Origin of the sequence: Clostridium sp. (assembly GCF_036646415.1) — a bacterium.
In the GTDB taxonomy this organism is placed as follows: Bacteria; Bacillota; Clostridia; order Clostridiales; family Clostridiaceae; genus Clostridium_J.
Genome location: NZ_JAVXMF010000012.1, coordinates 1 through 57,671 on the forward strand (window position 1 = coordinate 1; position 57,671 = coordinate 57,671).

Annotated in this window: 47 protein-coding genes and 1 pseudogene (1 of these 48 running past the window's edge); 9 read left to right on the forward strand and 39 right to left on the reverse strand. The window is 30.0% G+C overall.

Features of this window, described 5'->3' with window-relative positions; translation table 11 throughout:
- Positions 1–1,278, reverse strand: a 1,278-nt coding sequence (locus tag RSD37_RS09580; protein ID WP_346946509.1) for an ABC-F family ATP-binding cassette domain-containing protein, incomplete at its 3' end; no start/stop codon positions are given.
- 398 nt (positions 1,279–1,676) lie between these two features.
- Here RSD37_RS09580 and RSD37_RS09585 point away from each other — a divergent pair.
- Complete coding sequence (locus RSD37_RS09585; protein WP_346946510.1) at positions 1,677–2,852, forward strand: class I SAM-dependent rRNA methyltransferase; 1,176 nt, start codon at positions 1,677–1,679, stop codon at positions 2,850–2,852.
- Between the two features lie 184 nt (positions 2,853–3,036).
- A complete protein-coding gene (locus RSD37_RS09590) occupies positions 3,037–4,398 on the forward strand; it encodes an MATE family efflux transporter (protein WP_346946511.1) in 1,362 nt (453 codons plus the stop codon).
- 75 nt (positions 4,399–4,473) lie between these two features.
- Here RSD37_RS09590 and RSD37_RS09595 read toward each other — a convergent pair whose 3' ends face one another.
- The 3 genes from RSD37_RS09595 to RSD37_RS09605 form a co-directional block, all read right to left on the reverse strand.
- Positions 4,474–4,728, reverse strand: coding sequence for a phage holin family protein (locus tag RSD37_RS09595; RefSeq protein WP_346946512.1), 255 nt, complete (start codon positions 4,726–4,728; stop codon positions 4,474–4,476).
- Between the two features lie 517 nt (positions 4,729–5,245).
- Positions 5,246–5,959 (reverse strand): 2-phosphosulfolactate phosphatase family protein, encoded by a 714-nt coding sequence (locus RSD37_RS09600; protein ID WP_346946513.1) that lies wholly within the window; start codon positions 5,957–5,959, stop codon positions 5,246–5,248.
- A 104-nt stretch (positions 5,960–6,063) separates the two neighbouring features.
- Positions 6,064–7,002: a TIGR01212 family radical SAM protein gene (locus RSD37_RS09605; protein ID WP_346946514.1), complete on the reverse strand. Its 939-nt coding sequence runs from the start codon at positions 7,000–7,002 to the stop codon at positions 6,064–6,066.
- A 678-nt stretch (positions 7,003–7,680) separates the two neighbouring features.
- Between RSD37_RS09605 and RSD37_RS09610 the strand changes: the two genes are divergently transcribed.
- The 3 genes from RSD37_RS09610 to RSD37_RS09620 all read left to right on the forward strand — a co-directional run bounded on the left by RSD37_RS09610 (position 7,681) and on the right by RSD37_RS09620 (position 12,008).
- A complete protein-coding gene (locus RSD37_RS09610; RefSeq protein WP_346946515.1) occupies positions 7,681–9,675 on the forward strand; it encodes a methyl-accepting chemotaxis protein in 1,995 nt (664 codons plus the stop codon).
- Between the two features lie 142 nt (positions 9,676–9,817).
- The gene (locus RSD37_RS09615; protein WP_346946516.1) at positions 9,818–10,885 is read left to right on the forward strand and encodes a transporter; all 1,068 of its coding nucleotides are present in this window, start codon (positions 9,818–9,820) and stop codon (positions 10,883–10,885) included.
- Positions 10,886–11,102: 217 nt separating this feature from the next.
- Positions 11,103–12,008: a radical SAM protein gene (locus RSD37_RS09620; RefSeq protein ID WP_346946517.1), complete on the forward strand. Its 906-nt coding sequence runs from the start codon at positions 11,103–11,105 to the stop codon at positions 12,006–12,008.
- A gap of 192 nt (positions 12,009–12,200) precedes the next feature.
- On the opposite strand, the gene RSD37_RS09625 is transcribed toward RSD37_RS09620, so the two are convergent.
- The 14 genes from RSD37_RS09625 to RSD37_RS09690 all read right to left on the reverse strand — a co-directional run bounded on the left by RSD37_RS09625 (position 12,201) and on the right by RSD37_RS09690 (position 25,530).
- Positions 12,201–14,000, reverse strand: coding sequence for a heme NO-binding domain-containing protein (locus tag RSD37_RS09625; RefSeq protein ID WP_346946518.1), 1,800 nt, complete (start codon positions 13,998–14,000; stop codon positions 12,201–12,203).
- Between the two features lie 26 nt (positions 14,001–14,026).
- Positions 14,027–15,550 carry a HAMP domain-containing sensor histidine kinase gene (locus RSD37_RS09630; protein WP_346946519.1) on the reverse strand — a complete coding sequence of 508 codons (1,524 nt, stop codon included), beginning with the start codon at positions 15,548–15,550 and terminating at the stop codon, positions 14,027–14,029.
- A gap of 1 nt (position 15,551) precedes the next feature.
- A complete protein-coding gene (locus RSD37_RS09635; protein ID WP_346946520.1) occupies positions 15,552–16,229 on the reverse strand; it encodes a response regulator transcription factor in 678 nt (225 codons plus the stop codon).
- 204 nt (positions 16,230–16,433) lie between these two features.
- Complete coding sequence (locus tag RSD37_RS09640; RefSeq protein ID WP_346946521.1) at positions 16,434–17,099, reverse strand: zf-HC2 domain-containing protein; 666 nt, start codon at positions 17,097–17,099, stop codon at positions 16,434–16,436.
- A gap of 4 nt (positions 17,100–17,103) precedes the next feature.
- Positions 17,104–17,280, reverse strand: a complete 177-nt coding sequence (locus tag RSD37_RS09645; protein WP_346946522.1) for a hypothetical protein — start codon at positions 17,278–17,280, stop codon at positions 17,104–17,106.
- A 672-nt stretch (positions 17,281–17,952) separates the two neighbouring features.
- Entirely contained in the window at positions 17,953–18,150 is a 198-nt protein-coding gene (locus RSD37_RS09650) for a hypothetical protein (RefSeq protein WP_346946523.1), read from the reverse strand.
- Between the two features lie 21 nt (positions 18,151–18,171).
- Complete coding sequence (locus tag RSD37_RS09655) at positions 18,172–18,747, reverse strand: ATP-binding cassette domain-containing protein (protein ID WP_346946590.1); 576 nt, start codon at positions 18,745–18,747, stop codon at positions 18,172–18,174.
- A gap of 613 nt (positions 18,748–19,360) precedes the next feature.
- Positions 19,361–19,579, reverse strand: a complete 219-nt coding sequence (locus RSD37_RS09660) for a hypothetical protein (protein ID WP_346946524.1) — start codon at positions 19,577–19,579, stop codon at positions 19,361–19,363.
- An 807-nt stretch (positions 19,580–20,386) separates the two neighbouring features.
- The gene (locus RSD37_RS09665; protein ID WP_346946525.1) at positions 20,387–20,845 is read right to left on the reverse strand and encodes a hypothetical protein; all 459 of its coding nucleotides are present in this window, start codon (positions 20,843–20,845) and stop codon (positions 20,387–20,389) included.
- 99 nt (positions 20,846–20,944) lie between these two features.
- A complete protein-coding gene (locus RSD37_RS09670) occupies positions 20,945–21,334 on the reverse strand; it encodes a hypothetical protein (protein WP_346946526.1) in 390 nt (129 codons plus the stop codon).
- 134 nt (positions 21,335–21,468) lie between these two features.
- The gene (locus RSD37_RS09675) at positions 21,469–22,581 is read right to left on the reverse strand and encodes an HlyD family efflux transporter periplasmic adaptor subunit (RefSeq protein ID WP_346946527.1); all 1,113 of its coding nucleotides are present in this window, start codon (positions 22,579–22,581) and stop codon (positions 21,469–21,471) included.
- Positions 22,568–23,065 (reverse strand): hypothetical protein, encoded by a 498-nt coding sequence (locus RSD37_RS09680; RefSeq protein WP_346946528.1) that lies wholly within the window; start codon positions 23,063–23,065, stop codon positions 22,568–22,570. The genes RSD37_RS09675 and RSD37_RS09680 overlap by 14 nt, the downstream gene beginning before the upstream one ends.
- Positions 23,052–25,334: a peptidase domain-containing ABC transporter gene (locus RSD37_RS09685; protein ID WP_346946529.1), complete on the reverse strand. Its 2,283-nt coding sequence runs from the start codon at positions 25,332–25,334 to the stop codon at positions 23,052–23,054. Before RSD37_RS09685 ends, RSD37_RS09680 begins: the two co-directional genes overlap by 14 nt.
- Before the next feature lie 58 nt (positions 25,335–25,392).
- The gene (locus tag RSD37_RS09690; RefSeq protein ID WP_346946530.1) at positions 25,393–25,530 is read right to left on the reverse strand and encodes a hypothetical protein; all 138 of its coding nucleotides are present in this window, start codon (positions 25,528–25,530) and stop codon (positions 25,393–25,395) included.
- Positions 25,531–26,043: 513 nt separating this feature from the next.
- Here RSD37_RS09690 and RSD37_RS09695 point away from each other — a divergent pair.
- Entirely contained in the window at positions 26,044–27,342 is a 1,299-nt protein-coding gene (locus tag RSD37_RS09695; RefSeq protein WP_346946531.1) for a helix-turn-helix transcriptional regulator, read from the forward strand.
- 672 nt (positions 27,343–28,014) lie between these two features.
- Here the strand turns inward: RSD37_RS09695 and RSD37_RS09700 are convergent.
- From RSD37_RS09700 to lexA, 8 genes are all read right to left on the reverse strand, one after another.
- The gene (locus RSD37_RS09700; protein WP_346946532.1) at positions 28,015–29,385 is read right to left on the reverse strand and encodes a peptidoglycan-binding protein; all 1,371 of its coding nucleotides are present in this window, start codon (positions 29,383–29,385) and stop codon (positions 28,015–28,017) included.
- Between the two features lie 149 nt (positions 29,386–29,534).
- Entirely contained in the window at positions 29,535–31,247 is a 1,713-nt protein-coding gene (locus RSD37_RS09705; RefSeq protein WP_346946533.1) for a S8 family peptidase, read from the reverse strand.
- 186 nt (positions 31,248–31,433) lie between these two features.
- On the reverse strand, positions 31,434–32,126 hold the full coding sequence (locus tag RSD37_RS09710) for a helix-turn-helix domain-containing protein (RefSeq protein WP_346946534.1): 693 nt from the start codon (positions 32,124–32,126) through the stop codon (positions 31,434–31,436).
- A gap of 237 nt (positions 32,127–32,363) precedes the next feature.
- Entirely contained in the window at positions 32,364–32,735 is a 372-nt protein-coding gene (locus RSD37_RS09715; RefSeq protein ID WP_346946535.1) for a DUF3783 domain-containing protein, read from the reverse strand.
- Positions 32,736–32,750: 15 nt separating this feature from the next.
- On the reverse strand, positions 32,751–33,266 hold the full coding sequence (locus RSD37_RS09720) for a peptidylprolyl isomerase (protein WP_346946536.1): 516 nt from the start codon (positions 33,264–33,266) through the stop codon (positions 32,751–32,753).
- Between the two features lie 317 nt (positions 33,267–33,583).
- Positions 33,584–34,369: a glutamate racemase gene (gene murI / locus RSD37_RS09725; RefSeq protein ID WP_346946537.1), complete on the reverse strand. Its 786-nt coding sequence runs from the start codon at positions 34,367–34,369 to the stop codon at positions 33,584–33,586.
- Positions 34,370–34,682: 313 nt separating this feature from the next.
- A complete protein-coding gene (locus RSD37_RS09730; RefSeq protein ID WP_346946538.1) occupies positions 34,683–35,219 on the reverse strand; it encodes a hypothetical protein in 537 nt (178 codons plus the stop codon).
- Between the two features lie 102 nt (positions 35,220–35,321).
- Entirely contained in the window at positions 35,322–36,914 is a 1,593-nt protein-coding gene (gene lexA, locus RSD37_RS09735) for a transcriptional repressor LexA (RefSeq protein WP_346946539.1), read from the reverse strand.
- A 256-nt stretch (positions 36,915–37,170) separates the two neighbouring features.
- On the opposite strand from lexA, the gene RSD37_RS09740 reads away from it, so the two are divergent.
- The gene (locus RSD37_RS09740; protein ID WP_346946540.1) at positions 37,171–37,896 is read left to right on the forward strand and encodes a LytTR family DNA-binding domain-containing protein; all 726 of its coding nucleotides are present in this window, start codon (positions 37,171–37,173) and stop codon (positions 37,894–37,896) included.
- 95 nt (positions 37,897–37,991) lie between these two features.
- On the opposite strand, the gene RSD37_RS09745 is transcribed toward RSD37_RS09740, so the two are convergent.
- From RSD37_RS09745 to RSD37_RS09760, 4 genes are read right to left on the reverse strand one after another with little or no spacing between them, the layout of a single operon-like run.
- Positions 37,992–39,206, reverse strand: coding sequence for an ABC transporter permease (locus RSD37_RS09745; RefSeq protein ID WP_346946541.1), 1,215 nt, complete (start codon positions 39,204–39,206; stop codon positions 37,992–37,994).
- Positions 39,207–39,878 (reverse strand): ABC transporter ATP-binding protein, encoded by a 672-nt coding sequence (locus tag RSD37_RS09750; RefSeq protein WP_346946542.1) that lies wholly within the window; start codon positions 39,876–39,878, stop codon positions 39,207–39,209.
- 2 nt (positions 39,879–39,880) lie between these two features.
- Positions 39,881–41,098: an efflux RND transporter periplasmic adaptor subunit gene (locus tag RSD37_RS09755; RefSeq protein WP_346946543.1), complete on the reverse strand. Its 1,218-nt coding sequence runs from the start codon at positions 41,096–41,098 to the stop codon at positions 39,881–39,883.
- A 54-nt stretch (positions 41,099–41,152) separates the two neighbouring features.
- Entirely contained in the window at positions 41,153–41,548 is a 396-nt protein-coding gene (locus RSD37_RS09760) for a hypothetical protein (RefSeq protein WP_346946544.1), read from the reverse strand.
- A 391-nt stretch (positions 41,549–41,939) separates the two neighbouring features.
- Here RSD37_RS09760 and RSD37_RS09765 point away from each other — a divergent pair, with 391 nt between their 5' ends.
- Positions 41,940–43,535 carry a DNA mismatch repair protein MutS gene (locus tag RSD37_RS09765; RefSeq protein WP_346946591.1) on the forward strand — a complete coding sequence of 532 codons (1,596 nt, stop codon included), beginning with the start codon at positions 41,940–41,942 and terminating at the stop codon, positions 43,533–43,535.
- A gap of 77 nt (positions 43,536–43,612) precedes the next feature.
- Here the strand turns inward: RSD37_RS09765 and RSD37_RS09770 are convergent, their stop codons facing one another.
- Entirely contained in the window at positions 43,613–44,713 is a 1,101-nt protein-coding gene (locus RSD37_RS09770) for a pentapeptide repeat-containing protein (RefSeq protein ID WP_346946545.1), read from the reverse strand.
- Positions 44,714–44,953: 240 nt separating this feature from the next.
- Here RSD37_RS09770 and RSD37_RS09775 point away from each other — a divergent pair, with 240 nt between their 5' ends.
- Positions 44,954–46,984: a HAMP domain-containing sensor histidine kinase gene (locus RSD37_RS09775; protein ID WP_346946546.1), complete on the forward strand. Its 2,031-nt coding sequence runs from the start codon at positions 44,954–44,956 to the stop codon at positions 46,982–46,984.
- Between the two features lie 73 nt (positions 46,985–47,057).
- Here the strand turns inward: RSD37_RS09775 and RSD37_RS09780 are convergent, their stop codons facing one another.
- The 8 genes and pseudogenes from RSD37_RS09780 to helD form a co-directional block, all read right to left on the reverse strand.
- Entirely contained in the window at positions 47,058–48,317 is a 1,260-nt protein-coding gene (locus tag RSD37_RS09780; RefSeq protein ID WP_346946547.1) for an ABC transporter permease, read from the reverse strand.
- Complete coding sequence (locus RSD37_RS09785; RefSeq protein ID WP_346946548.1) at positions 48,310–49,359, reverse strand: ABC transporter permease; 1,050 nt, start codon at positions 49,357–49,359, stop codon at positions 48,310–48,312. Before RSD37_RS09785 ends, RSD37_RS09780 begins: the two co-directional genes overlap by 8 nt.
- Entirely contained in the window at positions 49,356–50,963 is a 1,608-nt protein-coding gene (locus RSD37_RS09790) for a sugar ABC transporter ATP-binding protein (RefSeq protein ID WP_346946549.1), read from the reverse strand. The genes RSD37_RS09785 and RSD37_RS09790 overlap by 4 nt, the downstream gene beginning before the upstream one ends.
- Positions 50,964–51,156: 193 nt before the next feature.
- Positions 51,157–52,305, reverse strand: coding sequence for a DUF3798 domain-containing protein (locus RSD37_RS09795; RefSeq protein ID WP_346946550.1), 1,149 nt, complete (start codon positions 52,303–52,305; stop codon positions 51,157–51,159).
- A 320-nt stretch (positions 52,306–52,625) separates the two neighbouring features.
- Positions 52,626–53,618, reverse strand: coding sequence for a cell wall-binding repeat-containing protein (locus tag RSD37_RS09800; RefSeq protein WP_346946592.1), 993 nt, complete (start codon positions 53,616–53,618; stop codon positions 52,626–52,628).
- A 54-nt stretch (positions 53,619–53,672) separates the two neighbouring features.
- A pseudogene (locus RSD37_RS09805) lies at positions 53,673–54,707 on the reverse strand (family 10 glycosylhydrolase); the annotation flags it as partial.
- Between the two features lie 208 nt (positions 54,708–54,915).
- On the reverse strand, positions 54,916–56,577 hold the full coding sequence (locus RSD37_RS09810; RefSeq protein ID WP_346946551.1) for a glutamine--tRNA ligase/YqeY domain fusion protein: 1,662 nt from the start codon (positions 56,575–56,577) through the stop codon (positions 54,916–54,918).
- Between the two features lie 370 nt (positions 56,578–56,947).
- Positions 56,948–57,671, reverse strand: partial view of an RNA polymerase recycling motor HelD gene (helD, locus tag RSD37_RS09815; RefSeq protein ID WP_346946552.1) — the final stretch only. It continues 1,565 nt past the right edge of the window; 724 of the gene's 2,289 nt are visible here — the last part of the coding sequence; its start codon lies beyond the right edge, outside the window — the gene reads right to left on this strand; its stop codon occupies positions 56,948–56,950.

Genomic DNA, 57,671 nt, shown 5'->3' on the forward strand with positions numbered 1-57,671 from the left:
TCTTGCTAGGGCTGCACGAACTTCATATTGAGTACAGCTAGGGAACTCTTTCCAGTACTCTTCTATACAAGTATTTTTATTTCCTGATTGTCCCTCTTGCTCAAAGTATCCAATTTGTTGATAGTCTCCTAGCTCTACTTCTCCCTCTATAGGCTTTATTGCTCCCATAAGACTCTTAAGTAATGTTGTCTTTCCAAGTCCATTTGCTCCAACAAGAGCTACTTTTTGCCCTCTTTCCATTGATATATTAAGATGCTTTGTTAGTGGAGTATCGTATCCAATAACTAGGTCCTTAGTTTCGAAGATTACCTTTCCAGCGGCTCTTCCCATTTTAAAGTTAAATACTGGTTTTGGTTTTTCCTTAGAAATCTCTATTCTATCTATTTTATCAAGCTTTTTCTGTCTTGATTTAGCCATGTTAGATGTTGCAACGTTAGCTTTATTTCTAGCTACGAAATCCTCAAGTCTTGCGATTTCAGATTGTTGTCTTTCATAAGCTTTCTCTAGTTGTTCCTTCTTCGCATCATATATTCTTCTAAACTCTTCATAATCTCCAACATATCTACTTAACTTTCTATCCTCTACATGATAGATAAGATTAATTACAGAATTTAAGAAAGGTATATCATGTGATATTAATACAAATGCATTTTCATAACTTTGTAAATATCTCTTAAGCCATTCTATATGAGCTTCATCTAAATAGTTTGTAGGCTCATCTAGAAGTAATATATCTGGTGTTTCAAGTAGAAGTTTACTAAGTAAAACCTTAGTTCTTTGCCCTCCACTTAGTGCCGTTACATCTTTGTCTAGACCTACATCAAGTAGTCCTAACCCCTTAGCAATTTCCTCAACCTTTGCATCTATAACATAAAAACCATTGTTATCTAGCATATCTTGAATAACTGCTGTTCTCTCAAGGGCTTTGGTCATTTCATCTTCATCCATTTCGCCCATTCTTCCATAAAGCTCATTCATTTCAGTTTCTAAATCAAATAGATACTGAAAAGCACCTCTTAGAACATCTCTTATAGATAATCCTTTTTCAAGATTAGCATGCTGATCCATGTATCCAACTCTCACATTGTTTGACCAAATTACTTGTCCATCGTCTGGCATAAGTTTACTAGTTATGATATTCATAAATGTAGATTTACCTTCACCGTTAGCTCCAATTAAACCTACGTGCTCTCCTTTTAATAATCTAAAGGATACATCTTCAAATATCGCTCTATCCCCGAAACCATGACTAATGTTTTTAACTGTAAGTACACTCATTAATTTTCCTCCTATATCCCTGTGACTGTATATTATCTATTAAAACTAATTCTTTAAATCTGCTAATGAAACTATTTATCCTATTTTTCAAGTAGTAAATAGTTGTATATACCTTCAATTTTATTATATTTAGGTATATTACATATATCTAATTTTCATTTTTAATCAGTTTACGTCTTCTAAATTTTTTTAGACCAAGAATATTATACTTTACTCTTCGAAATTTTTCTATGGTAAAAAAATAAAAAAATTATTTGCAAAATCTTCTCCGTAAATTTATACTATAATAAGTTTGAATAAATAATTAACAAATTTAAATAAATATAATATAAAGTTTTATTTAATAGAGTCATATTGTATTGATTATTATGACTAATTGTATTATTAGGAGGAAATAAATGGCTTGTAAATTCTATCTACACAAGGGAAAAGGCAGAAATGCAGAAAATGGTCATCTGTGGGTTTATTCTACAGAGATTGCTGAATTTGATGGTGAATATGTTAATGGTGACATAGTAGAAATATATAATTATAAAGGTGATTTCATAGGAAAAGGCTATATAAACGATGCTTCTAAAATCGCTCTAAGAATTATGACTAGAAACGTTAATGAAGAAATTGATGAAGAGTTTTTTAGAAAAAGACTTACAGCTGCTTGGAATTACAGAAAAAAGGTTATTGATACCTCTAGCTGTAGATTTCTATTTGGAGAAGCTGACTTTGTTCCTGGACTTATAATTGATAAATTAGAAGATTATTATGTTATTCAATCTTTAGCATTGGGAATCGATAAATACAAAGACATCATTGTAAAACTTTTAGTTGAAGAATTTGGAGCTAAGGGTGTTTATGAGAGAAGTGATGCTAAAGTTAGAATTCTTGAAGGCATGGAACAGGTTAAAGGATTCTTAACGGAACCTTTTGATACAATGGTTCAAATAACTGAAAATGGCGTAAAATACTACGTAGATATTGAAAATGGACAAAAGACAGGCTTCTTCCTAGACCAAAAGGAAAATAGAGCTGCTATTCATAAGCTTTGCAAAGATGCTACAGTTCTTGACTGCTTTACTCATACAGGTTCTTTTGCTCTAAACGCAGGAGTTGCAGGTGCTAAATCAGTACTAGGTGTTGATATATCACAACATGCAGTAGATTTCTGCAGACGTAACGCAGAGCTAAATGGCCTTGAAGATACAGTTAAATTTGAATGTCACAATGCCTTTGATGTACTTCGTGAATGGTCCGATGAAGGAAGAAAATATGATGTAGTTATCCTTGATCCTCCAGCCTTTACAAAGTCTCGTACTACAATCAAGAGTGCTACAAGAGGATATAAAGAGATTAACCTTAGGGGTATGAAGCTAGTACAAAGAGGTGGTTATTTTATAACATGCTCTTGTTCTCACTTTATGAATCCTGAACTGTTTAAAGAGACTATTGCAGACGCTGCTAAAGATGCTAGAGTTACACTAAGACAAGTAGAATTTAGAACTCAAGCTCCAGATCATCCAATTCTTTGGAACAGTGATGAATCTTACTACTTAAAGTTTTATATATTCCAAGTGGTTTAAAGAAAATAACCCTATTATCAATAATTTCTATTGATAATAGGGTTCTCTTTTTATTTAAATATAGTATAATAGTTTTATACACGAATATTTCGTATGCCTAATTATTATTCATTACTAATAGATCATAAAATATAATGAAGATACCTTTTATTATATTTTTAGAAATTTAAAAGGAGCTTAATTTATGAAAGATATGACAACTGGCAATGAAGCCAAACTAATAATTAACTTTACCCTTCCTCTACTTATTGGAAGTGTGTTTCAACAACTATACAATACCGTAGATAGTATAATCGTTGGTAGATTTCTTGGTACTGAAGCCTTAGCCGCAGTAGGTACTAGTTTTCCAATAACATTCTTATTAGGATCATTAATTATGGGATTAACCCTAGGTTCTACAATACTTATTTCTCAATATTTTGGAGCTAATGAAATTGACAATGTTAAAAACACCATAGATACCACCTATGTATTTTTATTTATAGCTTCCTTTTTTATGACTATATTAGGGTTAGCTCTTAGTAGTCCAATATTAACACTAATAAATGTTCCTCAAGAAATTTATACTCCCTCAAAAACCTACCTTGACATAATGTTTATAGGACTTATATGCCAATTTGGATATAACTCTGTAAGTTCTATATTAAGAGGTCTTGGAGATTCTAAAACTCCAGTTTACTTTCTTATTTTAGCTTCAATAGTTAACATAGTTTTAGACATTGTATTTATTGTATCCTTTAATATGGGTATTGCAGGCGCTGCATGGGCAACTATAATATCCCAAGGTTTATCCTTTTTTCTCTCTATAATCTATCTTAATAAAAAGCATGATGTATTTAGAGTTTCTATAAAAACCATAAAATTTCATAGAGAAATATTCATAAAAACTGTAAAAATAGGACTACCTTCTGGAATACAACAAATGGTATTCTCTCTTGGTTCTATAACTATGCAAAGTATAGTAAATGGATTTGGAGGTGCTACCGTTGCAGCCTATGCTGCTGCCTCTAAAATAGATAATTTTGCTTCAATGCCAATAATGAACTTTGGTGCTGCTATGTCTACCTTTGTTGGACAAAATATTGGAGCTAAAAAGCTTGAACGTATTAAAAATGGTTTGAAATCCACTCTTATAATGTCCACTATAATTTCTATAATAGTATATTTCCTTCTTAGAAGTTTTTCTCCATCACTTATGAATCTATTCACCACAGATCCAGAAGTTATAACAGAAGGCGTTATATATATTAATACCGTATCACCATTCTATGCTATAGTTGGAGCAATGTTTATTACCACCGGTGTATTAAGAGGGGCTGGAGATTCAATCTTCCCAATGGTAGTTTCGATATTATCTCTATGGCTAATTAGAATTCCACTAGCATACTTCTTCTCTTCTTTCCTTGGTACTAAAGGAATTTGGATGTCAATCTCTACAGCTTGGACATTTGGTATGATTGCAACCTTTATATACTATAAATCAGGTAGGTGGAAGAAAAAATCTATAATAGATGATACTATTGAAGATTTAGAGATAGTATCCTAGTTTGTAGGAATTTTTTATTTCAATAGATAAAAAGTCTTGTGTAAGGTAACCCTCGCACAAGACTTTTGGTCTTTATTAATCCTCTTTCTTACTTTGCTTCACTATTTGGTTCGCATATACACTAGCTCCAGTAACTAAAACACCCTGTATTATTGCATCTACACCAAAGCTCTTCATAACTCCCATGGCTAAGCCTATTCCTATTGGTAGCAATATAATAGGTATATATTTATTGGGCACCTTTTCTGTTCCTCTTAGAATCATACCTATTATATAAAGCACTGGTATGAGTATTAATGCATTCTCTGTAACGTAATTAAAGAATTCCATATTTATTCCCCCTTTATTTATATTATTCAATAATATATATGCTGAGTACTTTATGTTTATAGTTTTACGTCCCCACAATATACCTTTTCTATATTTATTTCCTCATTTATCTTGTTTTTTATAAAATAAAGTATGAATTTGTTGTACGAAAGTTATTGAATTCATATTCTAAAGATGTGAGAATCATAATATACTAATATTTGGTAAAGGGTGATATTATGCAAGGTTTATCTATACTGCGATTTGTTCAAATTGTTTTCTGTTTTCCTATTATAATAATATTTGCTACTTCAAAAATGAGTAGCATTGAGCAAATCATATTTATTGCCTTATTTACGCTATATACTGTGATATACGAAGTCATTTTCTTAACTTTAGCTAAAAAAAGAAGAACTACTAAAAATAGCAGTTCTTAAGTAACATCTTAATTTCATTGATTTTGTTTCTCAACTTACTCCATAGAATATATACGAGAATAAGCTTATCTTTAATATACACTTCTCAAAATATAAGGCTATTATGATTGTATTCTTCCATTCTTATACTCTGGTACCATGTTTATTATATCCTTTGTGAAACAGTATCTTAAATCCTCATAATAACCTAGTTTCTTAAGTCTTTTGTAGTGTAGTGCATCTTTTACAAAGCTTATTATTCCTGGATTGGCTTTATATATATACTCCGAAGTCATGGCCATATCCGTTAGCTCACACTTTGAATCTTCTATAGATTTAATACAATTAATTATATATCCACTAGTTATATAATCATCCATAGAAAACTCTCCATCAGTACCTGCATTTACAAAAACAACATCCTTATCTAATTCCACAAGTTTCTCCGCTACAGCTTTTCCATTTATCATAGCTGCAATGAATATTCTCTCTGCTTCCTCACTATTTTTAATAGCTTTAGTTCCATTTGATGTAGTCATAATAAGAGTTTTTCCTTTTACAACCTCCCCTGTATAATCGAGAGGTGAATTAGAAAAATCAAAGCCTTCTATTTTTAGACCTTGTCTTTCTCCACCTAAAAGACAATTGTGTCTATTCTTATTTGCAATATCTAGAGCATCTTCTATTTCTCTTACTGGAATAACTTTGTCACAACCATTACTAAGAGCAGTTATCATAACGGTCGTAGCTCTTAGTACATCAATAACCACAACTACCTTATTCTTTAATCTTTCTGGTTTAATATCTGCGGCAGATATCATAACATCAATTTTCATTTTTCCATCCCCTTAAGCTTTTTTTTATCCCATGTCTAGCAGCTATAATACTCCTACTTATATAACTGGGAGTTAATAGGCTCTACCACCCTTAATAAGTTCAACTACTTATCTTCTTCATAATATTTTCCTTGATATAGATCTTCTGTCTTTAATTTATTATCTATGGAATTTAATACTTCCCATTTTTTAAGACTCCACATAGGTCCAACTAGTAAATCTCTTGGAGCATCACCTGTAAGTCTATGAATTACCATATCCTGTGGAAGAATGGTTATAGACTTAGTTATTAAATCAATATATTCATCCATTTCTAAAAGCTTAAGACTTCCATCCTTTAAAAGTTCTTCTAGCTTTGTATTTTTAAGTACATGTAAAAGATGCATCTTAACACCCTTTATTGGTAGCTTTGAAATATATTTTATAGTGTTTAACATATCTTCTGTTGACTCTCCAGGAAGACCAAAGATTACATGAGCAACCACATCTATGTTTCTTCTTTGTAATTCTTCTACTGCTTTTCTAAACACATCTAACTTATATCCTCTATTTATTAAACTTGCTGTTTCATCATTACTAGTTTGAAGTCCAAGTTCTACCCAAGTGTATGCTTTCTTTGAATATTCCTCTAATAAATTCAATACATTCTCATTTATACAATCTGGTCTTGTAGCTATAGCTAGACCCACTACATCCTCTTCTTTTAAGGCTTCGTCATACTTTTCTCTTAAAACTTCTATGGGTGCATAAGTATTTGTGTAAGCTTGAAAATAAGCAATATATTTTCCATCTTTCCACTTTTTGTTCATCATTTCTTTTATATCTCTGAATTGCTCAGTAATTGATAAAAGCCTATTTCCAGCAAAGTCACCTGAACCTCTCTCAGAGCAAAATATACATCCACCTTTACTTATAGTTCCATCTCTATTGGGACAAGAAAATCCCCCATCTAATGATATCTTAAAGGTCTTTTCTCCGTTGAATTTTCCTCTTAAAAAATAGTTTAAACTATGATATCTTTTTCCATTAAAGTCTGTCTTCATATCTTTACTCTAGATATCCTATATTCTTATTAATAGGATTTTTCTAGAGATACCTCCTTTTATTTTTATGGATATGGTTTAAATCATTGTTTAAATTTACACCAATACTATCTGAAGGAAGATAATATGATGATCTATTTAGCACTGATTTAAAATATATACACTTTTATTAACCTTTAGTTTTAAAATTCACTTTCATACTATATAAAGTTTAACTCTTTTGCTTATTAAAATCTACAATGGCATTCAATATTTAAGAAGCGAAACTTCATTGTATTTACCTTAATTATTACTGCAATGCTATGTACTAAGGAATTTCGTAGTGTTAAGTTTTTATATGTTAATTTCATTACTATATCAGATCAAATTTCACAAGAACTAATGTAGAAAACAGCGCTTTTAAGAGCACTTTCTTGTTTTTTCCTTATAATTTTCACACTCAACTATCCATATGGTATATTTTATTAACATTAGCATTGATTTGTGTAAACATCCTATGAATAAACTGTAAAGCTGTGTAGAATTATATCGATAATTAGAATGTATAACTAATTGTTTATACTGAAATTAAATTGGATTAATATTTAGATTAATATTCAAATTGAAAGGTGGGTGAGAAACCGACAAGTTAAATTTTTCAAATTTTCAAACAAACCGAAGTTAACTTGGCGGCATATAATGAAAAGTATCAGACTAAAACTAACAGCTATGTTTATCCTACTAATAACTATTCCTCTACTTACATTAGGATTAGTATCTTATTCAAAATCTAAAAGTATTTTAGAACAAAACTTAATAGCTACATCAAGTGAATTGTTAACTCAAGCTGAACAATCAATTAACTATTATACTAATGGCTATGAGGAAAGCCTTACAGAACGGGCTATAAACGATATCGTTCAACAAATATCATCAAAACCTGGTTCTTCAGCAATAATGATTCAGGATTTTAAAAAATATGCTGAAAGCCATCCAGAAATTTTAAGTATTTATTTTGGTACGGAAACAAAAGCTACTTATTTATATCCCCAAGTTGAATTACCATCTGATTTCGATCCTACACAAAGACCATGGTATATAGATACTGTAAAAGAAAATAAGGTGCATTGGACAAACCCTTACGTAGATACAGCCACAGGAAAGCTTGTAATAACAGCTGCTATACCTGTTTATAATTCATTTGACAATAATACTTTAACCGGTGTATTAGCGATTGATATTCCTTTAGAAACTATATCAAATAATATAACCTCAATTAAAATAGGAGAAACAGGATATCCTTTTTTAGTTGCAAAAGACGGAAATCTTATTGCTCATAAAGATGCAAGTAGACTATTAAAACCAGCTGGTGTTGATGAAATCAAAAATGCTATTGAGCAGAAGAATTATGAACCTCTAATATATTCTCTTGAAGAAAATGGTGTAAAGGTAGAAAAATTAGCAGTATTCCATAATACTAAGAAACTAGATTGGACTATTGTTGGAACCATGTATACTAGTGAAATAGATACGGATACCAAAGTAATATTGAACAGTCTTTTATTAATAGGTTTAATGTCTTTACTAATAGCTATTGGAATTTCCTTAGGATTTTCTAAAACTATAACTAAACCAATTAATCTGCTTTTGAAAGATATGGAACAGGTAAAGCGAGGAGATTTTTCTATTAGAGCTAATATAAAATCTAAGGATGAAGTAGGAAAATTGGGTGCTGGATTTAATGTGATGTTAGGAGCTGTGGCAACTCTTATTAGTAATATTCAATTGGTATCTCAAGAAGTAAGTATGTCATCACAAAGCTTAGCGTCAAGTGCAGAGGAAACTAGTGCTTCATCGGAAGAGGTAACAAAAGCCATTATTGAGATTGCTACTGGTGCTTCAGAACAAGCTAGTGATTCTGAAAAAAGTACTTATCTTGCTAATAATTTATCAGATAAATTCGCTGATTTAGAAAATAGCACAAATGAGATTGATATAGTTACTAAAGAAGTAACTGATGCTAATTTAACCGGAGTACGAGTTATTACTGAATTGCATTCAAAAACAAAATCAAATGAAGAAGCTATTGATAGAATTGAAAGTGCTATTATAGAACTTGATGGAAAAACAAAAAGCATTAGTTCTATCCTTGATACTATTTCTTCAATATCACAACAAACAAATCTGCTTGCTTTAAACGCTTCAATAGAAGCTGCTAGAGCTGGAGAAGCTGGAAAAGGATTTACTGTAGTTGCTGATGAAATACGAAAATTAGCCGAAGGTTCTAGGAGTGCAACTTATGAAATACAACAAATTATTGTCAACATTCAGAAGGATAGTAACAATACTGTAAATATAATGAGTGAGGTTAAAGGAATAGCTTCTGAACAAACTGTCGCAGTTTCTGAAGTAAATTCTTCTTTCGATAAAATTTCCAACTCGGTAAAATCAATTACAGATAAGATTGAATCTATCACTAAATTTGTTAAAGAACTAAATACAGATAAAGAAAATATTGTTGAATCAATTAATAGCATTTCTTCAGTATCTCAACAAACAGCTGCAGCAACTGAAGAAATAACTGCCTCAATGGAGCAGCAAAGTTCAGCTATTGATGAAGTAGCAAATGCTGCTGATTTATTAAATGAATTATCTTTAAAACTTGAAGGTGAAATAAGTAAATTTAAAATTTAACCATAACTACAGAATGCATCTGATTATAACTATAATGCTATGTACTGAATAAGTTCATAGCATTATTTTTTTAGTTTTTTACATATTTTCTTACTAACTCTATATAAATATACAAGCTACTATTATTTTGGGGGGATATTCTTTGAAAGATCTTAAATTAGTTTTTCAAGCCGCTACGGTATTTATTGGTACAATTGTGGGTGCCGGTCTTGCATCTGGTCAAGAAATAACTCAATTCTTTTCCACTTACGGTTTCTCGAGTTTCTATGGACTTATAATCTGCGCAGTATTCTACATAATCGTAAGTTCAATTATAGTCTCTGTAAGTCTACAATATAAATTAGGTTCATATACTGACTTTATTAACCTAGTAAGCCCTGGATTTTTCGGTAAAATCACAGATTACCTAACTAGCTTTTTCTTAGTATCTGGAGCTGCCATAATTTTAGCTGGTAGTGGTGCTCTACTTTATCAACACTTTGGAATTCCAAAGTTTGTTGGTGTTATATTAATGGCTATTGTAACTCTAATTACTTTGTTAAAGGATACTAAAGGACTAATCACCATTAACTCTATTATTGTTCCTAGCTTAACAACAATTGTTATTACAGTATTTGTACTTCATATTATATTCTCAAAGAATACTATGACTATAGAATTTATGAAGCAAGCTCCTATAAATAAAAATCTATTTTTTGAAAATCAGTGGATTGTCTCCGCATTCTTATATGCTGGTTTTAACATGCTCTCCTGTAGTGGAGTTATAGTTCCAATCAGCAAAGAGATAAAGAAAAAACGTGTTTTAATTATAGGATTAATTATTGGAGCCCTAACCTTAACTCTTCTTGCATTTTTAATTAACTCAATGTTAATTGCAAATACACCTGAGATTTTTAGATTTGAGATACCACTACTATTTGTAGCAAGTAAGTTTACTCCACTAATTCAAATACTTTTACTTTGTGTAATTTGGTGCGAAATGTTCTCTACTGAGGTTTCTGATATCTACAGTGTTGGAAAAACCCTTGAAAATAAATATAACATTCCTTATAAAAGAGGAGCTGTGCTTATTCTCCTAATCGCCATTCCAATATCACAAATAGGATTTAAGCAGCTTATAACATTCCTTTATCCTGGCTTTGGAATAATCAGCTTAATATTTATAGCTCAATGCATTATTTTCTACTTTAAGATGAAAAAGTCATGTTGATAATAGAAATTATCTTAGACACTTCACTTTTCCCTTAGCTTTAATTATACTTATATAAGATGAGCATAGTCTGTTATGCTCATCTTTTTTTAAATTAGGTTATGTTTTAAGTTACTGTTGAAATTCACATCATTATTATACTAGGGATAATAATATGATGTCATACTCAGCAGCAATTTAAAACAAAGCCTTAAATTAAAGTCTTAAGGAGATAGTTATGAAAGATTTAAACATTCTTAGTAATTGTACTGTATGTGCTAGAAATTGTGGTGTTGATAGAAATTATGGAAAGATGGGTTTTTGTAAAAGTGGAGCTACCGTAAAAGTAGCTAAGGCCTATGGTCATATGTGGGAGGAACCTTGTATCTCTGGAAGCAAAGGCTCTGGAACCGTATTTTTCTCAAACTGTAATCTAAGATGTGTATTTTGCCAAAACTACGATATCAGTCAAGGAGATAAGGGGAAAGAAATTTCAATAGAAAGACTTAGTGAAATATTCCTTGAGCAACAAGCTAAGGGATATCATAATATAAATTTAGTTAATCCTACTCACTACATACCTCAAATCATTTCTGCATTAGATATTTCTAAAAAGCTAGGGCTTCATATTCCTATAGTCTATAATTCTAATGGATATGAAAATCTAGAAATCATTAAAAATCTTAAAGGTTATGTGGATGTGTATATTCCTGACCTTAAGTATTATAATGATAAATACGCTATAAAATATTCTTCTGCTCCTAATTACTTTAATATAGCTTCAAAGGTTATTGAAGAGATGGTAACACAAATTGGAGATCCTATATTTAATGATGATGGAATAATGATTAAGGGAGTTATTATACGCCACCTTATGCTTCCTGGGCTATTATTTGATTCAAAGAAGATTGTAGACTACATATACAAAATCTTTGGTCATAGAGTATTTTTAAGCTTAATGAATCAATATACTCCTATGTTTAAAGCTTCTGAATATCCTGAGATTAATAAACCACTTAACCCTAAACATTATGATTCCCTTATAGATCATTGCGTTGATTTAGGTTATAAGAATGCCTTTATACAAGAATCAGGTAGTAACTCCACTATATATGTGCCTAATTTTAATTTACAGGGAATATAAATAGGCTTCTAAGACACTTATCAAGTATTACTTGTGATATATATGACATATTATTTATATTAAATATTAAAAGACATTCACAAAACCTGTGAATGTCTTTGTTGTTCTATATGTTATTTTAATACTAACTTCTCTAATGTTTTCACACTCTCAAATTTAAGATTAAAATCCCCTAAAGATACTTATAATTTTTTATTTTTCATATCTATTTAATTGTTCATCAAAGTAAGTAGATATTCTTTTAATTTCACCAACTGCAGTAGTAAGTTCCAACATTTCCTCAGTGTAAGTATTCACACTTGCACTTACCTCTTGAGATGACGCTGAATTTTCTTCGGCTATAGCCGCTAAGGATTCTACACTCTCATACATACCTTCTATGGCACTAACTTCTCTTCCTAAATCATTTATAGTTACAATCATAGATTCAGAAACTTTTTCAACGGCACCACTTGTAACAGAGGTTATACTTCTTATTCTATCTAATCCATCGGTTTCCTTCTGAAGTGCTACACATTGTTGATCTATGCTATCTACTGTAAACTTAATATCACTTGCAAACTCTTTTAAGTTTAAATTTATTTCTTCTACAGCACTCTTTGTTTGTTCAGCTAATTTTCTTACTTCTTCTGCAACTACAGCAAATCCTCTTCCATGCTCTCCTGCTCTAGCAGCTTCTATAGAAGCATTTAAAGCTAAAAGATTAGTCATATCAGAAATCTGAGCTACTATTGATACAATGTTTGTAATATCACTTGCCTTATTATTTAACTTTATTCCTGTTTCTTTTACATCTTGGAACCTATCTAAAGTAAGCTGAATATTATCGCTTACAGTTTTTATCTCATCAAAGCCCTTGTTAATCTTCATTATGGTATCTTCCATAGCTATCTTATTTTCATTTTCACTATTTACAACAGTGTTTAAAGCTCTAATATTATCATTTAATCCCGCAGCTACACTTTCTGTATTATGAGCTTGATCTACACTTGTATCTGACATTTGCTCTACAACTGTAGCTATCTCTTTAGAAGCACCTTCCATATTATCAGATATAACACTTATCTTATCAAGATAGTTAATCATTTCATCAACAGTTCCCTTAACTTCTAAAAACTCTTCTGAAATGCCGTTTGAATTATTTTTTAAAAATTCATATAAATCTTCAAATACATCCTTAGTACTTATTTCACTTTCTTCTACCGAAGCTCCACTTTTTATTTGTTCTCCTAATTCCAATATAGCCTTGGTTGGTTTTAATAGTAAGCCTGTACCAATAAATGTTGCCACTGTTGATAGTGCCGTTATTCCCATTACCTGAATAATATTATCAAATCCAAGTATCACCATAGAACCTATAAGGGTTACAATAAAAGTAACTATAGATGCTTTTGCTGAAACAGATTTTATAAATCCTAGTGATAAAACTTTATTGAATATATAATTTTTCTTGTTACTAATTTCTTTCTCAAAAGTAATTTCCACCTTCATCACATCTCCTGATTTCTCTAAAGTTTTGAATTCAAACTTTTCATTATAATAATCGAAGGTTCCCTCTAACATACCTAGAAAATAATCAAACATTTTTCTCTTTGACGAATATGTCATTACAGCTTTATTCTTTCCTGTTTGAACAATACCTACTAAAGGTGGCTTAGCTCCTTTAATCTTTTTAGTTATAGATATATGTATGTTATAAAGAGATTTCAAAAATCCGTATGCATTATTTTTATGGAAATACATTGGATATACGCTAACAAAGGATTGTATATTATCCTTACCAATCTTATTCCATAACTCATCCTTTGGTATATTTCCTAATTCTGATAACTTAACTATGAATTTCTCTATTATATCATCCTTTACTTCTTCCATTGGAGAAAAAAGCTTCTTACTATCCCATCCAGCATAATTCATTGCCTTATCTACTTCTGAGTCATTGTATAATTTTCTACATGTGTTTATCCATACTGATACTACTGTGCCCTTCATAATTATCCTCCACTCCTATTAATGTTCTATACTATATGGTTCTTTACTGGTAATGTAAAGTAAAATTTCACTCCTATGGCAGTATTCTCAGCTCCACATTCTCCCATGTGTAAATCTATTATATTCTTTACAATAGACAACCCAAGACCAGTTCCCCCATCTTTTCTATTCCTAGACCTATCTACTTTATAAAATTTGACCCATAGCTTATCTAATTCCTCATCCTTTATAAATTCCCCTGTATTCTCAAAGGACACTTGTATTCCACTATAATTACTATATATCTCCACAAATATACTTCCACCAATATTAGCATGTCTTATAGCGTTTGTGAGGAAATTTGTTATTACTTGTTCAATTTTAAATATATCTCCATAAACCTTACTATGCTCAAGCTTCATTTTTACATTTATGTTCTTATTATCGATACTATAGTGTAATTTCTTTACAACATTTTTAATTAAATTATCAATATAAAATAATTCTTCATCAAGTATCATCTTTCCACTCTCTAAGGAAGATAACTGCAGCATATCCTTAACTAAATTACCCATCTTATTTGATTCTTCTATAATTACATCTAGAGATAAATCTATATTATTCTCTAAAAAAATCCCATCCTTTATTCCCTCTGCATAACCTTTTATTAACGTAATCGGAGTCTTTAATTCATGAGATACATCCGCAATGAATTCCTTCCTCATATTTTCAATTTGTCTTTCTTTATCAATATCACTTTGAAGATTTTTGTTAATCTCCTTTAGTGAAGTCAATGAAGATTCTAAGTTTGACCCTAGAAAGTTTAATGTATCTCCTAAATTTCCAATTTCATCCTTAGAAGATACCTCACATTTTTCACCGAAATCTAAATTACTCATCTTTACAGCTACCTTATTTATTACTCTTAAAGGCTTTGTGATTATTTTTGAATACATAAGAGATAACACAACTATTACTACAATTGCTCCTATATAAAAATACTTATAGAATATCCCTATTACCCCCATAGCTTCCTTTACATGTTGTAATGATGTAAATCCTATAATTATATTATTTTGGTCCATAATTGCAGAGGCTAAATATTTAGTATCTCCCCCTTGAGCTGTAAAGGAAATCGTCACTTGCTGTGATGATAATATTTTAGCTAGTAGATTTGAATCTGACCTTATAGTTTTAATTATGTAGTTAAAAATTTCAGTATTCTTACTATCAATGAGCTCTGAATTAGTCTTAAAGGTTATTATTACATTGCTCTGTGGATTTACAACTCCTATTGATGTATTATAGTTACTCTCAAATAGCTTAATGCTCTCTATTATTTCACTTTCATCCTTAGCACTATTAAGAGTATCCTTAAACTTAATTACATTATTTTTTATATCTGTTTCTTTTTTATCATCATATATTTTCTCAAACAACATTCTCTGACTTATAAGAGTAATAGTTAAAAATGTAATAAAAACTATGGTAGTCACAAAAAACATCTTCATTGTAATATTATTTTTTATAGCTTCTTTTATTTTAGTAGATATCTTTATAAATTTATTCATACTACACCTCTATTTTATATCCAAATCCTCGAACTGTTACTATGATCTTGTTCATTTTCTTTAACTTTTCTCTAAGCCTTTTTATACTAGTGTCTACCACTCTTATATCCCCTTCAAAATCATAGCCCCATATCTTAGTAAGTATTTGCTCTCTTGTAAGAACTATATTTTTGTTTTTCAAGAGATATATAAGCAAAGAAAACTCTGTTGGTGAAAGGCTTATATCTTCACCCTCAACACTAACCCTATGTCCCTCTTCCTCAATATAAAGATCTCCTATAGTTTCCCCTGAAGAATTGTCTACTTTATCTCCATATGTCCTTTTTACTAAAGCCTTAATCTTTGCCACTAACACCTTAGGGCTAAAGGGTTTATTCTCATAATTATCCGCACCAAAACCTAATGCTAAAAGTTTATCTTCCTCTTCATCCTTAGCACTAAGCATAACTACAGGTGTTACCCATTTATTTCTTATAATCCTTAATGTATCAAATCCATTCATAATAGGCATCATTATATCTAACACTACTAACTGTATAGACTCCTTCTCCATAATCTCTATAGCTTCTTCACCATTGGCACTATGAAATACATTAAATCCTTCTTTTCTTAGATATGCCTCTAATAGCTTTCTAATATTTTCCTCATCATCAACTAATAATATATTTATATCATTCATAAGCGTAACACCTCATTCCTATTTCTTACTTCTAAGTATACCTCATTTTGTCAAAAAAATTATACTCTAAACTTCATATTATCTTCACTAATCATTTCGGAACCTCGATTTCCTAAAAGCTCTGGTTAATCGAAAATAAAAAAAAGCTCGCAGTATTTGCAAAGCTTTTGTGTGGAAATAATAACTAGTTATTACAAAAGGATATTACTCTGATATATAGTCCTCAACAGTTTGAATTACATTTTCTCCATTTATATACAATGGAGCTATTACACATATATCCTCACTAAAAATAATCTGATAATTTTCAAATTCATATATCTTATTATTTTCTTCATTTACTAATTTTAAATGTTTAGTCATATCCTTTAGTGACATCTTACCCTTTTCAAATGCATCTTTTATTTCTATTGGATTTGCAAAAAAATCAATAAAATATGCTTCTTCTAATTTGTAAGTATATATCTTATAATCATCATACTCTCCAATAAAATCGATAGTTTCGTTATCATTTATACTTATACATAGATTATTGCTTACTGCTTTATTATTATACTGTTGATGATATGTCCAGGTTAGTGTTATAACCAGGCCTGTAAGTAACAATGCACATATAACTGATATAATAATTACCGACTTAACTATTGCTGAATATTTCTTCTTGCATTTTCCAAAATACTGAACTTCATGTATATTATCTTGTCTTTCTTTATCTGAAACAGATAGTGGTTTGCTCATCTGTTCATATTCTTTATTACAATTTACACATGTCTTCAAATGATCTTCTATATCTTCACATGTTTCATTACTTGTCAATTTATCAACATAACTTGGCAATAAATCTTTTACTATATAACAATCTAATTTCATTTCATCAGTCTCCTTCCATTAGCTTCTTTTTTGCCCTATAAAATGTTACCCTTGCACAATTTTCTGATTTCCCTATTATTTCACCTATTTCTGCAAAAGATAAATCACTGGAAATTCGCAAATAAATAACAATATACCTTTTTCCCATGGGTTCTATAGTACTCTTCAATATCTTCCACATTTTCACCGCCTAATACTAAGTCAGCAAAAAACAGTTTCGTTACACCTAGTATCTTATCTTCTTTCATCTACAAATGTATGACTATTATAAAATTGATTTACATTGTGATTTTAACATATAAATACACACACGTTGGAACATCAAAAAAACCTTTGTAAGCGCTTATGTTTACAAAGGTTTTAATAATAATTTATTGTGCATTTTGATTACACTCAACAATATTGGTCCTAATACTTGTTGTTTCATTAATCACTCCTACTTTCAAGTCTAATATGATTATAAAGCTTAAATTTGTCATTAATAAATACTTATGATTCTATCTTTCTTAATTTAATAAAATCCTATAAACCTCGTAATTCCATTCCATATAGTACCTATCGCTTTCCTGTTTATGTAAGCCATTAAGTAGATAATAACTAATAAGTCAAAGATATGAAGGATATTTTGAGTTGGTTCCTCAGATAGTAGCGCTATCTAAGGAGCCTGTTGACGCAGTATAACACAAAATAGTCAGGATACTGACTTATTTATTTTTTGAAGATGCCTAACTACAATATTTCAATATAGTTAATTTCATAATTTAATTTATCTGCTATTATATATATTGTAAGTAATATTATAAAAGTAAAAATTCCAATAAGAAGTGAACGTATAATTTTTTTCACAACTGACTTATAAATGAAATAAAATATCTATTACATATTTAATAATTCCGCAACGCCAACTTCTATAAATTCCAATTCCTAAAAATATTGCACCAACTATCGTTAAAATTATTCCTAATGTATCACTTGTACCATCTTGAAACGCAAAATAAAAACATCCTATTGCGATAGCTATAAATGCTAAGCATGATATCTCTTTCTTCATAATACTCTACCTTCCTTTCAACTATGTTCCACTTAATATAATTTTTTTAATTTCACTGCTACTTTTAAAATTATTATTAAACTCTTGAATTTCACCATTTTTCAATAATAATATTTTATCACTTATTTCTTGTGCAATATCCAACATGTGTGTAGAAATAATAATTGTATTTCCTCTCCTTGTATACTCTCTTACTACGTTAATCATGGCATCCGATGCTATAGCATCAAGTGAAGTAAACGGCTCATCCAAAAGTATATATTTGTAATTTAATAAAAATGCCATGATAAGAATTAACTTATGTTTCATCCCAAGAGAATAAGTAGAAATAGGATCTTTTATTTTTTCTTTCATTAAAAGCATGTCTAATATATTAGAGTATCTAGAATTATCTAGATTAATTTTTTTTAAACTTAGAATCAAGCTTATAAATTCATATCCAGTTAAATACTCATAAAATTTCATTTCATCGTGCACATACAATATCTGATCTTCAAAGTTGCTAAGGTTAATATTACAAGTTAAATCTCCATTTAATATCTTAAATAATGTGGTCTTTCCAGCACCATTTACACCTAGTATTATAGTTAAAATAATAAAATACTTACTTTAAATTTAAGGTATGCAGTAGTTGTTCATATAAGAAAGATTTTGAGTTTGTGAATAATTTGGGTTAAAGCACTGCATAAAAAATCCAAACCCACAGGATTACACTTATTTTAACAAAAGCAAAGTAACTTTTCACAAATATTGTTATACATTACTTTATTAAATTGAATTATTTTATCTTGTTTTCATTGTCTTAAATGTTCTTATTATTTCTCAAACGTTTTTAACTAACCGGTCCTCTTAGTATAATTAACACCCAAATCCAAATCTCTTTACTTAAGTATTTACTACTATTTCTTTTACCATCTATCTCTTTCATAATTACATCCCCTTAAGTTTATTATCATCAGTAACATACTCCTTTTTCAACTCTATCCATAATCAAAAGCAACCTACACTTTTATAATTGAAGGTTGTCTATTATATTCAATATTTATTGTTTGAAAACTGTTACTTTGTGCAACACTAAACCTTGCTATTTATGTTTAAAGCTTGATTAATTTTATTTTAAAAATGGGAAAGATTAAAAAATAAATAAATAAAGTGCAATGAAAATAATAAAATTTACTATATACAATTAACAACTTGTTACGTTTACTTTTTATCTTGTAATAAAAAGTACTAATAGTCTGATTATTATCACTAAAGATAGCACAATTAAGGTTACAAAGTAAATCGGTAAAAATACCATTTTAATACTTTCCATTAATTTTACACTGGTGGCAAAGTACCCTCCAAATATTATATACATTAATAGAAAAAATGATATTCCTGGCATAAAAAGCACTTTTAAAACTTTATCATTTTTAATTTTATCCATAACAATTATCCCCCCCCTATATCCGGTATAAACACTTTACACTCCCTATACGGTGAACCTATTCCCCTTAAAATCATTAAACACTTTAGTACGTTCTGTAGAAATAAATGATGGCTATCTGTTCATATGATTTATATATATTTCGCTAATTCGTTTTCGCCTACTAAAATATCTAGGCAAACTTTGAGCTATTTTTTCATGCTTAACTCTTGTTTCTGTTACCATTCCTACTGTTAATAATGTATTGAAATGTACTGTTCCACTCTTTTGTGCAACTATTTGCTACTACTCTTTACTCTTTTCTAAAGTAGCTTTTTGTTTCCAAATTTGATTCCAATAAGAATAGTGAATATTATCGCTAAAATTAATGCCATATTACTAGAAAAAATCTTGTTTAAAATAAAACACATGACCATTCCAATAAAGAATAATATAATGCTTGTAAAAAATATAGATTTTGTCATGATTTTAACCTTAAAGTCATTGTACTCATTTTTAATTCCCCCTATTATTTCTTTTGAAATTTCCTATCAATGTAATCACAGCATAACACTAAAATTGTTATGGTTATAATAATAGAAATATATTTCATTGCACCCTTTGATAAAAGTCCATTAGTTAAGATATCAATTAATATGTATATAAATAGTGCTACAAATAAAACTCCAATTCCTATTAGTACCAGTCTTAAAGATTTTATTATGTTTCACCTCCCCATTCTACTTATAACTAAAATAACCATTAGGAAGTCAACTCTTTGTAAATATAATTATTTTTGTATATATACCCTTTAATTGACGTGATCAACTAAATAAAGTTTATAATGAATAATATTAGTGTTAAGCCAAAACAGGTAATCATAGTACTAATAATTATTACTGATCTATACTTAGCATCAAACCTTCTTTTTCTATCAATTTTTTCTTTCTTTATATTGTATTTTTCATTTCTAGTTTCAAAATATTTAAGTAGCATAAATATTATTAAAAACACTATAAATTTTGATACCCCAGAAACTCTATTATGAAATGATAGAAATTTACAATTAAATAAATATCCAAAAATGCCCATTATAAAAAAACAAATAAATCCAAGCAAAAACATGTAGGTCATTTTATCTTTATACTTTTTTATTTTTTCTAAATTCTTTTCATCCAAGTTATCTATTTCAGTATTTATATGCTTCGTAAACATAAACTCACTATAATAATTAATTGTTAATATACAAGATATTATTACACTAAGTCCAGATATAAAATTTAACATTGCTTAATCTCCTTATCAAATATAATTTATAGTAGCTACAGCATACTTTATATATAATGATATTAGTACACTGTAGCTTTAATATATTATTTTTTAATGTTATCTTGCTACATAGTCAAAAAGATTAACTGAACCAATGCCCTTTGTAACAACTGAAAAAGTTCTATACCTATTTAAATATGTGCATGCTAGTGCAATTTGCGCAGCATTATAAACTAATGTTGCATACCCCCAAAGTCCTGATACACAAGCTTTTAATGCTTTTTTTGCAGCAAGTTCTGTTACCGTCCATAAAGTTCTTACTGAAGCATAAACAGCACCCGCTCCTGTACCAAGGCCTAATATAGCGTGAAACAATCCAGTAAGATCGTAATATCTTGACACTGATGTGCTTCCTCCATCAACATATTCCATTTCATCTCTGTCAATATCCACATAACTATTTGGTAATTGTAATGCGTATTCTCTTTTTAATGCAAATGCGCTCATTATTTTTCCCCCGTATATATATTTATTTTAAAAGAACTACAAACTTTTGTAAAGAATTAACAAACACTTAATTAATTTGCGCGCTGTGCTTATTAACCTTCACTTAAATCTAAATTTCTTTTAATGCAAAATAATTAATTAAACTTAATCCCAATTAACTCTAAGAAATACTTCATATAAGTTATCTTTTCATACTTAACTCTTGTTTCTGTTACCATTCCTATTGTTAAGTTAACTTTTTCGCCCTTAGAATCTTCTAGATAAGTTCTATCTGGTTTAACCTTCACCTTGAAAAATACATTTCCTTTTTCATTATCAATAGTTGCCTCTTCATCAATGCTCGTTACCTTTCCAGGTATTGTTCCATATTCTGATTGTAATAAACCTCCTACTACTAGAGATACTTCATCCCCTATATGGATTCTTGGTCTATCACTAGATGGCAACATTGTTTCTATGATTAAATCTTCTTCCTTACTGGTTATTGTCCCTATTAAATTTCCACCTTGAAGTACCATTCCTGCTGTTACGAGTGTACTTAGATGTACTGTTCCACTTTTTTGTGCAACTACCTGATACTGGTCTTTACTCTTTTCTAAAGCATCCTTTTGTCCTATTAGCTTAGAAACTTCTAATTCATATTGATTTTTCTCATTTGTAAACTCTGATATAGTCTTAAAGTAATGCTGATCAGATTTATTTTTTTGGGTTTTTACAAACTCATCTATTTGCTTTTGCTCATAGCCCTGATCCTTTAATGCTTTTTTATCTACCTCAAACTCTTTTCCTGCATAATAAGCTGCATTTAGTTTATTATAAAACTCACTTTCTATATCATCATATCTATCAAAGTAATTAGTCCCATTTGTTGCATTTTCTTCAGCTTTCTTTAATAGTTGAATTTTATTATTATAAGTGTCTATTTGTGAATTTATCTGCTCTAGCTGAAGGTCTGTTTCTAGACTATTTGTTGTGAAAAGAATATCTCCTTCAATTACTTCAGTACCTTCCTGTATAAAAGCCTCTTTTATTTCTCCTGAACCTTTAGTCATAATATGAGATTTATTCTCAGAAATCACTAACCCTTGTCCCTTAACCATATATGTCTTCACAGAATTATTTGCCCATATAAGTCCAATAGCGATTAATGATGTAACTATTAAAATAATATAATTCATGAAAGCTGGTGGTTTTTTATCGTAAAGTATCTTACTATCAGTAATTTCATTTAAGTTATATACTTTCAAGTAATCCTCCACCTTTCGCACATTCCATAAATACATCTGCCACTATATTTTCTTCTTCCTTCTTAACATAAACAGTATAAGAATCACCCTTTAACTTAATATTATTCTCAAAGGCATGTACCCCCAACTTTTGATAAGCAAATTGGAGATTTTCTTCTTTTTCTGTAAATCTCACAAACAAGCAATTGGTTACTCTAATTTGTGATTTTAACTCATAGGGTTTTTCAATGTTATGAATTGGATTCTTTAATTGAACCAGTAGCTTTAAAATAACTTTAGGTTGTCCGTTATCATCAACTTCAACTGAAGAATAATTTATCATTGGTCCTAAAGTAGAATTCCCCTTTGATTTAATATAGCTATCCATCATATAAGCAATTTTATCTATATCTATCAATTCATTTTCACTTATTTCCCTTATTAACACATTATTTAATTTTAGAACCTTGTTTTCTCTTATAACTATTTTCTCAGTTGTATTCATACTCTTCACCATCCTCTATGATATTTCCACATAATATATCCTCATTTACTTTTATGTCTTCTGATTTTTTTTCTAATTCATCTTCAAATATAATTTCCTTCTCTTCTAAAGAACCAACTTGACTTATATAAAGCTTATAATAATACCCTTTTTTCTTTAATAATGTTTCATGATCTCCTTCTTCAACTATCTTCCCTTTATCCATAACATAAATTATGTCACAGTTTCTAATAGTGGATAATCTATGAGCTATTATTAACATTGTTATTTTCTTACCCTTTACAAAAAGTGTATCAAAAATTTTAGCTTCACTTATAAAGTCTAAATTACTAGTGGCTTCATCTAATATTAAGAAATTAGGTTTCTTAATCAATGCTCTCGCCATAGCGATTCTTTGTTTTTCTCCACCGGAAAGTCCACCACCAGCTTCTTCTAAAAAGGTTCCATATTTACCTGGTAACTTTTCAATAAAAGATTTACATCCAGCACTTTCACAAGCAGCCTTTATTTCTTCATAGGTTGCATTTGATTTTCCTAAAGTAATATTGTCTTTTATAGACCCTGAAAACAATTCTACATTTTGTGGAACATAAGATATATTTTCTCTTAAATTATATAAGTCTAACTCTTCTATGTTATATCCATTGATATTTATTTTTCCTTCTTCTGGGGTATAATACTTTAATAATAATTTTGATATAGTGGTTTTACCACTTCCTGATTCACCAACTAGTGCCACTTTTTTCCCTTTTGGTATTTTTATACTTATATCCTTTAATACTGGTGATCTACTTCCATATCTAAAGGTAATATTTTTTAACTCTATATTTTCATTAATTTTTTCAATTTTTATCTTTTCATTATCATTTTCATCTTGTTCCTTCTCAACTTCATATATCTCCGAAATTCTTTTCAAGGATATACTTGCCTCTTGAATACTTAATTGAAGACTAATAAGCCTTCCTATAGGATCCATAAAATATCCTGAAAGAGTTGAAAATGCCATAAGTCCACCTAGAGTAATATCTCCATTCATGATCATTCTAGCTCCTATATACATAAGCACAAGATTTCCCACAGTGGATACTGCTCCGGATATTGACCCTTGAATATTCGATAAAACCCCTTCCTTAAAAGCAATTCTTAGGTTCCTTATATATTCAACTTCTAATTTTTCAATGCTATTCTCTTCTGCTGCATGAACCTTTATAGTCTCTATCCCTTTAAGGCTTTCTATAATATGGCTATTTAATCTAGCCCCTGCTTCCATTTGTTCTAAATTTATCTTCTTATATGGTCCTTTAAAGATATAAATCAACGCTGCACTTATTAATGTTATTGCTAAAATTACTATAAATAGTGTTTGATTCATAACATACAATACAGATGCCGAAACTACAGCTAAAACAATATCCATTACTAATGATAGTGAAACTGATGTAAGGATATTTTTAATTGTAGCAGCATCACTAAACCTGGTAAGAATATCTCCTACCTTTCTTGTAGAAAAGAATTTCATAGGTAGCTTGTACACATGTTTAAAGTATCCTAATAGTAAGGGTATATCTATTTTTTGTGATAGATATAGCAGCATATGTTGCCTTATTGCCCCTAATCCTATTTGCGTTATTCCAAGAATTAAGAAACCTATAACAAATACATTAAGTTGATTTTTCAAGCTATAGGGCAGTATTTCATCCATAAGTATTTTATTGAAAAATGCTGATCCTATTCCTAGTACGGTTAATATCACTGATGCAATAATACTATATATGAAAAGTGATTTTTGAGGAGTTAATAACTGAATAAATTTAGATAGCATCCCTTGACATTTCACTTTTCCAGGATTAAATTCATTATTAGGAATTAACAATAATAGTACTCCATCAAAACTTTCAAAGAATTCATCTATGCCCTTTTTTTCTTTTCCCTTTGCTGGATCTAATATGATAATTTTTTCTTTATTCACTTTATGTATCACAACAAAATGACTTAAACCTTCCTTTGTAATAACATGTGCTATAGCGGGAAGTGAGTACTTACTCTTTAGCCCGTCCTTATCAACTCTTATAGCTTTAGTATCAAAGCCTAATCTTTTAGCTCCATCCTCTAATCCCAATAAAGTTGTTCCTTTAATATCTGTGCCTAAAGTATCTCTTAATTTTGTAATTGTTATTTCTTTTTTATAATACATACATATTGTAGCTAAGCATGCCGCTGCACAATCTGTCATATCATGTTGCTTAACTAGATAATTTTTATGTTTCAAACTTTCTCCCCCTTGCACCACTATTCTCTTAAATATTAATTGTACTATCTCATTTTTACTAATTAAAATAATGATTTATAAGTGCAATATCCACATCAACAGGGCTTTTATTACTATATTGAACTATTCCAATAGCACCCATTACAACTATTCCAAATATAACAATTTTACTTATTTTCACTATATACCTTTTCACATCTTCAACCCCTACTATATTACTTCATAGTAATTATATACATTTTATACACTTACACAAAACATCATATATAGTCATACTTATTTATATTTACAAGGAATCAAAATTCACCTTCCTTACATTCTATATTCCACAAATTTTTTAGTCACCTTCATTAATTTTCTATTTTTGTGACTATAATTCACATTTTCTATTTCTTCATAAAGTTTTATATATGTTTATAATAAAATCAAATTTAAAATTATAATGTTGTTTTACTTTAGATTTTTATAGCAAATTAACCCAATTTATGTTATAATTTCAATTCATATAATTGTTATTTCAAATTAAATTGTTTATTTTATTCCATAGTTATCTACAACAACATTCCCATCTTATTTAAAATCTAAAGATAACTGTGGCTATATATTTACATTAAAACTTCTAACCTTTAAATGAATTCAAAACTCCCCTTCAAGGTTAGAATTCTGTATATTAAACTAATCTTATATAAAATTTGAAAAGGGTGGTTCTTTGGAAAATACTATCGGTTTGAAAATCAAAACTATTCGCAAGAGTTCACGACTCACTCAAAATCATTTAAGTTGTACTCTCATTGATAGAACAACTTTAAGTAAAATTGAAAATGGACATATCTTTCCTTCAATTCCCCAACTTATACACATTGCAAAAGTATTAAATGTTTCCATGAATACTTTATTGTGTGAGGAAAATTCTTCAAGTAATATATGTATCTCCTCTATAAGTAAACGTTTAAAAAATCTATATAATAAAAAAAAGTATCATGAAATCATTGATACAATTACTCCTTATGACTTTATTACTACTTACTATGTAGGTTTAAGTTACTATAAATTAAATTTAACAAAAGAAAGCAAACCTCTTTTATTAAAATGTGAAAAACTTTTTCATCTTTTAAATGACGGCTTAAAGCCTTTATATGCTGAAAATTTAGCTATTGCTATAGTGACACTTAGAAGAGTTATTATAAACTCTTTCAATTGCGAAGAAAACTTAAATTTTCTAACTAAAGCATTGAACTATCTAGAAACTTATAATTTAAATAATATCAAATCATATTATGCTATTGTCAATAACATAGGAGTATATTATCTTTACACAGCTAAGTATAGTGACGCTGTTAACTTTTATGAAAAGTTTTTAAAAGTTAATGTTGACACTTTACCCATTCCCGTTGTTACACTGATTCATGTCAATTTAAGCATTGCTTACTTTTCCACTAAAAATTATGATAAATCTATTGAACATGTAAATAAATCTATATTTTTTTATAATTATGTTGAAGATGGCATTGAGTGTGCTGAATGTCACTTAAATCTATTTAATGCCTATTTATATAAAAATGAAATAGAAAAGGCTTCTAATGTTATTAAAACTGTTTTAAATGAGTTTAAAAGTATTGATATAATTAATACTTTTAAAGCTTGCGAAATAGTACTTCTTTATAACTTGAATAGGATAGATGAAATTTTAATTAAAAACAAATCTATAAACTATGGCATCCTAAAGGAAGCTTCTAAAGTTGATTATGATTTTATAATGGGCCATGTTTATTTCAAGAAAAGCAACTATAAAGCTGCTATAAATCATTATAATAAATGTATAAATTTTTTAGTTGAAAATAAAAGATATATGGATGCATATATGACCTATAATGCTTTATATCTAATGAGCAAAAATAAAGATTTCAAAACTAAATTTCTTGAATATAAAAAGTTACATGACGCTGATAAGTATAATCATATTTCTACAAATATAACTTCACCTAATTATTTCTTATATAATAGCTAGCACACATCAAGTATCTCATTTTCAAAGTGAATTTTTAATTTAGGCTGTGTTTTTGCCGATTGTTTAAATTCGACTTAAATATGCTCTTAGCCCAATACCATTTGTAGCGTATAAAATCAAAAGGGGCTATGCCTGAGAATGAGCTGTCTCAAAATGATTGACTTATGTTTTATCTGAATGTTGAAAGTGGACTTAAATATTATTGATAGCAAAGCCATTTGCAGGGTTCTTGAATTTACTTAGGCTATATGAATGGTTAATCCGTAAAAAATACAACCTGTTTGAGCGAATGCGAGTTGTTAAGTGAGAATCTAAATCTATGATTTAGCTCTTCGAACTTACTCATTCGAATGTATATGAGAAGGAGTTTCTTAAATCTAAATCTATGATTTAGCTCTTCGAACTTACTCATTCGAATGTATATGAGAAGGAGTTTCTTAAATCTAAATCTACGATTTAGCTCTTCGAACTTACTCATTCGAATGCATATGAGAAGGAGTTTCTTCCATGTAATAATGAAACTCCCCCTCAACTGCGTTCGGTGGAGTAAGTTCCACTAACAAAATATAAAATTTTGAGTGTCACTTATGGTTCCGAAACGGCTTGCGGCAATAATATAAGTCCACTTTCAACACTAGTTTAAAACATATTCAATTTTTAAACAGCCTTAAATCAATTTATAGGATATTTAATCTTTGGTATATCTACCGCGTCTTTATATGGTGAATGTGGACTAAAGTATGCATATTCAGATTTTGACGGCTCTATTGTTTCAACATCACCTCTTAACTCTGCAATCCTTGTTACACCAACATATATGGCTGATATTTTATACCAGGTTCCATAATCTACTTGGCCTGTTTGTGGTAATCCAAATATTTGTTGGAATACCTTTACTTGATTTGTAGTTGATGGTCCATATATACCATCTATTGGCACCTTTGGTATTAAAGGATAGTTTTGAGATATTCTATTTAAGAATGTCTGTGTAGTTTTAACGGGTTCTCCACGGCTTCCTTCTGTCAAAGTATATCCTGGATATGACCTTGGACTTCCTGAAACGCTGACTGCTCTTTCAAGTACAATATCGTTACCATAAAAATTAGTTAATATATCGTAAGGTATATAACCCTGTTCACCTAAATCCTTACTTCCCCACTGAGTTAGCCATCCTGGACATTGAACATTTCTTCCATCACAATATTGTGAAAGTAGAGGTTGTTTAGCTCCAGACCTTTTAATATAAGTAGAAAAAATCTCATCAACTATTGCACTTATGTTACCATATATATTCCTGCCATAAGAAAAAGCTTGATCGTAAGCTGTGGAGTTAGTTACATCAAATGTATAACCTTTCCCTCTATACCACTCCGTATATATTCTATTTAAAGTGAATGAAACTATACAATATACATTTGCTCTTATAGCTGATTCTGGCCATGTAGCATAAATCTCACCACTAGCTACATTTTTTATATAGTCTCTATATGGAACCGTATAGTTAGGTGCACCTGTATTGGTTGGTGCTCCTGCATGAACTACTATAAACTCTGGTGCAACTGGTTCTGGTAACACTACCAGTCCACTTGGTGGTGGTGGTAATGGTTTATCTGGGTCTTCTGGTATTTTAGGTGGAAAATCCCCAAACTGTCTATTAGGTTGTATATCTATTATTTGTATTACGTCTTCACCTTGCTGAGTTTCTCTATTAAGACTTGCTGGAACCAAATTACATATTTGCACTGCTGTTTGGAATGGTAGTATCTGACAACCCCTCACAAATACATCATCATAACCCTCAGCACTTACTATTACATCGTAAAGACTATAAGGAATTAGTGTATTATTAGGGTCAAGTGATCGCTCTATTGGAGGTGTCTCTAAATCTACTGCCGGCGTTTGACCTTCCATATTGGTAGTAAGTGTCCCCATCTGTTCTCTCATTTCCCCATCTGTTCTTGTTATTCTAATATTGGCATTAGTAATTGGTATCGCTGTATTAGCTATATATACTTGAACCTGCAATTTACCTGTATCTGCCATAATGTTCTCCTTAAAATAATATTTCAATTATATCTTATGATATTTATGATGAAAAAGTTACATTTACCTTTAATTTTAAAAAGGATTTTCCCAATTTAAGTATTGTATTTTCACCTCATACTTTCACCGCTTCTAATTAATGATATAATTTATCTTGATGCCACCTCATTATTCCAAACATTAAGTGCATTAGCTAAACATAAAGTTCCGTAACCCCAACTATTATTAGGATATACTACATCAAATCTCCTTCTAGCAGCTCCCTTTAATAGAAAATATTTTAACCTTTGTCCATATAAGTAGGGATCACTTCCATTGACAATTCCAAACTCCATTAAGAGTGCACTGGCTCCTGCTACTTGCGGTGTAGCCATAGATGTACCAGAACGTTGATCAAATCCACCAGTTGGTGTAGTTGATTCTATATCTTCTCCCGGTGATGCTATATCTGGTTTTACTGGACTTAATAATAAATTGCCTCTTCCAGAGAACGCAGATATATTATTAGTTACATAGTTGTAGCTTCCAACAGTTATAACGGATTCTACTGTTCCAGGTATTCCTACAGTATTGCTTACATTAGGACTTAAAAATCTGGTAGTAACATTCAACCCCTCTGCAATAGGTAGCCACATATCATATCTACCTATATATGAAGTACTTGTTAACATCTCCATAGACCATATACCATTACTTATGGTATTATCGCCCACACCTGAAAGAACTATTATTATTCCACCATCAATATCAAATGGTGTTGGTCCAGTATTATATATAAAATACTCACTACCTCCTATTCTTCCACTATTTATTGCTTTTGTTAACATCATAGGTCCACTAATTGCCCCATTTGGAGCCATAAGATTTAATGTAATATCCTTTAGGAAGCTTTTATAAAGATTAATTCTTATTACTCTTTCATCCATTCCAACATTTATTTGTATAACTTGATTTTCACGTAGTATTCCCCCCACATGATGAGCCTTATCCCCTTCATTACCAGCTGCTATAACTATAGTTACTCTCTGGATTGTAGATACTGTATTAATATATTGTTCTAATAAGCTTCCGCCATTATGGGCTCCATCATTGGTGCTAAAACTTATATTTATTACAAGTGGTTTATCTAACTCATATGATCTATCAATTAAAAATTTAATTCCTTTCATTAGCTGAGTACTTGTTGCTCCTACTCCACCTATTTCTCTTGTCATCTTTACCATGGCTATAGAGCTTCTGGGTGCTACTCCATAGTTTCTCCTAGGTATGTTTCCCCCTGCACAAGCTATTCCAGCCACATGAGTACCATGACCTACTCTATCCTGGTGTGGAACCACTGAATATGGATCTATATTCTTTAATGCTTCATTAATTTGTTCCTTAGTATATACCACTCCGCCTTGATCTAAATCATAGATAAACTCTATTCTTGTATCTCCATTCTCCGTCCTAAATCCAAGATTCCTATAATCTATTCCTGAATCAATGAATCCTACAAGTACGCCTTCACCATATAAATTATAATTGGAATTTACCTCAGTTATACATGACGCTCTATTGCTAGGTTCAAATGTAAGATATAAATTCTTAGGAAGTTCTAAAAAATTAATCTGCCTAATACTGGATAACTCTCTAATAGCTCCTCCCATTATAGTTATAATCCCAAACCCAAATCCTAAATCATCAAAAGTTCCTCCGATAGCTTCAACTCTTTCTTTCAACGTAATTGGATTTCCAGCATAAAGTACAATTAACTCAACCTGATTTGACATGATATCTTCATAACTATATCCAATAACTTTCTGCTGTATATTACTTGGTATATTTATAAGTAAATTTAGTAACCCATCACTATTCTCCAAAGTATCACCTCCCAAAACCTATATACATTTATAGTATGTATAAATTGTAAAAAGGTTAATTGAATAAGATTTACTCTTATATTTATAAACTATACTAGGTTTTAATACTTAATTTACCCTTGTATACAAACTAAAAAAGATTATAGTCAGATAAAATAATATTTACCCGACTATAATCCTTGTTGTCTATAGTTCAATCTCTAATCTATTAAGTTTTGCAATAACTTTTATATCTTTTGGATGTGATGTTTCTGTACGAACCATATTTTTATTGCTTATTATTAAAACCTTATTGCTATCTAATCTCTTTAATTGGCGAAGCACCCTTTCCCCTTTTATATCTATAAGATATATCTTATTACTTTCTATTTCAGTAGTTAGATTTGCCAGAGCTAAATCTCCTTCACATATTCTAAATCCTAGTAGGTCATCATTTTGAATTTTAATATATAAAACCTTATCTTGGGCAAACCCTTCTACCTTATTAGATATAACAGGAAGTTCCTTTTTCCCTATAGGTTTATTTAAATCATAATTGTAAATTCCTACAGATTTAAGAACAGAACTAAAGGCATCATTCCATACTTCATTTATTGCATCTTTTCCTTTACTGTTCTTAACCATTCCACACCCTTTTGAAGTAGATTCTGAAGATTTTCTCTCTTCATAGGCTATATTATCAAATAGAGTAGTCATTTCTGCAAGTTCTCCACCTAAAACCTTACCAACTCGTTCTATAAATTTCTCTTCTACAACTTTTTTCCCAGTTTCAATATCATTAATATATCCTTCTGAAACACCAAGTTTCTTTCCAAGTTGTTTTTGAGTCATCCCCTTAGCATTTCTTCCCTGCTTTATTCTTTCACCAACAGTATTCATATTAATTCTCCTCCTTACCTATCCCATTTTAGAATACTATAAGGCATCTGAAAATAAATAATAAGTCAAAGATGCGAAGGATATTTTGAGTTAGACAAGGAAGCAGGTTCCGCAGATAGTAGAACTATCTAAGGGTTCTGCTGACGACGTATCACTCAAAATAGCCTAGGAGATTGACTTATTTATTTTTTGAATATGCCTAAATAGAAATCCTCTAACCTAGAGGATTTCTATGATTTATTTCTTATAAAATTGTCTTTCTTTTACTAGATGATCTACTAATTCATTAAGAGTCATCTTTATTGAATTAGGTGTAGTTGAAGCAAGTATAGGCTCAGAACCTAAAACTTCTCTAACCTTTTTAACAGATTGTTGAAGATACACTCCTAAAAAGCCATTAAATATAATAACCTTCTCCTTAGGAAGCTGCTGACTACTTGATTCCACTTGTTCTTCCTTTAAGATATGTTCTAAAGTATAGTTTCCCATATCTTCAGTTATTGTTATACACGGTTTTTTACACACATCCTTAAATTTCAAGTTTAACTTTTCTAACTCTTCGTTATCAAGGCCATAAGCTATAATTAATCTTTCATTAAGTATATTCATACTAAAACCCCTTATTTATGCTCTTTCAGGCTCACCATAGTTTACTCCAAAAGTATCTACTGTAACAGATTCTATTACTTGATCTTCATAAGGTCTATCTCTTCTATCAGTTTTTGTAGCAACTATGGCATCTGCAACGTCTTCACCTTCAATTAATTTACCAAAACCAGCATAGCTATCATCTAAGTGTGGAGCATTTGCAACCATTATAAAGAATTGAGATCCAGCTGAATCTGGATGTTGTGCTCTAGCCATTGACAATACACCTTTTGAATGTTTAAGTGTGTTTTTGAAACCATTAGTTCCAAATTCCCCTTTAATTGAGTATCCAGGGCCGCCCATTCCTGATTTCTCTGGACATCCGCCTTGTATCATAAATCCTGGTATTACTCTATGAAAAATTAAACCATCATAATATCCTTTATAAGCTAAGTCTATAAAGTTCTTTACAGTGTTAGGTGCTATTTCAGGATATAATTCAGCCTTCATTATTTTTCCGTCTTCCATTTTAAATGTTACTATTGGATTCATATATCTTCCTCTTTTCTTTCTATTTAATTATTTATATTATGTCTATCACTTTAGGCATCTGAAAATAAATAATAAGTCAAAGATGCGAAGGATATTTTGAGTTAGACAAGGAAGTAGGTTCCGCAGATAGTAGAACTATCTAAGGGTTCTGCTGACGACGTATCACTCAAAATAGTCTAGGAGATTGACTTATTTATTTTTTGAAGATGCCTTATGCTATTTAAGCAAAAATTGTGATATCCACTAGATTACATTTTGTTAATATATATAACTTAGTTAATACATATTTTAATATTTGTAATTAAATTACAACTCAATTAGCTATTTTTATCCCCTTGAAGCAATTCATAGGATAATGCTATTAATCGCTCCTCATTTTTAGAGTTCAATATTTTAATACTACCTTTACTCTCACTATTATTAAGTAAATTTTTTGCCTTTAACATTCTCTTTAGTTGCCTAACGGTACCTTTACTTCCATCTATAATTGAAACATCTTTATTAATAACATTTAATAGAGCTTCCTTTATAAAAGGATAATGGGTACATCCTAGTACTACTGCTGATACCTGTTCTTTAGAAACATCTTTAAACTTATCATTTAAATAATCCTCTATAATAGATCCTCTAGTATTTCCACTCTCTATAATTTCAACTAACCCATCACATGGCATTGGAATTATATGTGCAGTCTTACTATATCTTTCTCTCAATATGCTAAATTTATTCTCTGCCAAGGTCATTGGAGTTGCCATTATCACTATAATTCCATCTCCATAATTCTCTACCGCTGGTTTTAGAGCTGGCTCTATCCCTATTATGGGCAAATCCATATATTTTTCTCTTAAATCATCAATGACAATACTGGTCGCTGTATTACAAGCAACAACTATAGCCTTAACATCCATAGATATAAGTTTATCTATCACATTAAATGATAATCTTTTAACCTCTTCCGGACTCTTTATACCATATGGAGCATTTAAAGAATCTCCAAAATATATATAATTTTCATTTGGCATCAAAGCTATGGCTTCTCTTAAAACACTAATACCACCAACCCCTGAATCAAAAAATCCTATATTAAAATGAGTTTTGTCCATCCTTCATCACACCACACTAAAATACATTTTAAAGATTTACTAAAATCTCTTATATTTATAATACTACAGGTAAAACTTTATTAAAAGTGGAAAACATACATTAGGCATCTGAAAATAAATAATAATTCAAAGATGCGAAGGATATTTTGAGTTAGACAAGGAAGCAGGTTCCGCAGATAGTAGAACTATCTAAGGGTTCTGCTGACGACGTATCAATGGAAATAGCCTAGGAGATTGACTTGTTTATTTTTTGAAGATACCTTATACAAAAAATAACAGTATAGCTAATTATACTGTTATTTTATCAATAATTCTATTTTGATAATAATTCTTTAATTTTATTCTTAATGTATTCAACCATTTCTGTATCACCAATTTTTGCAGTTCCATCAATAAGATCTATTTTAATTCTAAAGAAGTTTATAACTAATTTATTACTATTAATTATATATTCATCAGAATGTAATGGAGAAAATATAACTTCTACTTCCTCATAATTATGTATATTTTCTACATCCTTAAATTCGCTAGCAAGTGAATCTATATTTAATTTCTTAAGCGGACTAGCCATAGCTTGTGTAAATGCTAAATCTTCCATCATCCACATATTATTATTCCAAAATTTCTTTTCTTTCTTAGTTCCGTCAAAAGGCTCTCTATTCTTAATAGCACTTAAAGCTCTTCTCACAGATTCCCCATTAAATTCATCATCATAAGCAACAGTTAATCCTGGCATTTTTGCTACATCATAGAAAAATGATTCTGCTATATTATCCTTCTCAGCAGCCGCTTGCCAGTAATAAAGCATAGCTTCAACTGCTTCTAAATTTAATTTTATTTTACTTAACATAAAATCTCTCCCTTTCATAATCAAAATAACCCTAATCCCTTAGCTCATTATACAACATATTATGTGATAATTCTAACATTAATAATATTGAAACTAATTCTTTTAGTGAAGGGCTTTGATTAATCCCACTGCTTTTCCAATGATATAAGCATTGTCCTCTGTAATTTCTATTGGAGAATACTTATTATTTTCTGGCATTAGAACTGCTTTAGTACCTTTTAACCATAATCTCTTAAGTGTAGCTTCTCCCTCTATACTAACGGCTACTATATCATTATTGTTTGCCATAGTTTGTTTATTTATAACAACATAATCTCCATCTTCAATATCTATATTGATCATACTATCTCCTTTTATCTTTAATATAAAAGGTTGTTGAACTCCTTTAAGCCAATAAATAGGAAGATTAAAAGCTCCTTCTACTTCATCATTTATAGAAATTGGTTGTCCTGCTGCAATCTCATTATATACAGGAATCTTATTTATTTCCTTTTCACCAATTACTTCACTAGTGGTATCGATGTTTAAAATTACCTCATCATAACTACTAGTATCTATTGCAAATTCATGAGATACATTATGTTTAAAGTCCACGTATTTATAAACTTCAATATATTCACTGTGTCTATTAACCTTTGATGACTCACTCATTATGATCTCCTTATTATTATTGTTTTTAGGATCTAAGTTTTCTGATTTCTTTAAAATAGAGCTCTTTTCCTTGGCTTCACTTCCGTCTTTAACTTCTTTTATACCTAAACTCATTTTGTTATCTACTTCTAGGTTCCTTTTAGCCACAACAGTATTGCAATTTATAACCTTATATTTGTTATCGTCAAAATAGCTTACATCTTTATTACGTTTAAAATAATCCTTCCAAGGGCTTTCTGTAATATCTTTATTGATATCCTTAACTAATATAAAATTACTATATGTAAGTTGTCCTAAAAGGCTTCTTATAAAAGTTAATTCTTTAATAGTTAGTTTTTCAACATTATCTATTATTATATGGGCATAAGTTAAATTTTTAACACTATCCTCATAGTTATAGACTAGGTTGAATTCATCAATGGAATCAATTAATCCACTCTTTTCCATATAATCGCAATACCATAGGTATAATGTATAAATAGCTTCCCTACCTTTAGAATTTTTTCTTATAGTACGTCCTCTTTTTTTCCTATTTAATTGCTGATATTCATTAAGTGAATTTATGTTCATTTCCTTTATATACAAAATCTCATCAAATAAAAAATCTATGTTTTGAGATACAATAATCTTATTCATGTTTTTCTCTAGATGTCTAAGCTGATTTATTCCATCTAGTATTATCTCTCTTACAACATCAGCTTCACACAACCTTTTATTTAAACTTTTCACGTCATCACTCATACTCTTAAAATATTTATTAATGAGTTGTTTCTTTGAATATACTTCAATGTTATTATTATTCAAAAATGAAAAAAATGTATTATTCCTTCCACTTTCATTCTTTATTTCCTCTAAGGTATGACCTAAATTTTCATCAGATACAATTAATATATTTTCATTTTCTCTAATACAATAATTTTCCTGTAAAAACACAGCTCTTGATAGAACCGACTTAGTTTTACCGAAACCTTCATTACCTGATACAATAAAAAATCTTTGTTTTTTACCCTTGTTAAATTTATCTAAAATATACTTTGCACCCATAGACCTACCTCCATTCTGAATAGATAATTTTCACTTATATTATATCAAAAATATTATTTAAAATAACACACTCTACCATACTTATAATCTACCTTGTATTATATCATAACCACTTAGTTTTCCCTATGAATTTACAATATTTATAGAAGGCCTCCTTATTTTTTTACATTTTATAATAATTTTGACATCAATATACTAGTAAAGTATAATATCTATAATTAAATATATAATTATTTATTTATGTGAGGTGCCTTTCATGAACATTCTTATCGTGGAAAATGATAATTTCCAAAGAAACTACTTAAAAACATTAATTGAAAAAAACTTCTTAGAAATACAAGTATATACTGCAGCCTACTATAAGGAAGGTTTATCTATCATAGATGAATCTAATAAAAATATAGATTTATTCTTTTTGAATACATGTTTTCCAGATGGCAATGGACTAGAATTGGCAAAATATATTCGTAGTTTTCCCTACTATAAACTTACAGGTATGATTTTTTTTACTTCTAAACCTGAATGTATGCTTAAAGCTTTTAAAACTACCCATTGCTATGATATATTACTTAAGCCTTATAGCAATGACGCAATACTTAATTTAATAAAAAATTTCATCACTATAAACCCTAAAGGTGAAGATCTTTGTAGTAACTCTATTTTTATAGATATAGCTAGGGATTGTTCTGTTAATATTCTAATTAAAAACATACTTTTTATAGAGTTCAAAAAGAACGTCTGTAGAATCCATACTTATAAAGGTATATACAACTATAAGAATATATCCTTTAAACGGTTAATTGAAAAAATTAATTCACCTTATATTATTCAATCCCATAAATCCTATGCAATAAATATTAAACATGTTGAAAGCTTTAAGAAATTATATACAAAGCTTTATGAAATTAAATTTATTGATTACAATGAGAGTGCTCTTATTGGTTATAAATATAAAAAGGACATACTTCAACATTTGGCATAAAAGTTAATACTCATACAAAAAACAGGCAGAAAAAATCTACCTGTTTTCTATTAAGTATCTGAAAATAAATAATAAGTCAAAGATGCCTTATATAATTATTTAAGTATATCAATAGTGTTTGAGCTAGCTGCCTTATTTGCTGGAATTATACTTGATACTATTCCTACAAATATAGATATTCCTATGGCAATAGATGCAGTAAACAAACTTGGTATAATAGTCATATGCATGAATAATGAAATGATGTTTGCAAGTATTATTCCAACTACATATCCTATTAATCCCCCTGTAACAGTAATCACAACTCCCTCAACTAAGAACTCTCTCTTTATATCTTTTCTTCGAGCTCCTATGGATCTTTTGATACCTATTTCTAATGTTCTTTCTGAGACTGAAGTATATACCATATTCATAACTCCTATACCTGCTATAAATAGTGATATTCCTGCAACCCCCGCTATAAATAATGTTAAAGTATTTAACACGGTTCCCATAATTTTAATTATTCCACCGGTATCCATAACCATGTACTCACCTTCAGCTTTTTTAGATCCTACATCGTTAAGAATATTTTGTACCTTCTTAACAGTCTCTTTCACATCTACGCCACTAGATAAAGTAATTTTTAACCCTTGGATAGTTCCACCAGTTGCAAAATACTTATTATATGTGCTTTCTGGAATTTGAATGTCTGAGGTAAATTTGAAACTAAATTCTTCTTCCTCATCAGCTTCAATAATTCCTACAATCTCAAATGTAATACCATTCAAACTAGCTATACTACCTATTAAATCTTTTGGATCTTTTAGATTTTTCACCTTATCTTTTAATAAGTTCTCTGTTAGCACAATTGTCCTTGTTGCATTTTCATCATCTTTATTCGTTAAATTTCTACCTATAATTTTGTCTGAATCAGTACTTTTGACCTTTGATGCTAACCCTTGAAGTTGAACACCTCTAACAGTTAAGTTAACAAATTCACCCATTTCATTAGTAGAATATTCATATTCTACTGCTTTAACTTCTGATAATTCTTCAATAGCTTTTTTATCATTATTGTTAAAATTATTTCCTACAGTATTTGCAGGTGAATTGTTATCTTTACTCATAAGCATAGCGTTTAGTACAATCTCACCTTTATTTTCTCCCGTTAAATCCTTTATAGTTTTATTCTTATATCCTTCTCCTAAAGCAACAATAGTAATAACAGCTGCAATTCCTATTATTATACCTAGCATAGTTAAAAAAGATTTTTTCTTATTCCTCACAAGATTTCTTAAGGCAGAAAAAATTAGAACATTAAGCTTCATCTAAAATTCACCTTCCTTAAGCTCTCCATCAAAAATTGTCATTATTCTATTAGCTTTTCTAGCTACATTAATGTCATGGGTAATTAAAATAATAGTTATGCCTTCTTTATTAAGCGCTTTAAATATATCCATTATTTCCTTAGATGTATGACTATCTAAAGCTCCCGTAGGCTCGTCTGCAATTATTATTTCAGGTCTGTTCACCAAAGCTCTTGCAATGGATACTCTTTGCTGCTGTCCTCCTGATAATTCTGTAGGATACTTATTAATCTTACTTTCAAGATTAACTTTCTTTAATAACTCCTCAACACGTGGCTTTGTCTCCTTGATTCTATGCCCCCTATAAAGCATTGGAATTTCTATGTTCTCTTTTATAGAAAGTCTCTTTATAAGATTAAAATCTTGAAATATAAATCCAATTTTCTCATTTCTAAACCTACTTAATTCATCATCTGAGAAGGTAGATATCTCTTTATCTAAAAATGTGTAACTTCCATCAAACTTTTTATCAAGTAATCCTAATATCTTCATGAGAGTTGATTTTCCTGAACCTGATGGACCCATTATAGCTAAGAATTCACCCTTATCTATTGTTACATTTATGGATTTTAAAGCTTGGAATTTTTCATCTCCCGTAGTATAGAATTTATCAATATCCGTTAGCTTTATCATAATTAATTACTCCCTTCTAACACCTTAGAAGGATTTTTAATTAACTTATCCCCTATCCCTACAATTCCATCTAATAAATAATAGCTATCTCCCTCTGAAATTGCTTTTATTTCTATATTTTCGTAGGAATCTCCTTTTTCTTTAAGTACACATATCTTAGAATCCTTTTCATATACATAATCCTTAGGTATTCCTATTCCCTTATAATTTGCATTAACCTCTAATGAAAATCCAACCATAATACTCTTTTCAGGTTTTATATAGAAATTATATCCTGTTACAGTTCGTCCCACCTCTTCTATCGGTAAATCATCAATTTTTGTTATACTGCCCTTTACATATTCCCCACTGCTAACAACTTTTAACAACATCTCGTCATTTACATTTAAGGACTTTATATCAAATTCAGATGCTTCAGCCTTAACCAAAGGCTCCTTAGAAATTATTCTCATATACACTGTAGTTGGATCAGTTATACCCTTATTATCAATTTTCACTACTCCATCTATCTCTGCAACTACTTCACTGTTTAACTTCTTGTTTAAAATATCCTTTTCTACTGAAAGCCCCTTATTAGTGTCTTCATAAGTAGTTATTTCACTGTCTGCTCCACTAATTTGCCCCTTTAAAATATCTATTTTCTGTGCTATTTCAACTTGCTTTGCTTCAAGCACTGTTTGTTTTTTAATTAATTCACTAGATTTATTTGAGCTATTTTCATCTACAGCTACAGGACTCTTAGCCGCAGTAGCTTGAACTGTACTTAATTCATTAATTATATTATTTAGCTCTGATTCTAATTGACTTATATTACTATTGGTTTTAGCTTTATCATTTTTAACTTTAGTAATTTTGTCATTGTTGCTAGCTATCTGTCTATCACTTTGTGCTATTTGATCCTCTATTGCAGTATTATGATAAGAAAATAATATATCTCCAGATTTAACTTCTTGTCCATCATTAATCTTGATATCTTTTATTTCCCCTAAACTCTTATCTGCTATAATCCTTTGCTCATCACTTATAACACTAACTCCATTGAATTTCAAACGTTCTACTCCCTGAATTTCATATGAATCCTCATGTGTCACTATATTTTTCTCTTTAGCTGGTCTTAATTTTACTATTACAATTCCTGCTACTAGTAATGCAAAAGCTACTAATCCAACCACAATAAGTATTTTTTTCTTCTTAGAAGACATTTTAATTTTTTCTTTCAAATCTTTTCCTCCTATAGCCAAATCCTCTCTTGTTAAGACGTAAGTCCACTTTTTCTATACGTTCATTGACTGTTCTATTTCTTCATTATACTTTATTTTCTTTAGTAAGCTAGATACTATAAGGTATACTATTCCTAAACCTACTAATCCTCCAACAAGACCATACCATGTGAAAGGAGTTATAATAAGACTTATTATAAATGAAATGGCTTGATATACTCCTAGTACATATATAGCAACTTTTTTCCACATGAAAATCCCTATTGTAATAGCTATAAGTATAACTCCAGATATAGCACTATATATAAGTTGGCCTGTACCAAGAGCTAACTCTGGGGTAAATTCCTTTACTAATTCATTGGTAAATGGCGCTATTATACTAAAAACACCTCCAATAATATATAGTACTAGCATTAGTGTTGTCCAAAATCCTCTTTTCTTTTTTTCCATTTTAATTTTCCTCCTTTAAATTTAAATATAAATAATATATATGATTATTACTCTTATATAAGCATATCAAAATTAAGACAAAAATTTCACAAATATTATCAAAAGTGCCTTTTATACCATTGAAAAGAACTCTTTTTATTTATAACATAACCCTTTCTATATATGGGCTATATGACCTATCCATTATATGTTCTCTATGATTCTATCCATTTTTATCTTGTAAAACTAAATTAACTAAGGTAATTTAGTTTATAATCTTCTAATTCGTATTGTATTCTTATTTAACAATAGTATATAATTTACAAGTAATTGCATGTAAATACATATATTACATTTATGTTGCAAATCTAAATAAAAAAACATATAAGGAGTGATATATTTGGAGAACAACATGGAAACTTCAACTAATTCTAATTTTTTTCGTAACAATGGTAAAATAAATATTATTAAAGCGGATTATAAAGAAGATAAGACCAAAGCACGTAACTTTAAAGATATTAGAAAGTTATTTGATATTAGACCTAAGACTGAGTATTTTCTAGACGAGCAAAGCTATAGTGATTTGGATATGAACACAGTCTATGGAAAAATTGATAGAACCTATACCAATGCAGGGGAAGCTTCTCTATATTCAATGCTAAGAAATGTTATTACTGATGAAGAAGTCCTTAATGACCGTAGTAATCTCATTGACTTCTTTAAGAATAATGAAGCTGAAAGAGTAAAACTCCAGTTATGGTTTTTTAACATGGGATTTGATAATAAAAATTCTTTTATTGAAATGCTAGAAACCTATCTAAAGGTAAACAAGAACAAATACTACTTATATACCTTCCTTGGGAAGATACTACCTCTTATAATAGTACTTATATCTATATTTACAATGAATGCAAAGTTTATAATTATTCTTGGTGGTGTTCTTTGGATTAATGCATTTATAAATATGTCCGAGGCTAAAAACATTAAGGATAGAGGATTAATATATCTTAGAAAGTTAATTGTAATTTCAAAGAAAATAAAGAACTCTAAGTTACCTGAATTACAGAAATATAGTAAAAAAATACATCACATCTTAGGTAATATAAAAGCCATTGATAAAGGAACTCTAGTTATTGGGTTTAGTACTATGTTTGAGGGCTTATTTGAAGTAATTTCAGTACCATTTTTACTTGAAGAAACTACTTACTATAAGCTTAGTAGTCATCTGCTTGAGAAGAAAGATATAATTCTAGATCTATACTATACTGTAGGTGAAATTGAAGCTTTAATTTCTATTTCTAGTTATCAAAGCGGACTTAAGGAATCATATACAAAACCTAAATTTGTTCAAGATATAAGCTTAAATATATCTGAAGGTATTCATCCACTTGTGAAGAATCCTGTTTCAAACTCTATTCATATGGACAAACATGGCATAATCCTTACTGGAACAAATATGTCTGGAAAATCTACTTTCTTAAGAATGCTAGGAGTTAACATAGTTTTTGCTCAAAGCTTTAACTTTGTACTAGCTAAAAGCTATGAAAGTTCCTTCTTTAATGTGGTGTCCTCAATTAGTCCTAATGATGATGTAACTGCAGGAAAAAGCTATTACATGGCTGAGGCTGAATCTCTTCTTCGTATCATAAGAGCTACAGAGAAACCGCTTCCTATATTCTGTGCTATAGATGAAATCTTTAGAGGTACAAATCCTGTTGAGAGGATTGCGGCTTCAGCTGAGATTTTAAAATATATTAACTCTAAGAAGGTAATCTCAATTGTAGCTACTCATGATAGAGAGCTTGCAGATATTCTTAAAGATAATTATGATTTTTTCCACTTCAGTGAAACTGTAGATAACAGCGATGGACTTTCCTTTGATTACAAACTAAAAAAAGGTGTATCACAAACTAAAAATGCCATAAAGTTGTTAAAATATATAGGTTATCCTGAAGAAATCATAGTTAAATCCTTTGAAAGAGCCAAACATATTGAGGGATTTATTTAAAGTATTTCTAAATATATAACTTTAAAAACCAAAATGCTGTATTCTAGGGATGTAAACCCCTTTAGAATACAGCATTTTTACCTTGTCATTTTTCTCACTAATGTAGATGTCCATATTCCTATCATTATAATACCCATAAGTATTTCTATACTTGAAAGTATAATTCCACTAAGTCCACAGGGCAGTAAGTTCCCATATCCTACAGTCGAAAATGTTACTAAACTAAAGTGTATGCAATATATTATATTACTTACTAGGTCATACATAGAGAAATTATCTATTACCGTAAAAATGCTTATAACTCCTCTAGGTGTTTCTATACCAGTAATCATATATAATAGAGCAAAAACTAATATTACCATTAATGATATAATAAAACTTCTATAAGGCTTCTCACCATAACCACATACAATATTCGATAAATATGACTTTAACTTCTTTTTTCCCTTAAGCGTTCTATGAAAAGCTAATTTGCTTTCATAAAAACACTTTCCAAACTTACCTCCAATATGGTTTCGTAGATATTGTTCTCCAAAATCCATATAACTAAAGCTTACATTTAAACTCTGCAGCCTGTATTTACAACTGCAAGAACTTTTATCTTCACTACATCTATTACAGTTTAGATTTTTTTCATAATTGAATTTTCCTATGTAAGAACCATAATTAAGTTTTGTATAAGATCTTTCATTAATAAATCTAATATCCATAAGGTCACAGGTGTCTTTTATTATACAATCCATTAAATTGCAATCATCTATAAACTTAACCTCACTATAACTATTCTTAATGAGATTACATCCCTTCATAAAGGAATCTTTAAATTCTACATTAACTAACTCACAACCTCTAATGTATAAAGATGAGAACTCACAATTTATGATACTTGTGTTGTTTATACTACAATCATTAAACTCTAAGAAACTCATAGAATCTACACGACATTCAGTAAAGTTACACTCTATAAATGTACACCATTGAAAAATCACATTAGAAAATTTAACTTGATGTAAATCTACCTCTTCAAACTTACAGTTTGTATACTTACTATCCTCTAAATTACTTTCAGGACTATATTCCTTAAAATCTCTCGCAATCACTAAGTCTTCATAATAGTGTTTTATAATTTCTCCAGGATTTAAACATTGATTACATAACTGTTTATACCTTTTACTCATATAATCCCCACCAACATTCTTAATGATAATATCTTGTGAAAATAACAATAATATATTCACAGTATTAATACTATATTATGAAAATTTTATATTAATCTTTTTATTTCCATGATATAATTTTTATGTCGATATATATACTTTCTTGGTACCAAGTATGTGTTAATATTACTAAACTTATATATATACTTTGTGTTAAGTTAATTAAATATAATTATAAAATAATTGTGTTGGGTGATTTATATGAATGCTAGAAATATATTTCCTTTAAAACCTAATAAAAAAAAATATATAGTAAGCTTATTGCTTCTAACTCTTGTGCTGTCCCTAAACTATACTTTTGCTTATGCACTAGTCACTCCTAACTACAATTTACCCCTCACATCCAATTATAAAGAAATTCTTATCTTAACCTCCCAAAATGAAAGTGATCTTTGGGAATCTAAGGTTCTAGATAAATTAAAATCCAGTTTACTTATTAATGATTTAAATATAAGCATAAAAACTGAATCCTTATCCTTAGTTAATAAAGATGAACTCTATCTAGATAAACAGATGGAATTATGGTCTCTTAAGTATGCAAACACATCTTTTGATTTAATTATCCCCTTAGACGATGAGTCATTAAATTTTATTGGGAAATATTACACTTCTGATATATTTTTAAATAAACCTGTTATTTATGGCGGTATTAATGATGTAACTAAACTATCTTCTTATCCATATAATAACTTTACAGGTGTAATGGAGCCAATAAATGTTCGTGCTCTAATAGATTTGATTCTACAAATTGACCCCCAAACCACAACAATAAATATTTTATTAGATAATACTATAGCTTGTAACTATATAGAAAATCTAATAAAAGATTCTATGCCTTATTATAAAGAATATTTAAATTTTAATTTCATAAAAAGCGATTATATAAATGATATACATTCCTGCATAGAAAAGTGTAATATTCATTCGCCCTCAATACTTGTAGGTAACTTCAAAAATGAATATGATACTATGGTTTCTCCAAATGATGTTGTAGAAACCATAAAAAAGCATACTCAAAATAAGTTATATACCCTCAATGAATCATACATTGAGGCTGGTGTTATTGGTGGTGAAATATTATATTCAGAAAATCACAGTAAAACTATATCTGAAATGGCACTTCGTGTTCTTAATGGTGATTCCCTTAAAAATATTCCTAGAGTATATGACTCCGGCTCTGTATTTGTTTTTGATTCTAATGAATTATCAGCTAATTATATTTCCAGAAATATAATCCCTAAAAACTCCATTATTATTAATGATAATTGGTTTAATAAAGGAGTATCTGTCGCCATGGTTACAATACTTCTGGCAGTTCTTGTTATATGTATGCTTATGCTTGCAATACAAACTATTCAAAAGACCAATAATGACCGAAAAGCTTCAATTGCTAAAAAAAAATATAGCGAAATTTTAGTAAATGATAAGATTAAGACTGAATTTCTAGCTAATTTTTCTCATGAAATAAGGACTTTACTAAATGTTATGCTCTCAGGACTTCAACTTTTAGATATATATAAGGATACTGATAGACTTATATTTACTAATAAAGAAGATGAAACTAAGCTAGTTTATATAAGACAAAATGGATTTAGATTACTTAAACTTATTAATAATTTAATAGATATGACAAAAATAGACTCGGGATTTTATAATGTGGAATTTGAGGTTAAAAACATTGTAGATGTAGTTGAAGACATTACTATGTCTGTAGTTGAATATGCTAATTATAGAGATATATCTATAACATTCGATACTAATCAAGAGGAAGTTTACATGCCTCTTGATTCAGAAAAACTTGATAGAATTATACTTAACCTTCTGTCTAATGCAATAAAATTTACGCCTAAATATGGGCATATATATGTAACCTTAGATTGCTGTGATACTTCAGTATCCGTATCTGTAAAAGATACTGGAATTGGTATACCAAAGGACAAGCAAGCAAATATATTCCAGAGGTTTACCCAAGTTAAAAATTCTTCATCAAGAACTAAAGGCGGTAGCGGTATTGGGTTATCCTTAGTTAAATCTTTAGTAGAACTTTTAGATGGAAGTATTGTGCTAAGCAGTGAACCTAATCAAGGCTGTGAATTTAAATTTACTCTTCCAATAAAGGAATTCGATAAAGCAACTGAAGATGTAAAACACTATATATCACAAAATATAACTAATAATAGTGACAAATTAATAGTAGAATTTTCTGATGTAGATTCTTATTTAAACATGTAAAATAGCAGTTAATACTTTTATTTGAGTATTAACTGCTTCCTTTTTTATATTATTAAAATCGTGAAATTATTCTTTATAGCTTTATTTCTTGTTTTGACCTAACATATTCCTTCCAAGCATATAGCACCAAAGACACACAAATTACCCCATAAGCAACAAATACTCTAAAATACTCTCCAATTTGTGCATTGTTAAATAAGTTCTTTCCTGCTGTTGGAGATACAATAAACAAGGTATGGAATAAAATAACTCCCAATATAGCTTGTTTATTTGTAGCCTTAGATACGGTTGCTCCGCCTATAAGAATTGCAGCTATAGCAAACATACCAACTTGTTCATGGCTACCGTAAGTATTTAATGTTCCTATATTTTGTAGGAATATAAGTTGACCCCAAGCTGCTAGTACTGTAGAAATCACAATAGCCTTTATTCTAGTTTTATCAACATTTATACCAGAAGCATTAGCTACTGTAGGATTTTGTCCTACTGTTTTAAAGTCTTGGCCAAGCTTTGTCTTGAAAATTAATATATTGAATACACATAGTACAGCTATAACAATCATGGTTATTATGGGAACACTTACATAATCTAAAAGTAATGCAACACTATTTATTTGACATACTATAAAAATTACCAAGGATATTACAGCTCTAATAATGAACTTCTTTAAGTTTTTCTTTTTATTCTTTACTACAGAATATATAACGCAAATAGCATAAGCTACTAAAGCTATAATAGCAGCATTATATACAACATAATAAAGTGATCTATTAAATATATTATCTAAAGCATATTTTATTCCACCTGTTAAATCTACAGTGTTTTTAATTCCAACTCCTCCACTTATCATAAGTACTGGATTTTTCATTGGAATTAAAGTTCCTATTAAAAATAGGAATAATAATTGATATAATCCATTAGCACAAAAACCAAGTATCATACTTGTTATCATTTCTTGACCCTTAGTCTTATTTAACAACTTCCCTGTAAAATATCCAAAAATTATAGCTACTGGTGTTGTAAGTACAACACATAATAAGAATCCTGGAATTCCCGTTATTCCTAGATGAGTAATTAAAATTATTATAATCTGAGCTGCCATAGCTCCAATTACAATACCAAAATTTAATCCCATTCCTGCAATTACTGGTATGATTAAAGCAAGAACCAAGAAAGAATTTCTTGCTATTCTAGCTACTAACTCATTCAATACTAGTGAAAGAGGCTGTCCTGAAAGACTTAATCCAGCTAAACATAAAATTACAAAAAGTATGGTTACCATATTATTAAAGATATAATCCTTAAACTTTCCTCCAAATCTATCCTTATTCATTAGCTGCACCTCCTCTAGCCTTTGTTAATGCATAAATTATAATACCATTACTAACTATTATTCTAATAACCTCTGATAAATTACTTTCCTTAATCATTTGATTTATTACAGGAAGTCCCACTGTTAATAATCCTTGAAATAGGAAAGTTCCTATTATTACATGAGATATCTTTGCCTTTGTGGTAGATGCTCCACCTATAAGAATTGCTGCTACAGCGGCAAAACCCATCATCATAGGGGCTTGATATAATTGTATAAATCCATAACTTTGAGAATATATCATTATACCTACAGACCCTAAAACCGTTGATATTATAGTACCTATAATTCTCATTTTATCTACAGGTATTGCAGATGCTTTTGCAAACTTAGGATTATCCCCAGCTGCAGCCATCATAATTCCTGTCTTGCTCTTTAAAAATAACCACATTATTATGCATCCTAGGAAAAACAATAACAATAATCCTGTAGGTATTTCTACTCCACACACATTAAAGGACCAAAAACTATCTAAAATTTTGGCAAATCTATCTTCTAACGTTATTGTTGTTCTTAACCCTGTTCCTATAGGCCATCTTAGCTCAAGACTTTTAAAAGGCATTAATAACCAACCTATACACATTAAAGATATAGCTGAGAAGCCTGCATAAGTTGCTATCATCATCTCAGAACCTTTAACTTTATTAAGAAGTTTTCCATAAAGATATCCAAATAATATAGCAATAGGTATACCTATTAATGTTCCTACGAAAAATCCCATTGGACCACTTAAGTTCAGTTCTATACTAACAAGTCCACCCAATATACCTGCTAGTATCCCTATAGGTAGTCCAAAGTTTAGTCCAATTCCACATAATATAGCTGGTACCATAGCAAGAACTAGAATGCCGTTCATTCCAAATCTAACTAAAATATCTGAAGCTAGCATAGGTAATGATAAATTTAGAGGTACTGCAAGAATACATAATAATATAAAAAATCCAGCTATTATAATTCTTGGTAAGCCTATGGTCTTTATAAACTCTTTAAACTTTTCCTTCATATTTTATCAACTCCTTGATCTGTAGGTATTTCTAATCCCGACATCAACAATCCAAAGTTTGCATCCCTATCCTGTGGTTTTAGTATTCCAGCAACTTTACCTTCAGTAATTATTGCTATCCTATCACATATACTTCTTAGCTCTGCAAGTTCACTAGATGTTATTACTATTGTCATTCCAGTCTCTTCATTAAGCTTTACAAGAGTATCAAGAACTAACTTTTTAGCCCCTATATCTATTCCTCTAGTTGGCTCTGACACTAGTAAAACACTTGGATTTAAAGCAAGAGCTCGCGCTATACATACCTTCTGCTGATTTCCTCCACTTAGACTTTTAGTATGTTGTGTAGGCCCCGTGCATCTTATATCTAATGCCTTAATCATAGTTTCTGCATAAGATCTTATTGCCTTCTTATCTTCAAATTCCATAAATCCAATTGATTTAAAGAATTTATTTTTAATTTCCATAGCAGTAACTGCAATATTAAGTTCAATAGAACTATCTAATAGAAGGCCAACACCTCTTCTATCTTCTGATACAAAAGCTAATCCTCTATCTAATGATTCTTTTGGGCTATTAAGCTTTAAACTATTTCCATTAAGGCTAACTTCGCCTTCACATTTATATAATCCCATTATCCCATTAGATACTCCTATTTTCCCTTGTCCTGCCAACCCTCCAAGTCCTAGTATTTCACCTTCAAATATATCTAAATTAATATTTTTCACTCGTTCACCTGGCATGTCTACGCTCAAATCTTTAAGTGTAAGAATTTTTTTCTTATTATGTTGTGAGTTCTGACCTTTTTCCTTTTGTAATATTTCTAATTTCCTACCTACCATAAGTTCAGCAAGCTGAATTACATTTGTTGATGACTTTTTTAATGTCTTTACATGTTCTCCATCTCTTAAAACTGTAATATTATCAGCAATAGCCATAACCTCATCTAATCTATGTGTTATAAATATTATAGCAATTCCGCTACTTGCTAAACTTTTCATAGTATCCATTAAGGTTTCTGCTTCACTCTCTGTAAGTACAGCTGTAGGTTCATCAAAAACTAGAACTTTAATGTTGCTCTTATCTATTTCCCGAGCAATCTCCACAAATTGCATGTAACCTACTGGAAGCCCTGATACGCAAGTTAATTCTCCAATGCCTATGCCTATAGTATCTAATGCCTTTCTTGAATCTTCATTCATCTTCTTGTAATCTAAATTTCTAAGACTCTTTCCAAAAATCTTACTTGCAATAGTTGGCTTTGTTATTTCTCTATTTATCTTAATATTTTCAGTCACCGTAAAACCTGGTATGAGCATAAACTCTTGATGTACCATACCTATTCCAAACTCCATAGCATCCTTAGGTGACTCTATTGATATTTTCTCTTCATTTAAAAATACTTCTCCTTCAAACCCACCTGTATTATGTATTACAGGCATACCAAATAATATATTCATCAGGGTAGACTTTCCAGCTCCATTTTCACCAAGTAGAGCATGGATTTCACCTGGCTTTATTCTCAAATCAATACCTTTTAGCACTAAATTTCCAAAGTAATCTTTTTTAACATTTTCCATGCGAAGTACATATTCGTTCTTCAAATTTTATCCCTCCATCTTAGTGGCAAATTTGATTTCAAGGATATCATCCATATCAATCCGCTCTTATATACTTACTTAATAACCGATGATAACCCTAGGTAACAATTTTTAATCTCTGAAGATAATCTCTCTAAAGTTAAGAACTCTATTTATAAAAATCTTCAAGGAGTTTCCCCCTTGAAGACTAATTTTTTTAAAAATCTACATAATCAGATAAGATTAAATAATAATTGTCATATGATTTTCCTGTACCTTCATCTGTATATGGAGTGATAGTTATTTCACCATCCACTTTGCTATTTAATATTTCATCTAGTTTAGCTTTGTCGTTTTTGCCATTAGTCTTTCCATCTAGATATGCCATAGCATATTCTGTTCCAGCTTCAACAAATAACATATTTACTGGTACTGGCCATGTAGAGAATTTTCCTTCTCCACCTTTTTCTTTAATTTTTTTCCCGATTTCTCCAACTATAAAGTCTACATCACCTTTTTTGTCTTCTGGAATCTCTATACCTAAAGCACCTGGATAAGCATGGTATGGAGATGGACAACATTGTTGTGGCATAATAGCACCTTCAGCTAATGCTGATTTTATAAGTGGCTCTTGCATTGAACAGTTTGTAGAAAAGAACGCTGTATCCTTTCCAAACTCTGCAACTTTTCTAGGAACATCTTCTAATATAAATTGTTGTGCACCTGGTACCCCAGCATCACCTGTTGGGTCTGGTGCTGTGGCATCTACAAATTTTAACCCTAATTCTTCACAAGATGCTTTTAATAACTCTCTTCTCTTTGCTAGCATTTCATAGGACATATGTCTTGGGAATGAATAATGTACTAAAGTCTTTGCACCTTGTTTTTTAGCTTGTTCTACTATAGTTTTTCCCATTCCAAGTTCATCTGCTTGTAGGATTACATCTGCTTTCCCACCTATCATTGCAGGATCTTCTCCAGGAACTCCAGCTATAAATAGCATATCTGGATTCTTTTCTCTTACCTTATCAATAGCTGCAGAAGCACCTGGTACCGCTTGTACAAATATAATTGCCTTAACATCAGGATCTGCTGCTAAGCTAAGTGTATTTGCAATTGTTGTCTCTTGCTCTTTCATAAAGTTATCTGGATATGTTTGTAGTACTATCATATCCCCGTAAACTTTTTTCATTTCCTCAGCTGCTCTATATTCTTCTTCTCCTTGTGAAACTGTCCCTGTAATTATTCCTATTTTATAATCCTTACCTTTAGCATCTCCGCCAGCTGTTGGATCCTTTGGCGTGCAACCCACTATACCTAGAGTCATAACTCCAGCTAAAATAGTTGCCAATAACTTCTTCTTCATAGAATTCCCCCTTAAATTTATTAGTAAAATATATTATCAACTTAACAATTTTATTACACTTTATTAATAATGTTTTTAAATACTGTTAATAAAGTGTAATCTTATTAACTACATATGTAACTAACCTCTTTTTAACTTTACTTTCAAATCTTAATTGATTATTTATAAATAAATTTTAGTTGGATTTACTCATAAATATTTTCACCTTTTTTACAATTATTTTTAATCCAAAATAGTTGTATACATAAAAAAGACTATTTTAAAATGAACATACTCATCTTAAAATAGTCTTCTTCTATTATTCTATAAATTAATATTTATTATTTTATTACTCTTATTATCTCTGATATTGCTGAAGGATTCATACCTCCCCCAACTTCATATAATTTCGGTATCTTCTTAGTCTCTAATACCTTTCTTTGGCTGACTTCTAACTCTGAGCTTAATATTAATATAGGACTTTTTAGTTTTGATGCTAAAGGCCCTGCAGTCAGTGCGTCTGCTAATTCTGTACCTTTAGACACAATAATCTGAGGTTGATTTTTACTAGAATAGAACCTTTTAATTACTTCTGCATTAGTATCATATCTATTATTACCACATACTCTATTTCCAGTAACATTTGCAGATGTAATATTATTCATCTGTTTAATAACATTATCATAAATTATACCTGTTCCACCAATAAAATATGCAGTTTCTAAAGTCTCACCCTTTAACCAATCTAATGTAGTTTTAGGCACTTCTTGAGTTTCAACAAGTATTATTGGAGCTTTTTCTTCTCCAGCTTTTGAAGCTATTGATAAAGCATCCGCCTCTCCATGTCCGTAACACACATAAGCCTTGGTTACATCAGAAATTTGATCAAGCTTCTTAGCAACCAAAAGTGAAGTATCATATCTTGTAATTCCACCTAATCGTTCTATAGAAATGCTACTATTTATACTTTTCACCTGTTCTACTATACTATTAGAAATTACCCCATCTCCTCCAACTAGTATTACCTTGGTTGGATTTAATCTCTTAATTTCATTCTTAGTAGATTCTATTAAGTGATCTTTTTGTGTAAGTAGTATAGGAGCATCATAAGCTGATGCTAAAGGTGTAGCTGCAAGTCCATCTGCACTAGCATGTCCATTTACTAATAAAACTGTTCCTGAACCATTGTTCCAGCCCTCTTGACTTATCTTTGTAGCTGTTTCATATCTATCTATCCCTATTACCTTCTTATGAGTTACTTTATCAAAATAAAGATCCTTTAAACTATTTTGCAATGCAGTATTAGCAAGAATATCTCTTGTTGTAAAATACATACTTCCATCTACTTGGCTATATTTTCTATTAAGATTTATCTGAGCAGAAATTTCACTAGCTACTTCTGATTTATATACACCTTGTCCAATATATAAATCAACATTAGTTCCTTCTACTTGGTTTGACCACCAATCAACCAACTTAGAATAATCTGACCCTGTTTGCCCAATTGTCCAATATAACTGAGGTGTAATATAATCTATCCAGTTATTTTTTACCTATGTTCTACTATCTGCATATTGATCCTTAAAACTCTGATTTGCTCCTGAACTTGTATCTGATCCATTAGGATCATTAGCTTTGCTTCTCCATATACCTGCAGGACTAACCCCAAATTTAACACTTGAATCTATGCTATTTATAGCATTGTTAACCTCTTTTATTAATAAATTTACATTATTTCTTCTCCAGTCGTCTTTACTCATTCCACTACCGTATGCACTATATGCATCATCATCACTATAGTTTCCCTTTGGATAAAAATAATCGTCAAAGTGTATAGCATCCACACCATAATTTTGAACTACCTCTTTAACAGTATCAACTATATGTTTTCTTACTTCAGGTAGTCCTGGATTATAGCATAATGCATCCATTGCCTTTCCATCCTGTGTCCATTGATGCCTAATAACTAAATTAGGATTTTTTCTTGCTGGGTGGCTAGCTGCTAATGAATTTATATCTGACCCCGAAGTTGTTACCCTATAAGGATTAAACCATGCATGAAGTTCCATACCTCTTTTATGCGCTTCATCAACCATAAATGCTAATGGGTCATATCCTGGATCAGTTCCTTGAGTACCTGTAAGTACATCTGACCATGGGTTAATGCTTGATTTATAAAGAGCATCCCCCTTTGGTCTTACTTGAACTATTACAGTATTCATCCCTACAGACTTAAGGTTGTCCAACAAATTTATAAATTCATTTTTTTGTTGCTGAACATTGTTCTTTGCTTTAGGCCAGTCTATACTATATACAGTACTAACCCATGCACCTCTCATCTCTGTATCTGCAGCTAATGCAGTTGTTTGAATCATTCCAAATGCCAAAAATAACCCTATTATTGTAGCTAATATTTTTTTCATATTTCCCCCTTAATATTACTCAGATTTTATTTTGCAATTTACTATTCAAAGTAAATTTATAAGTTATCTTCATTAAAATAATTATAATTCTTAAATATCTTAAATATCTTAAATATCTTAAATATCTTAAATATCTTAAATATCTTAAAATTTTACCCTATTTTCCTAAATAACACCCCTTAGTCCATATAAACCAAGGGGTAATTTTTTAAACTATTTTGAAAGAACTCTTTAAAGATACAATCCTATTAAATGCAGGCTTATCTTCTGTAGTGTATTTAGAATCTACATTGAAGTATCCATGTCTAAAGAATTGGAAGCTATCACCTGATTTTACACTCTTCATGTTAGCTTCTACAAATCCTTGTAACACTTCTAATGAGTTTGGATTTGTGCATTCTAAAAAGGTTTTATTTTCATCTATTTGTTTATCTAGTATTAAAGGTTCATATAATCTGAATTCAGCAGGTATAGATGTATTAGCATCTACCCAATGTATTGTACCTTTAACCTTTCTTCCTGTAAATCCAGTACCACTCTTAGTTTCTTTATCATAGGTACAGTGAATTTCAGTAACTTTTCCATTTTCATCTTTTATAAAATCATTACATTTTATAAAGTATGCTCCTTTAAGTCTAACTTCATTTCCTGGGAATAGTCTGAAGTACTTCTTAGGTGGCTCTTCCATAAAGTCTTCTTCTTCTATATATATTTCTCTAGAAAATGGTACCATTCTTTTTCCCATAGATGGGTCATCTTGATTGTTTTCTATTTCTAACATCTCAATTTCGCCTTCAGGATAATTTGTTATAACTACTTTTAAAGGTCTTATAACTCCCATAGTTCTTAAAGTTTTAGCACTTAAATCTTCTCTAATAAAATATTCAAGTAATTGTTCATCTACTGTGCTATCATTCTTAGCTACTCCAATTTCTCTACAGAAGTTACGTATTGCTTCTGGAGTGTATCCTCTTCTTCTAAGACCAGCTATAGTAGGCATTCTTGGATCATCCCATCCATCAACAATTCCTTCATCAACTAAAGCCTTAAGCTTTCTCTTGCTCATTACGGTGTTTGTAATGTTAAGTCTTGCAAACTCTATTTGTCTTGGAACATCTTTCATTTCACAAGCTTCTATAACCCAATCATAAAGCGGTCTATGGGCTTCAAACTCTAATGTGCATATAGAGTGTGTTATTCCTTCTATTGCATCCTCTAGTGGATGTGCAAAGTCGTACATTGGATATACGCACCACTTATCTCCTGTATTGTGGTGAGTTGTATGTGATATACGATATATTATTGGATCTCTCATGTTGATATTAGGAGAAGTCATGTCTATCTTAGCTCTTAAGACCTTTTCTCCATCCTTAAATTCTCCATCTCTCATACGAGCAAATAAATTCAAGTTTTCTTCAACACTTCTACTTCTATACGGGCTCTCTTTTCCTGGTGCAGTAAGAGTTCCTCTATATTCTTTCATTTCCTCTGCAGTTAAATCACACACAAAGGCTAATCCTTTTTTAATTAGTAAAACTGCTCTGCTATATATCTCTTCAAAATAATCTGAAGCAAAATATAAGTTATCCCATTCAAATCCAAGCCACTCTATGTCACCCTTTATAGATTCAACGTACTCTGTATCCTCTTTTGTAGGGTTTGTATCATCAAATCTTAGATTTGTTTTACCTTTAAACTCATCTGCAAGTTCAAAGTTTAGAACTATAGATTTTGCATGTCCTATATGTAAATATCCATTTGGCTCTGGTGGAAATCGAGTAATTATACTATCATGCTTCTTGCTCTGTAAGTCCTCCACCACTATTCTTTTAATAAAGTTAGAAGATGTATTCCCTACATTTTCTCCCATAATAATCACTTCCTTCTACTATTTTAAAACAAGATTTACTCCATAAGACAGTCACTCCGCCTATAAAGTTTATCTAAGTTAATTAATTATTTTATCCTTATTTGTAAATTATATTTGATAAGGCATCTGAAAATAAATAATAAGTCAAAGATGCGAAGGATATTTTGAGTTAGACAAGGAAGCAGGTTCCGCAGATAGTAGAACTATCTAAGGGTTCTGCTGACGACGTATCACTCAAAATAGCCTAGGAGATTGACTTATTTATTTTTTGAAGATGACTAAGTTAAATATACAATATTCCTAACTCACACTAACCCTAAATATATCATATATTATACTACTTTTCTATTCTCTTTACGAAATTCAACAACTATTTAGATAATAATGGCGTTAATTCATCTTTATATATTACATACTGAAGATGCAATGCTCTAGTTAAAGCCACATACAATAACTTCTTATCTAAATTCTCATCTTTGTAATTTTCACTATTACAGTCATAAACAATAGTTGCATCAAATTCCAATCCCTTAGTCATATAACTTGGAATTATTAGATTTGTCATATCTAAGTTTTTCTGATTCTCTTGTATTAAATCCCAACTACATTTAGATTTCTTTTTAAGAGTCTTATGAAGTTTCTCACAATCATTATAGGTTTTACAAATTATAGCTATAGTTTTTTTGTTTTTACTATGAATTTCTTCCACTATAGAATCAATTATTTCTATTTCATTTTTGTCTTCAACCTTAACTTCCTTAGGAATATCACCGTGTCTTAATATAGGTATAGCAGGTTTTATATTTAACTTTTGCTTCTCAAGTACCCTATTTGCAAACTCTATTACCTCAACTGTAGATCTGTAACTTTGAGACAATGTTATATAAGTTGCATCACTGTCAAAGACTTTCTCAATTAATGTTTCCCAGGAACTTATCCCTTTATAGTTATATATCCCCTGACCTAAATCTCCTACAATTGTCATAGAATTATTTTTAGATATCTCTTTAAGTATATAAAACTGTAGTAAGCTGTAATCTTGTGCTTCATCTATTACTGTATGTATATAGTTTTCTTCCCCGATTCCATCTAAT

Bases quoted from the DNA above. Each gene is read 5' to 3' on its own strand.
- RSD37_RS09630 (WP_346946519.1), bottom strand. From the start codon at position 15,550: ATGAATAAATTTATAAAGATATCTACTAAAATAAAAGAAGCTATAAAA.
- RSD37_RS09590 (WP_346946511.1), top strand. From the start codon at position 3,037: ATGAAAGATATGACAACTGGCAATGAAGCCAAACTAATAATTAACTTT.
- RSD37_RS09760 (WP_346946544.1), bottom strand. From the start codon at position 41,548: ATGGAAAAAAAGAAAAGAGGATTTTGGACAACACTAATGCTAGTACTA.
- RSD37_RS09650 (WP_346946523.1), bottom strand. From the start codon at position 18,150: ATGAAGAAAGAGATATCATGCTTAGCATTTATAGCTATCGCAATAGGA.
- RSD37_RS09740 (WP_346946540.1), top strand. From the start codon at position 37,171: ATGAACATTCTTATCGTGGAAAATGATAATTTCCAAAGAAACTACTTA.
- RSD37_RS09765 (WP_346946591.1), top strand. From the start codon at position 41,940: ATGGAAACTTCAACTAATTCTAATTTTTTTCGTAACAATGGTAAAATA.
- RSD37_RS09810 (WP_346946551.1), bottom strand. From the start codon at position 56,577: ATGGGAGAAAATGTAGGGAATACATCTTCTAACTTTATTAAAAGAATA.
- RSD37_RS09800 (WP_346946592.1), bottom strand. From the start codon at position 53,618: ATGTATTTTACAACAAGAGATATTCTTGCTAATACTGCATTGCAAAAT.
- RSD37_RS09595 (WP_346946512.1), bottom strand. From the start codon at position 4,728: ATGGAATTCTTTAATTACGTTACAGAGAATGCATTAATACTCATACCA.
- murI (WP_346946537.1), bottom strand. From the start codon at position 34,369: ATGGACAAAACTCATTTTAATATAGGATTTTTTGATTCAGGGGTTGGT.
- RSD37_RS09610 (WP_346946515.1), top strand. From the start codon at position 7,681: ATGAAAAGTATCAGACTAAAACTAACAGCTATGTTTATCCTACTAATA.
- RSD37_RS09710 (WP_346946534.1), bottom strand. From the start codon at position 32,126: ATGAATACTGTTGGTGAAAGAATAAAGCAGGGAAGAAATGCTAAGGGG.
- RSD37_RS09600 (WP_346946513.1), bottom strand. From the start codon at position 5,959: ATGAAAATTGATGTTATGATATCTGCCGCAGATATTAAACCAGAAAGA.
- RSD37_RS09720 (WP_346946536.1), bottom strand. From the start codon at position 33,266: ATGAATCCAATAGTAACATTTAAAATGGAAGACGGAAAAATAATGAAG.
- RSD37_RS09745 (WP_346946541.1), bottom strand. From the start codon at position 39,206: ATGAAGCTTAATGTTCTAATTTTTTCTGCCTTAAGAAATCTTGTGAGG.
- RSD37_RS09795 (WP_346946550.1), bottom strand. From the start codon at position 52,305: ATGAAGAAGAAGTTATTGGCAACTATTTTAGCTGGAGTTATGACTCTA.
- RSD37_RS09780 (WP_346946547.1), bottom strand. From the start codon at position 48,317: ATGAATAAGGATAGATTTGGAGGAAAGTTTAAGGATTATATCTTTAAT.
- RSD37_RS09635 (WP_346946520.1), bottom strand. From the start codon at position 16,229: ATGAATGATATAAATATATTATTAGTTGATGATGAGGAAAATATTAGA.
- RSD37_RS09715 (WP_346946535.1), bottom strand. From the start codon at position 32,735: ATGAATATACTTAATGAAAGATTAATTATAGCTTATGGCCTTGATAAC.
- RSD37_RS09785 (WP_346946548.1), bottom strand. From the start codon at position 49,359: ATGAAGGAAAAGTTTAAAGAGTTTATAAAGACCATAGGCTTACCAAGA.
- RSD37_RS09625 (WP_346946518.1), bottom strand. From the start codon at position 14,000: ATGAAGGGCACAGTAGTATCAGTATGGATAAACACATGTAGAAAATTA.
- RSD37_RS09620 (WP_346946517.1), top strand. From the start codon at position 11,103: ATGAAAGATTTAAACATTCTTAGTAATTGTACTGTATGTGCTAGAAAT.
- RSD37_RS09585 (WP_346946510.1), top strand. From the start codon at position 1,677: ATGGCTTGTAAATTCTATCTACACAAGGGAAAAGGCAGAAATGCAGAA.
- RSD37_RS09750 (WP_346946542.1), bottom strand. From the start codon at position 39,878: ATGATAAAGCTAACGGATATTGATAAATTCTATACTACGGGAGATGAA.
- RSD37_RS09670 (WP_346946526.1), bottom strand. From the start codon at position 21,334: ATGAGCGCATTTGCATTAAAAAGAGAATACGCATTACAATTACCAAAT.
- lexA (WP_346946539.1), bottom strand. From the start codon at position 36,914: ATGGGTGCAAAGTATATTTTAGATAAATTTAACAAGGGTAAAAAACAA.
- RSD37_RS09775 (WP_346946546.1), top strand. From the start codon at position 44,954: ATGAATGCTAGAAATATATTTCCTTTAAAACCTAATAAAAAAAAATAT.
- RSD37_RS09770 (WP_346946545.1), bottom strand. From the start codon at position 44,713: ATGAGTAAAAGGTATAAACAGTTATGTAATCAATGTTTAAATCCTGGA.
- RSD37_RS09605 (WP_346946514.1), bottom strand. From the start codon at position 7,002: ATGAAGACAGACTTTAATGGAAAAAGATATCATAGTTTAAACTATTTT.
- RSD37_RS09640 (WP_346946521.1), bottom strand. From the start codon at position 17,099: ATGAAATTAGATTGTTATATAGTAAAAGATTTATTGCCAAGTTATGTT.
- RSD37_RS09665 (WP_346946525.1), bottom strand. From the start codon at position 20,845: ATGTTAAATTTTATATCTGGACTTAGTGTAATAATATCTTGTATATTA.
- RSD37_RS09700 (WP_346946532.1), bottom strand. From the start codon at position 29,385: ATGGCAGATACAGGTAAATTGCAGGTTCAAGTATATATAGCTAATACA.
- RSD37_RS09660 (WP_346946524.1), bottom strand. From the start codon at position 19,579: ATGGATAAAATTAAAAATGATAAAGTTTTAAAAGTGCTTTTTATGCCA.
- RSD37_RS09645 (WP_346946522.1), bottom strand. From the start codon at position 17,280: ATGTGGAAGATATTGAAGAGTACTATAGAACCCATGGGAAAAAGGTAT.
- RSD37_RS09730 (WP_346946538.1), bottom strand. From the start codon at position 35,219: ATGTTAAGTAAAATAAAATTAAATTTAGAAGCAGTTGAAGCTATGCTT.
- RSD37_RS09680 (WP_346946528.1), bottom strand. From the start codon at position 23,065: ATGAATACAACTGAGAAAATAGTTATAAGAGAAAACAAGGTTCTAAAA.